At 64.9% G+C, this 51,754-nt stretch carries 42 protein-coding genes, 1 tRNA gene, 3 rRNA genes and 2 pseudogenes; 37 read left to right on the top strand and 11 right to left on the bottom strand.

The window, feature by feature from the left end; translation table 11 throughout:
* The 19 genes and pseudogenes from A5652_RS24920 to A5652_RS25010 form a co-directional block, all read left to right on the top strand.
* A partial coding sequence (locus A5652_RS24920; RefSeq protein WP_067358366.1) for a homoserine dehydrogenase occupies positions 1-991 on the top strand: 991 nt, incomplete at its 5' end.
* Positions 988-2,070 (top strand): threonine synthase, encoded by a 1,083-nt coding sequence (gene thrC, locus A5652_RS24925; RefSeq protein WP_067358369.1) that lies wholly within the window; start codon positions 988-990, stop codon positions 2,068-2,070. The genes A5652_RS24920 and thrC, both read left to right, overlap by 4 nt.
* A 145-nt stretch (positions 2,071-2,215) precedes the next feature.
* Positions 2,216-3,160 (top strand): homoserine kinase, encoded by a 945-nt coding sequence (gene thrB / locus A5652_RS24930; protein WP_232001433.1) that lies wholly within the window; start codon positions 2,216-2,218, stop codon positions 3,158-3,160.
* Between the two features lie 267 nt (positions 3,161-3,427).
* Positions 3,428-5,278: a transcription termination factor Rho gene (rho, locus tag A5652_RS24935; protein WP_067358371.1), complete on the top strand. Its 1,851-nt coding sequence runs from the start codon at positions 3,428-3,430 to the stop codon at positions 5,276-5,278.
* Positions 5,279-5,467: 189 nt separating this feature from the next.
* Positions 5,468-5,698 carry a 50S ribosomal protein L31 gene (gene rpmE / locus A5652_RS24940; protein ID WP_067358373.1) on the top strand — a complete coding sequence of 77 codons (231 nt, stop codon included), beginning with the start codon at positions 5,468-5,470 and terminating at the stop codon, positions 5,696-5,698.
* Positions 5,699-5,797: 99 nt separating this feature from the next.
* Positions 5,798-6,871, top strand: coding sequence for a peptide chain release factor 1 (gene prfA, locus A5652_RS24945; RefSeq protein WP_067358451.1), 1,074 nt, complete (start codon positions 5,798-5,800; stop codon positions 6,869-6,871).
* Complete coding sequence (prmC, locus tag A5652_RS24950; protein WP_067358375.1) at positions 6,868-7,746, top strand: peptide chain release factor N(5)-glutamine methyltransferase; 879 nt, start codon at positions 6,868-6,870, stop codon at positions 7,744-7,746. Before prfA ends, prmC begins: the two co-directional genes overlap by 4 nt.
* Positions 7,739-8,398 (top strand): L-threonylcarbamoyladenylate synthase, encoded by a 660-nt coding sequence (locus A5652_RS24955; protein ID WP_067358377.1) that lies wholly within the window; start codon positions 7,739-7,741, stop codon positions 8,396-8,398. Before prmC ends, A5652_RS24955 begins: the two co-directional genes overlap by 8 nt.
* 4 nt (positions 8,399-8,402) lie before the next feature.
* Positions 8,403-9,636: pseudogene (locus A5652_RS24960) on the top strand (glycosyltransferase family 4 protein).
* A 216-nt stretch (positions 9,637-9,852) separates the two neighbouring features.
* Entirely contained in the window at positions 9,853-10,344 is a 492-nt protein-coding gene (locus A5652_RS24965) for an ATP synthase subunit I (RefSeq protein WP_067358383.1), read from the top strand.
* Positions 10,341-11,099, top strand: coding sequence for a F0F1 ATP synthase subunit A (gene atpB, locus A5652_RS24970; RefSeq protein WP_066864573.1), 759 nt, complete (start codon positions 10,341-10,343; stop codon positions 11,097-11,099). Before A5652_RS24965 ends, atpB begins: the two co-directional genes overlap by 4 nt.
* Positions 11,100-11,186: 87 nt before the next feature.
* Positions 11,187-11,432 (top strand): F0F1 ATP synthase subunit C, encoded by a 246-nt coding sequence (locus tag A5652_RS24975; RefSeq protein ID WP_065052998.1) that lies wholly within the window; start codon positions 11,187-11,189, stop codon positions 11,430-11,432.
* Positions 11,433-11,441: 9 nt separating this feature from the next.
* Positions 11,442-11,972, top strand: a complete 531-nt coding sequence (locus tag A5652_RS24980) for a F0F1 ATP synthase subunit B (RefSeq protein ID WP_067358386.1) — start codon at positions 11,442-11,444, stop codon at positions 11,970-11,972.
* 6 nt (positions 11,973-11,978) lie between these two features.
* Positions 11,979-13,319, top strand: coding sequence for a F0F1 ATP synthase subunit B/delta (locus tag A5652_RS24985; protein WP_067358389.1), 1,341 nt, complete (start codon positions 11,979-11,981; stop codon positions 13,317-13,319).
* Positions 13,320-13,377: 58 nt separating this feature from the next.
* On the top strand, positions 13,378-15,081 hold the full coding sequence (gene atpA, locus A5652_RS24990) for a F0F1 ATP synthase subunit alpha (RefSeq protein ID WP_067358391.1): 1,704 nt from the start codon (positions 13,378-13,380) through the stop codon (positions 15,079-15,081).
* A gap of 6 nt (positions 15,082-15,087) precedes the next feature.
* Positions 15,088-16,008 (top strand): F0F1 ATP synthase subunit gamma, encoded by a 921-nt coding sequence (locus A5652_RS24995; RefSeq protein ID WP_067358394.1) that lies wholly within the window; start codon positions 15,088-15,090, stop codon positions 16,006-16,008.
* A 21-nt stretch (positions 16,009-16,029) separates the two neighbouring features.
* Positions 16,030-17,499: a F0F1 ATP synthase subunit beta gene (atpD, locus tag A5652_RS25000; protein ID WP_067358397.1), complete on the top strand. Its 1,470-nt coding sequence runs from the start codon at positions 16,030-16,032 to the stop codon at positions 17,497-17,499.
* A gap of 35 nt (positions 17,500-17,534) precedes the next feature.
* Complete coding sequence (locus A5652_RS25005; protein ID WP_067127682.1) at positions 17,535-17,900, top strand: F0F1 ATP synthase subunit epsilon; 366 nt, start codon at positions 17,535-17,537, stop codon at positions 17,898-17,900.
* 6 nt (positions 17,901-17,906) lie between these two features.
* A complete protein-coding gene (locus A5652_RS25010) occupies positions 17,907-18,350 on the top strand; it encodes a DUF2550 domain-containing protein (RefSeq protein ID WP_067358400.1) in 444 nt (147 codons plus the stop codon).
* Between the two features lie 34 nt (positions 18,351-18,384).
* Here A5652_RS25010 and A5652_RS25015 read toward each other — a convergent pair whose 3' ends face one another.
* Positions 18,385-18,969, bottom strand: coding sequence for a cob(I)yrinic acid a,c-diamide adenosyltransferase (locus A5652_RS25015; protein ID WP_067358403.1), 585 nt, complete (start codon positions 18,967-18,969; stop codon positions 18,385-18,387).
* Between the two features lie 68 nt (positions 18,970-19,037).
* Here A5652_RS25015 and murA point away from each other — a divergent pair, with 68 nt between their 5' ends.
* The 4 genes from murA to rrf all read left to right on the top strand — a co-directional run bounded on the left by murA (position 19,038) and on the right by rrf (position 25,781).
* On the top strand, positions 19,038-20,291 hold the full coding sequence (gene murA / locus A5652_RS25020; protein WP_067358405.1) for a UDP-N-acetylglucosamine 1-carboxyvinyltransferase: 1,254 nt from the start codon (positions 19,038-19,040) through the stop codon (positions 20,289-20,291).
* Between the two features lie 372 nt (positions 20,292-20,663).
* Positions 20,664-22,194 (top strand): 16S ribosomal RNA (locus A5652_RS25025).
* Positions 22,195-22,476: 282 nt separating this feature from the next.
* Positions 22,477-25,586: ribosomal RNA gene (locus A5652_RS25030) — 23S ribosomal RNA — on the top strand.
* An 82-nt stretch (positions 25,587-25,668) separates the two neighbouring features.
* Positions 25,669-25,781, top strand: a 5S ribosomal RNA gene (gene rrf / locus A5652_RS25035).
* The 16S, 23S and 5S rRNA genes sit together here, the layout of an rRNA operon.
* Positions 25,782-25,840: 59 nt before the next feature.
* Here the strand turns inward: rrf and A5652_RS25040 are convergent.
* The 3 genes from A5652_RS25040 to A5652_RS25050 form a co-directional block, all read right to left on the bottom strand.
* Positions 25,841-26,344, bottom strand: coding sequence for a methylated-DNA--[protein]-cysteine S-methyltransferase (locus A5652_RS25040; protein ID WP_067358407.1), 504 nt, complete (start codon positions 26,342-26,344; stop codon positions 25,841-25,843).
* Positions 26,341-27,828, bottom strand: a complete 1,488-nt coding sequence (locus A5652_RS25045; RefSeq protein WP_067358408.1) for a DNA-3-methyladenine glycosylase 2 family protein — start codon at positions 27,826-27,828, stop codon at positions 26,341-26,343. Before A5652_RS25045 ends, A5652_RS25040 begins: the two co-directional genes overlap by 4 nt.
* A gap of 245 nt (positions 27,829-28,073) precedes the next feature.
* The gene (locus tag A5652_RS25050) at positions 28,074-29,687 is read right to left on the bottom strand and encodes an adenylate/guanylate cyclase domain-containing protein (RefSeq protein WP_067358410.1); all 1,614 of its coding nucleotides are present in this window, start codon (positions 29,685-29,687) and stop codon (positions 28,074-28,076) included.
* 45 nt (positions 29,688-29,732) lie between these two features.
* Here A5652_RS25050 and nucS point away from each other — a divergent pair, with 45 nt between their 5' ends.
* Together nucS and A5652_RS27270 are read left to right on the top strand one after the other, a co-directional pair.
* Complete coding sequence (nucS, locus tag A5652_RS25055; protein ID WP_067358414.1) at positions 29,733-30,404, top strand: endonuclease NucS; 672 nt, start codon at positions 29,733-29,735, stop codon at positions 30,402-30,404.
* Between the two features lie 23 nt (positions 30,405-30,427).
* Positions 30,428-30,736 (top strand): hypothetical protein, encoded by a 309-nt coding sequence (locus A5652_RS27270; protein ID WP_156745532.1) that lies wholly within the window; start codon positions 30,428-30,430, stop codon positions 30,734-30,736.
* Between the two features lie 10 nt (positions 30,737-30,746).
* Here A5652_RS27270 and mce read toward each other — a convergent pair.
* Positions 30,747-31,213 (bottom strand): annotated as a pseudogene (mce, locus tag A5652_RS25060) (methylmalonyl-CoA epimerase).
* 89 nt (positions 31,214-31,302) lie between these two features.
* Between mce and A5652_RS25065 the strand changes: the two are divergent.
* Both A5652_RS25065 and A5652_RS25070 read left to right on the top strand, forming a co-directional pair.
* Positions 31,303-32,484 carry an acetyl-CoA C-acetyltransferase gene (locus tag A5652_RS25065; RefSeq protein ID WP_067358417.1) on the top strand — a complete coding sequence of 394 codons (1,182 nt, stop codon included), beginning with the start codon at positions 31,303-31,305 and terminating at the stop codon, positions 32,482-32,484.
* Between the two features lie 179 nt (positions 32,485-32,663).
* Positions 32,664-33,581, top strand: coding sequence for a co-chaperone YbbN (locus A5652_RS25070; RefSeq protein ID WP_067358420.1), 918 nt, complete (start codon positions 32,664-32,666; stop codon positions 33,579-33,581).
* 8 nt (positions 33,582-33,589) lie between these two features.
* On the opposite strand, the gene glgB is transcribed toward A5652_RS25070, so the two are convergent.
* The gene (gene glgB, locus A5652_RS25075; protein ID WP_067358421.1) at positions 33,590-35,785 is read right to left on the bottom strand and encodes a 1,4-alpha-glucan branching protein GlgB; all 2,196 of its coding nucleotides are present in this window, start codon (positions 35,783-35,785) and stop codon (positions 33,590-33,592) included.
* A 23-nt stretch (positions 35,786-35,808) separates the two neighbouring features.
* On the bottom strand, positions 35,809-37,902 hold the full coding sequence (locus A5652_RS25080; RefSeq protein ID WP_232001435.1) for an alpha-1,4-glucan--maltose-1-phosphate maltosyltransferase: 2,094 nt from the start codon (positions 37,900-37,902) through the stop codon (positions 35,809-35,811).
* Positions 37,903-38,125: 223 nt separating this feature from the next.
* Between A5652_RS25080 and glgP the strand changes: the two genes are divergently transcribed.
* On the top strand, positions 38,126-40,780 hold the full coding sequence (gene glgP, locus A5652_RS25085; protein ID WP_067358425.1) for an alpha-glucan family phosphorylase: 2,655 nt from the start codon (positions 38,126-38,128) through the stop codon (positions 40,778-40,780).
* A gap of 9 nt (positions 40,781-40,789) precedes the next feature.
* Here glgP and A5652_RS25090 read toward each other — a convergent pair whose 3' ends face one another.
* Positions 40,790-42,787, bottom strand: a complete 1,998-nt coding sequence (locus tag A5652_RS25090; RefSeq protein ID WP_067358428.1) for an ATP-dependent DNA helicase — start codon at positions 42,785-42,787, stop codon at positions 40,790-40,792.
* Between the two features lie 70 nt (positions 42,788-42,857).
* Positions 42,858-44,174 (bottom strand): nicotinate phosphoribosyltransferase, encoded by a 1,317-nt coding sequence (locus tag A5652_RS25095; RefSeq protein ID WP_067358430.1) that lies wholly within the window; start codon positions 44,172-44,174, stop codon positions 42,858-42,860.
* 66 nt (positions 44,175-44,240) lie between these two features.
* Between A5652_RS25095 and clpS the strand changes: the two genes are divergently transcribed.
* The 8 genes from clpS (at position 44,241) to rdgB (ending at position 50,055) form a co-directional block, all read left to right on the top strand.
* Entirely contained in the window at positions 44,241-44,546 is a 306-nt protein-coding gene (clpS, locus tag A5652_RS25100) for an ATP-dependent Clp protease adapter ClpS (protein WP_067127731.1), read from the top strand.
* A gap of 24 nt (positions 44,547-44,570) precedes the next feature.
* A complete protein-coding gene (locus A5652_RS25105) occupies positions 44,571-45,152 on the top strand; it encodes a DUF2017 domain-containing protein (protein ID WP_067358432.1) in 582 nt (193 codons plus the stop codon).
* Positions 45,153-45,163: 11 nt separating this feature from the next.
* Positions 45,164-46,213 carry a P1 family peptidase gene (locus A5652_RS25110; RefSeq protein ID WP_067358454.1) on the top strand — a complete coding sequence of 350 codons (1,050 nt, stop codon included), beginning with the start codon at positions 45,164-45,166 and terminating at the stop codon, positions 46,211-46,213.
* A 61-nt stretch (positions 46,214-46,274) separates the two neighbouring features.
* Positions 46,275-46,958 carry a rhomboid family intramembrane serine protease gene (locus tag A5652_RS25115; RefSeq protein WP_067358435.1) on the top strand — a complete coding sequence of 228 codons (684 nt, stop codon included), beginning with the start codon at positions 46,275-46,277 and terminating at the stop codon, positions 46,956-46,958.
* Positions 46,955-47,770: a glutamate racemase gene (gene murI, locus A5652_RS25120; protein ID WP_067358436.1), complete on the top strand. Its 816-nt coding sequence runs from the start codon at positions 46,955-46,957 to the stop codon at positions 47,768-47,770. The genes A5652_RS25115 and murI overlap by 4 nt, the downstream gene beginning before the upstream one ends.
* Before the next feature lie 72 nt (positions 47,771-47,842).
* Entirely contained in the window at positions 47,843-48,625 is a 783-nt protein-coding gene (locus A5652_RS25125) for a cyclic nucleotide-degrading phosphodiesterase (protein WP_067358438.1), read from the top strand.
* Positions 48,626-48,667: 42 nt separating this feature from the next.
* Entirely contained in the window at positions 48,668-49,447 is a 780-nt protein-coding gene (gene rph, locus A5652_RS25130; RefSeq protein ID WP_067358441.1) for a ribonuclease PH, read from the top strand.
* Entirely contained in the window at positions 49,444-50,055 is a 612-nt protein-coding gene (rdgB, locus tag A5652_RS25135) for an RdgB/HAM1 family non-canonical purine NTP pyrophosphatase (RefSeq protein WP_067358442.1), read from the top strand. The genes rph and rdgB overlap by 4 nt, the downstream gene beginning before the upstream one ends.
* Before the next feature lie 170 nt (positions 50,056-50,225).
* Here rdgB and A5652_RS25140 read toward each other — a convergent pair whose 3' ends face one another.
* Positions 50,226-50,576: a DUF3817 domain-containing protein gene (locus A5652_RS25140; protein WP_067358443.1), complete on the bottom strand. Its 351-nt coding sequence runs from the start codon at positions 50,574-50,576 to the stop codon at positions 50,226-50,228.
* Positions 50,573-50,953 carry a hypothetical protein gene (locus A5652_RS25145; RefSeq protein ID WP_067358445.1) on the bottom strand — a complete coding sequence of 127 codons (381 nt, stop codon included), beginning with the start codon at positions 50,951-50,953 and terminating at the stop codon, positions 50,573-50,575. The genes A5652_RS25140 and A5652_RS25145 overlap by 4 nt, the downstream gene beginning before the upstream one ends.
* Before the next feature lie 95 nt (positions 50,954-51,048).
* Here A5652_RS25145 and A5652_RS25150 point away from each other — a divergent pair.
* Positions 51,049-51,132: transfer RNA gene (locus A5652_RS25150), tRNA-Leu, on the top strand.
* Positions 51,133-51,754 lie beyond the last annotated feature (622 nt).

A 51,754-nucleotide genomic window follows, 5' to 3' on the forward strand; every position in this document is an offset into this window, starting at 1 on the left:
CTCCACCGGCGAGTTGGCTCAGGCTGCCGAAAGTGCGCATGTCGACTTGTATTTCGAGGCGGCCGTCGCCGGCGCCATCCCCGTAATCCGTCCGCTGACACAGTCGTTGGCCGGCGACACGGTGTTACGGGTGGCCGGAATCGTCAACGGCACAACCAATTACATCTTGTCCGCGATGGACGACACCGGCGCCGACTACGACTCCGCGCTGGCCGAAGCCAGCGCGCTGGGTTACGCCGAGGCCGACCCCACCGCCGACGTCGAAGGCTACGACGCGGCGGCCAAAGCTGCGATTCTGGCGTCCATCGCCTTTCACACCCGGGTCACCGCCGACGACGTCTACCGCGAAGGCATCACCAAGGTCACCCCGGCCGACTTCGAGTCGGCCCAGGCCCTGGGTTGCACCATCAAGCTGCTGTCCATCTGCGAGCGCATCACGACCGACGATGGACACGAGCGAGTATCGGCGCGCGTGTATCCGGCGCTGGTGCCGTTGTCACACCCGCTGGCCACGGTGAACGGCGCCTTCAACGCGGTCGTCGTCGAGGCGAAGGCCTCCGGCCGGTTGATGTTCTACGGCCAGGGTGCCGGCGGCGCGCCGACCGCGTCCGCCGTGGCCGGTGACATGGTGATGGCCGCCCGCAACCGGGTGCTGGGCAGCCGCGGGCCGCGGGAATCCAGGTACGCCCAGCTTCCGGTAGCCCCAATGGGTTTCATCTCCACGCGCTATTACGTCAGCATGAACGTCGCCGACAAGCCCGGCGTGCTGTCCTCGGTGGCGGCCGAATTCGCCAAGCGCGAGGTGAGCATCGCCGAGGTCCGTCAGGAAGGCGTCGCAGACGAAGACGGACGACGGGTGGGCGCCCGTATCGTCGTGGTTACCCACACCGCCACGGACGCCGCGCTGTCTGAAACCGTCGATGCGCTGGCCGATTTGGACGTCGTCGAGAGCGTGACCAGCGTGCTGCGATTGGAAGGGACCACCCTATGAGTGCTCCGCGCACCGCGGTTCATCAGCCGTGGCCCGGTCTCATCGAGGCATACCGGGACCGGTTGCCGGTCGGCGACGACTGGACCCCAGTCACCCTGCTCGAGGGGGGTACCCCGTTGATCGCGGCGGGCCGGCTCTCGGAAAAGACCGGCTGCACGGTGCATCTCAAGGTCGAAGGCCTCAATCCCACCGGTTCTTTCAAAGACCGGGGCATGACAATGGCAGTCACCGACGCGCTGGCCCGTGGCCAGCAGGCGGTGTTGTGCGCGTCCACCGGAAACACCTCGGCGTCGGCAGCGGCATACGCGGCGCGTGCCGGCATCACCTGCGCGGTGCTGATACCGCAGGGCAAGATCGCGATGGGCAAGCTGGCGCAGGCGGTTATGCACGGCGCCAAGATCATTCAGATCGACGGCAACTTCGACGATTGCCTGGAGCTGGCCCGCAAGATGGCCGCAGACTTTCCGACGATCTCGTTGGTCAACTCGGTCAACCCGGTGCGCATCGAGGGCCAGAAGACTGCGGCGTTCGAGATCGTCGACGCGCTTGGCGCCGCACCCGATGTGCACGCCCTGCCGGTCGGCAACGCGGGAAACATCACCGCGTACTGGAAGGGATATACCGAGTATCACCACGAGGGCCTGATCGAGAAGTTGCCGCGCATGCTGGGAACCCAGGCGGCGGGTGCGGCCCCCTTGGTGCACGGCGCTCCGGTCAAGAACCCGGAGACGATCGCCACCGCGATCCGCATCGGCGCGCCGGCGTCGTGGACGGCGGCCGTTGACGCGCAGCGGCAATCGAATGGGCGCTTCCTGGCCGCAACCGACGAAGAGATCCTGGCCGCCTACCACCTGGTGGCCGAGTCCGAAGGCGTCTTCGTCGAACCCGCCTCGGCGGCCAGCATCGCCGGCCTGCTCAAGGCCGTCGACGACGGTTGGGTGGCCCGCGGGTCGACGGTCGTGTGCACGGTGACCGGCAACGGCCTCAAGGATCCCGACACCGCTCTGCGTGACATGCCAACCGTCACCCCGCTGCCGGTGGACCCGGTCCTCGTGGTCGAAAAGCTGGGGCTGGCCTAGTGGCGATCGCAAGCGCGACGAAGTCGGGTGCAGCGGGTCGCCACGAGTTGGGGTCCGTGGCGATCGCAAGCGCGACGAAGTCGGGTGCAGCGGGTCGCCACGCGTTGGGGTCCGTGGCGATCGCAAGCGCGACGAAAGGCCGTTGATGACCCCGATGCTGCCTGCCGGCTTGGTGGCCAGCGCCATGGTCTCGGCGTCCAGCGCCAACCTTGGCCCCGGCTTCGACACCCTCGGTCTTGCGTTGAGTCTTTACGACGAAATCGTCGTGGAGACAACGGAATCCGGGCTGGTCGTGCTGGTCGAAGGCGAGGGTGCGGGCCAGCTCCCGGTGGGGCCCGAACACCTGGTGGTCCGTGCCCTGGACTGTGGGTTGCGGGCTATGGGGGTCCGTGCGCCGGGCCTGGTGGTGCGCTGCCGCAACGCCATCCCACATTCGCGCGGCCTCGGCTCCTCCGCAGCGGCGGCGGTCGGCGGGCTGGCGGCCGCAAACGGCCTTGTCGCACAGACCGATTGGACACCGCTGAGCGACGCTCAACTGATCCAGCTGTCCTCGGAGTTCGAGGGACATCCCGACAACGCGGCGGCCGCCGTGTTGGGCGGTGCGGTCGTTGCCTGGGCTGACCGCAGTGGTACTCACCCGCAGTACGCTGCGGTGCCGCTGCGGCTTCACCCCGATATCCACCTGTACGCCGCGATTCCCGAGGAACGCTCACTCACCGCGGACACCCGCGTGCTGCTGCGCGAGCAGATCAGCCACGAGGACGCACGGTTCAACGTCAGCCGCGCCGCGCTGCTGGTGGTGGCACTCACGGAACGGCCGGACCTGCTGATGGCAGCCACCGAAGACGTATTGCACCAGTCGGAGCGCGCACCGGCCATGCCGGCCTCAGCGGAATATTTGCGACTGCTGCGGCGTCATAATATCGCGACGACGCTTTCGGGGGCAGGACCGTCGCTGATTGCGCTGACCACGGCGCCGGAGTTGCCCTCGGAAGTGATGGAGTACGGGACCAAGATCGGATTCACCATCACCGAAATGACCGCTGGCGAACCAGCGCGCTGGAGCCCGGGAGTGACCGTCGTCGGTTGATCCATGGCGTGGCCGGAGGGTTTGCTTGCTTCCAGCAGGGATGGGGGCTATCCTCGGAGCCGTCCAGCAATCGCAGCATCTGCATCTGCATACATACTGCCTTGCCGCTAGGACAACACCAATTCTTCTTGTGGACGAGGTTCGCCGCTTACTCCGCCGATCCAGGCGATCACCGTTGCAATGTCGATGATTGGGCGCACTCGGCAATTTGCCTGAATGCAACGAACCCCCCGTATGACCTGATCAGCGGGGGAAGAAAGGAAATCCGTGACTGATACGGACCTGTTCACGGCTGGCGAAAACACTGACGCCAATCAACTACCGAATGCCGTGACCACAGACACTCCAGACGCGAAACCCAACGTGTCGGGCGGTGCACTGTCCACGATGGTGCTGCCCGAGCTGCGCGCGCTGGCCAATCAAGTTGGCGTCAAAGGGACGTCGGGTATGCGCAAGAACGAACTGATTGCCGCGATCAAGGAAGTCCGGGGCCAGGCCAACGGCGCTCCCGCCAATGGCACCAAGTCCACTGAGGACAGCGCCAAGTCGGACAACCAAGGCACCGAGAAGAACGACAGCGCCGAAGCGCCGGCGTCCGAGCGTGACCAGAACGGTGCGACGACCGAGGCGCCCCGCCGTGAACGACGCGGCGCATCCCGCGAAGCGGGATCCTCCGCCCGCGGCAACGACGAGACCGACCGCGAGAGCTCGGGCAGCCGCGAGGGCGCCGCTCCCAATGAGGCTGACCGCCGCGAGAAAACCAAGCAAGACAACCAGAATGACGACCGCGGCCAAGACGGCGGCAGTGATCAGGATCAAAACTCCGGCGGCCAGCAGGGCCGCGGTAACTCGAACCAGCAAGACGACGACGGCGAGGGCCGTCAGGGCCGGCGGGGACGCCGCTTCCGTGACCGCCGCAGGCGGGGTGAGCGATCCGGTGAGGGTGGCGACACCGAGCTGCGCGAGGACGACGTCGTCCAGCCGGTGGCCGGCATTCTTGACGTCCTCGACAATTACGCCTTCGTGCGCACCTCCGGCTACCTGGCGGGCCCGCATGACGTCTACGTGTCGATGAACATGGTGCGCAAGAACGGCCTTCGCCGAGGTGACGCCGTCACCGGCGCGGTCCGCGTGCCGAAGGACGGCGAACAGCCCAACCAGCGGCAGAAGTTCAACCCGCTGGTGCGCCTGGACAGCGTCAACGGCGGCTCGGTGGAGGACGCCAAGAAGCGGCCGGACTTTTCGAAGCTGACGCCGTTGTACCCCAACCAGCGGCTTCGTCTGGAGACCACCAGCGACCGGCTGACCACCCGGGTCATCGACCTGATCATGCCCATCGGCAAGGGCCAGCGTGCCCTGATCGTGTCGCCGCCCAAGGCCGGTAAGACGACGATCCTGCAGGACATCGCCAACGCGATCACCAGGAACAACCCGGAATGCCACCTCATGGTCGTGCTCGTCGATGAGCGGCCCGAGGAGGTCACCGACATGACCCGCTCGGTCAAGGGTGAGGTCATCGCCTCGACCTTCGACCGGCCGCCGTCGGACCACACCTCGGTCGCCGAGCTGGCGATCGAGCGGGCCAAGCGGCTGGTTGAGCAGGGCAAGGACGTCGTCGTGCTGCTGGACTCCATCACCCGGCTCGGGCGCGCCTACAACAACGCGTCGCCCGCCTCGGGGCGGATCCTGTCCGGTGGTGTCGACTCCACCGCGCTGTACCCGCCGAAGCGGTTCCTGGGCGCCGCCCGCAACATCGAGGAAGGCGGGTCGCTGACCATCATCGCTACCGCGATGGTCGAGACGGGGTCCACCGGTGACACGGTCATCTTCGAGGAGTTCAAGGGCACCGGTAACGCCGAGCTCAAGCTGGACCGCAAGATCTCCGAGCGGCGGGTCTTCCCGGCCGTCGACGTGAACCCGTCGGGCACCCGTAAGGACGAGTTGCTGCTGTCGCCGGACGAGTTCGGCATCGTGCACAAGCTGCGCCGCGTGCTGTCGGGCCTAGACTCGCATCAGGCCATCGACCTGCTGATGTCGCAGCTGCGCAAGACGAAGAACAACTACGAGTTCCTGGTCCAGGTGTCCAAGACGACGCCGGGGGCGATGGACAACGACTAGCCCTTGGGGCGGACCCGAGGCCAAATCGGCCCTCCGGGAATGTACGGGCGCAGCTCGCTGTTTGGGATGATGGCAGTTGACCTGGCATAATCGAGCCTCGATTATCCGGCCACCGCTGAGGTTCTGCAGTTCACGCCCGACCGTCCGAGTTCGGACGGGGGCGGGCGACAAACGATCGAAGAGGACACCATGAAAGCTGACATTCACCCCGCTTACGCGGAGACCACGGTGCTCTGCGGGTGTGGCAACACCTTCCAGACGCGCAGCACCAAGGACGGCGGGCGCATCGTCGTCGAGGTGTGCTCGCAGTGCCACCCCTTCTACACCGGCAAGCAGAAGATCCTCGACAGCGGTGGCCGGGTGGCCCGCTTCGAGAAGCGGTACGGCAAGCGCAGCGCCGGCGCTGCTGCCGACAAATAGCTCGGTTACCGACGCCCGAACTGTGCGCACCGTCGCGCAGGCCGGGCGTCGGTTTGCGTTTGCGGTGATGACAGGCGAAGCGGGGCAGGAGGTGTGGCAGTGACCAAGCCAGTACAGACCATTGATGTGCTGCTGGCTGAGCATGCCGACCTCGAGCGCCGGCTCGCAGACCCGGAATTGCACAGCAATCCCGACGAGGCCCGCAAGGCCGGACGGCGGTTCGCTCGGCTGGCCCCGATCGTGGGCACCTACCGAAAGCTGGTGGCCGCGCGCGACGACCTGGATACGGCGCGAGAGTTGGCCGCCGACGACGCGTCCTTCGCGGCCGAGGTCACGGATCTGGAAGCCCAGGTGTCGGAGTTGGACACCCAACTCACTGACATGCTGGCACCGCGCGACCCGCATGATCCCGACGACATCGTGCTCGAAGTGAAATCCGGTGAAGGCGGGGAGGAATCGGCTTTGTTCGCGGCCGACCTGGCCCGGATGTACATCCGCTACGCGGAACGGCATGGCTGGACCGTCACCGTCCTCGACGAAACCACTTCGGACCTCGGCGGTTACAAGGACGCGACGCTGGCGATCGCCAGCAAGGGTGACACCGCCGACGGGGTCTGGTCGCGAATGAAATTCGAGGGCGGAGTACACCGGGTGCAACGCGTCCCGGTGACGGAATCCCAAGGCCGCGTTCATACTTCGGCGGCCGGCGTGCTGGTGTATCCCGAACCCGAAGAAGTCGGTGAGGTGCAGATCGACGAGTCGGACCTGCGCATCGATGTCTATCGCTCGTCGGGCAAGGGCGGCCAGGGTGTCAACACCACCGACTCTGCGGTGCGCATCACGCACCTGCCTACCGGCATCGTCGTCACCTGCCAGAACGAACGCTCACAGCTGCAGAACAAAGCCCGCGCGCTGCAGGTCCTGGCCGCCCGTCTGCAGGCGTTGGCTGAGGAGCAGGCACTGGCGGATGCCTCGGCGGACCGGGCCAGCCAGATTCGCACCGTCGACCGCAGCGAACGCATCCGGACGTATAACTTTCCGGAAAACCGGATTGCGGACCATCGCATCAATTTCAAGTCGCACAACCTCGACCAGGTTCTCGACGGCGACCTCGACGCCTTGTTTGACGCACTGGCCGCCGCCGACAAGCAGTCCCGGCTGCAACAGGCATGAACGCCCTGCGGCGCGCGATCGACGATGCTGCGGTCACCCTTGCCGAAGCGGGAATCGATTCTGCGCGTTGGGATGCCGAGCAGCTGGCGGCGCATTTGGCGGAAACTGACCGCGGGCGCCTGGGTCTGCTGGATCCCCCCGACGACGACTTCCTGGGGCGCTACCGCGACGTCGTGGCCGCGCGTTCGCAACGGGTGCCATTGCAACATCTCCTGGGGACCGCGGCATTCGGCCCCGTCACGCTGCACGTGGGACCCGGTGTCTTCACACCCCGCCCCGAGACCGAGGCGCTGCTGGAATGGGCTACCGCGCAACAACTCGCGCCGCAGGCCGTCATCGTCGACTTGTGCACCGGGTCGGGCGCTTTGGCGGTGGCGCTGGCCCACCACCGGCCCGCGGCGCGCATCGTCGCCATCGATAACTCCGATACCGCGCTGGAATACGCGCGCCGCAACGCACAGGGCACGGCTATCGAGCTGCTGTGCGCCGACGTCACCGAACTGGCATCCGACCCGGGACTGCTCACCGAACTGGACGGTCGAGTCGACATGTTGGTGGCCAACCCGCCCTATGTGCCCGATGATGCCGTGCTGGACCCCGAAGTCGCGCAATACGATCCGCATCAGGCCGTCTTCGGCGGCCCGGACGGATTGGCGGTGATCGCCCCCCTCGTCCGTCTCGCCGGTCGCTGGCTACGTCCGGGCGGACTGATCGGCGTCGAGCACGATGACACCACCTCGGCGCAGACGGTGGAATTATTCGATCGCACAGAATCTTTCGAAGACGTCAGGGCCCGCCGAGACCTGACCGGCCGGCCCCGATTCGTGACAGCCCGCAGGAAAGCAACACCGGGGGAGAACGACGCCAATGGCTGACGTCTTCGACTGTGCGGATCCCGGTCAGCGCTCACTCGGAATCGCCGCGGCGGCAGGAGCGCTCAAGGGCGGCCGCCTGGTCGTCATGCCGACCGACACGGTGTACGGCATCGGCGCCGACGCGTTCAACGGCGCCGCGGTCTCCGCGTTGCTGTCGGCGAAGGGCCGGGGGCGCGACATGCCGGTGGGTGTGCTGGTCGGCTCCTGGCACACCATCGAGGGCCTCGTCTACACCATGCCGGACGGGGCCCGCGACCTGATCCGCGCCTTCTGGCCGGGCGCGTTGAGCCTCGTGGTGAGCCAGGCGCCGTCATTGCAGTGGGATCTCGGCGACGCCCGCGGCACGGTGATGTTGCGAATGCCGCTGCACCCCGTTGCCATTGAACTATTGCGCGAAGTCGGGCCGCTGGCGGTGTCGAGCGCCAATGTCTCCGGCCGTCCCGCCGCCGTGAATGCCGACCAGGCACGCGGCCAGCTCGGCGATCTGGTGGACGTCTATCTGGAAGCGGGTCCGTCCGACCAAGGCGCAGCCTCCACGATCGTCGACCTGACCGGTGCCACGCCGCGGATTCTGCGGGCGGGTCCGGTGAGCGCGGAACGGATCGCCGAAGTACTCGCCGTCGATCCGGAAAGCTTGACCGCCCCGGCCTGACTGGATCGGTTGTCGAGGTGCCAGGTTTGTCCAGTACGGTCTCGGTGATGTCCAGCGATGTGACTAACCTTGCCGGTGGGTTGCTGGCGCTGGGAGACCGCGGCACCGGTGTTCCGCTTCGTGAGCTGGCGCTGGTGGGCTTGACCGCAGCAATAATCACCTACTTCGCGACCGGACCGGTGCGGGTGCTGGCCACCCGGCTGGGCGCGGTCGCCTACCCGCGGGAGCGCGACGTCCACGTGACGCCGACCCCCCGGATGGGTGGGCTGGCAATGTTCCTCGGCGTCATCACGGCTGTCTTTCTGGCGTCCCAACTTCCCGCGCTCACCCGTGGATTCGTGTACTCCACCGGCATGCCGGCCGTGTTGGTGGCCGGCGCGGTCATCATGGGTATCGGTCTTATCGACGACCGTTGGGGTCTTGATGCTTTGACCAAGTTCGCCGGGCAGATCACCGCGGCCAGCGTGTTGGTCACCATGGGCGTGGCATGGAGCGTCCTTTACATCCCCATCGGCGGCGTCGGCACCATCGTGCTCGACCAGGCCTCATCGATCCTGCTGACCCTGGCGCTGACCGTGTCGGTCGTCAACGCGATGAACTTCGTAGACGGCCTCGACGGTCTGGCCGCCGGGCTGGGCCTGATCACGGCGCTGGCGATCTGCATGTTCTCGGTCGGCCTGCTGCGCGACCACGGTGGTGACGTCCTGTTCTATCCGCCCGCGGTGATTTCGGTGGTGCTCGCCGGGGCCTGCCTGGGCTTTCTGCCGCACAACTTCCACCGCGCCAAAATCTTCATGGGCGACTCCGGCTCCATGCTGATTGGTCTGATGCTGTCGGCCGCGTCGACGACGGCCGCCGGGCCCGTCTCGCAGAACGCCTACGGCGCCCGCGATGTGTTCGTGCTGCTGTCCCCGTTCCTCCTGGTGGCCGCGGTCATTTTTGTGCCGATGCTCGATTTGCTGCTGGCGATCGTGCGCCGCACCCGCGCGGGTCGCAGCGCGTTCAGCCCGGACAAGATGCACCTGCATCACCGGTTGCTGCAGATTGGCCATTCGCACCGTCGGGTGGTGTTGCTGATCTATCTGTGGGTCGGGATCGTCGCGTTCGGCGCGGCCAGCACGATTTTCTTCCGGCCGCGCGATACCGCCGCGGTGATGCTGGGCGCCATCGTGGTGGCCGGCATCGCCACGGCGATCCCGCTTCTGCGCGGTCGAGACGAGTACTACGACGAGGAGTAGTAGTAGGGTCGGCGGTGTGGTACGGTGCTGGTAGAACCCCAAAAAGCCGCGCAGGCGACCGGCCCATCGGAGGCTGATCCGACCGGGCTGGTTTAGGACCGGCCTCGGGAGCTACCCCTTGGGTGATTCAACTGTGACGTGCGATACGCTCGGCGGACCACCGATCAGTCGGTCGGGGGGGTTCCCGTTTTACCAACCTGGGATTGAGGTGCTGCGGTGACGACACCAGCGCAAGACGCGCCGTTGGTGTTCCCCTCTGTTGCTTTCCGTCCGGTTCGGCTCTTCGCTATCAGCATTGCCATCACTGCGGTCGCGGTGCTCGCCGCCGGACTGTCCGGTCACTTGATGGTCGGAGTCTTCTTCGGTGTCGGACTTCTCCTGGGTTTGCTCAATGCGGTGCTTGTGCGTCGCTCCGTTGAATCGATCACCAGCAAGGATCACCCGCTGAAAAGGTCGATGGCGGTCAACTCGGCGTCACGGCTGGCCATCATTACCGTCGTCGGGCTGATCATCGCCTACGTCTTTCGGCCCGCCGGCCTGGGTGTCGTGTTCGGATTGGCGCTTTTCCAGGTCCTCTTGGTCTTCTCGACAGCGCTTCCGGTGTGGAAGAAGCTGCGCGCCGGCGACTGGGCGGAGTCTTCGGACGGGGCCGAAGGCGGCGTGATCGCAGGATCGGACGGAACGGAAGGTAAGGAACAGCAACGATGACTGGGACGACGTTCCTGGCCGAGTCGGCAATCGAGGTTGGCGAGCACAATAAAGCCACGTGGCTTGGCCTGACCGTCAACACCGACACGATTCTGTCGACCGCGATCGCCGCGGTGATCGTGCTCGGTCTGGCCTTCTTCTTGCGCGCGAAGATCACGTCCAAGGGCGTGCCGAGTGGCGTTCAGCTGTTCTGGGAGGCGATCACCGAACAGATGCGCGGACAGATCGAGAGCGCTATCGGCATGCGGATCGCCCCGTTCGTGCTGCCGTTGGCCGTCACGATCTTCGTGTTCATTTTGATCTCCAACTGGCTGTCGGTCCTCCCGCTGCAGTACAAGGACAAATCCGGGCACGCTAGCGAGTTGCTGAAGTCGGCGGCGGCGGACATCAATTACGTTCTGGCGCTGGCCCTTTTCGTCTTCGTCTGCTACCACGTGGCGGGCATCTGGCGCCGCGGCATAATCGGGCATCCGCTGGCGGTGGTCAAGGGTCACGTGGCGTTCTTGGCGCCGATCAACCTCGTCGAAGAGCTCGCCAAGCCCATCTCGCTGTCGCTCCGACTTTTCGGCAACATCTTCGCCGGCGGCATCCTGGTCGCGCTGATCGCGATGTTCCCGCCGTACATCATGTGGGCGCCCAATGCGATCTGGAAGGCCTTCGACCTGTTCGTGGGGGCGATCCAGGCCTTCATCTTCTCGATCCTGACCATCCTGTACTTCAGTCAGTCGATGGAGATCGAGGACCACCATGACTGAGACAACCACGAATCATTTTGACCCACACATCATTACAAGGGCCTGGTAGACCCCTACCAGTTATCAAGGAGGAAAAGAATGGCAGGCATGGACCCTCAAATCGCTGCCGCCGCTCTCATCGGCGGAGGCCTGATCATGGGCGGCGGTGCGATCGGCGCCGGCATCGGTGACGGCATCGCTGGTAACGCGCTGGTGTCGGGTATCGCCCGGCAACCCGAGGCGCAGGGCCGGCTGTTCACGCCGTTCTTCATCACGGTCGGTCTGGTCGAGGCGGCCTACTTCATCAACCTGGCGTTCATGGCGTTGTTCGTCTTCGCTACCCCGGTCAAGTAATTCGCTGCAATGCGTGACGCGAGTCTGAGCATTTTGGCATCCAGCCAGGTGGTGGCCGAGGGAGGCAACAACTTCCTCGTCCCCAACGGCACCTTCTTCTTCGTGCTGGCGATCTTCCTGATCGTGCTGGCCGTCATCGGCACATTCGTCGTGCCGCCGGTGATGAGGGTCTTGCACGAGCGCGAGGCCATGGTCGCCAAGACGGCTGCCGACAACAAGAAGGCGACCGAGCAATTCGAAGCGGCCAAGGCCGACTACGAAGAAACCCTGAGCGAGGCGCGGGTTCAGGCGTCGTCGTTGCGCGACAATGCCCGCGCCGAAGGTCGTAAGGTGGTCGAAGACGCGCGCGCCCGTGCCGAACAACAGGTGATGTCGACGTTGCAAATGGCATCCGAGCAATTGAAGCGGGAGAGGGACGCCGTGGAACTGGATCTGCGTGCCAACGTTGCGTCGATGTCGGCGACGTTGGCAAGTCGCATCCTCGGCGTCGACGTCGCCCCCGCCGCGACCACATCCGCAACCAAGACATCCGGACGGTAAATACGTATGTCGACTTTCATCGGCCAATTGGTGGGCTTTGCGGCCATCGTGTTCCTGGTGGTGCGCTACGTCGTGCCGCCAGTGCGTCGGCTGATGGCCGCGCGGCAAGACGCCGTGCGCCAACAGCTGAAAGATGCTGCGGCGGCGGGCGATCGGCTGAGTGAGTCGAAAACGGCGCATAGCAAGGCCGTGGAAGACGCGAAGACGGAGGGCGAACGGGTCGTCGAGGAGGCCCAGACTGACGCGGGCCGCATCGTCGAGCAGTTGCGGGCCCAGGCGGATGTCGAGTCCGAACGCATCAACGCCCAGGGCAGCCGTCAGGTCGATCTCTTGCGCACCCAGTTGAGCCGACAGCTCCGGCTGGAACTCGGCCACGAAGCGGTGCGCCAGGCGGGCGAGTTGGTGCGCAACTACGTCGCCGATTCCGAACAGCAGTCGGCCACTGTCGACCGGTTCCTCGACGAACTCGACGACATGGCGCCCGTTGCGGCCGACGTCCAGTATCCGCTGATGACCAAGATGCGTTCGTCGAGTCGCATCGCGCTTGGCAACTTGTCGGACAAGTTCAGCAACCTAGCCAAAAACCTTGACAACAAGGGGCTTTCGACTGTCTCCCGTGAGCTGGTAGACGTTGCTCAGATGCTGGACCGCGAGATCGTCGTCACGCGGTATCTGACCGTTCCGGCCGAGGATGGAGCTCCCAGGGTCCAGTTGATCGAGCGGCTGCTCTCCGGCAAGGTCGGCGACGTCACCCTCGACGTGCTGCGCTCGGCCGTATCGGAGCGTTGGTCGGCCAACTCCGACCTCATCGACGCCATCGAACACGTGTCTCGGCAGGCGTTGCTCGAAGTAGCCGAACGTGAGGACAAAGTCGACGAGGTCGAAGAACAGCTGTTCCGGTTCTCCCGCGCCCTCGACGCGGAGCCGCGGTTGGCGATCCTGCTGGGCGACTACTCCGTTCCGGTGGAGGGGCGAGTCGGCCTCCTGCGCAAGGTGTTTGACAGCGCGAGCGGCCGGGTCAATCCGATCACGATGGCACTGCTGGTCCAGACTGTGGAGCTGCTGAGGGGCCAGAACGCCGACGAGGCCATTCAGTTCCTGGCGAAAGTTGCGGTCGCGCGCCGCGGCGAAATCGTGGCGCAGGTCAGCGCGGCAGCCGAACTCAGCGATGCGCAGCGCACCCGCCTCGTTGACGTGCTCGGCCGCATCTACGACCATCCGGTGGCGGTGCAGCTCCAGATCGATGCCGAACTACTGGGCGGGCTGCTCATCTCGGTGGCCGACGAAGTGATCGACGGGACGCTCGCTTCTCGACTTGCCGCGGCCCAGGCTCAATTGCCCGACTGACCACCATCGACCAATCACAATTACACGCGAACAAGATCAAGTAGGAAGACGAAAAGCCATGGCCGAGTTGACCATCTCCGCTGAGGACATCCAGAGCGCCATCGAGGAGTACGTAGGCTCCTTCACCTCCGATACTGCCCGCGAGGAGGTCGGCTCGGTCATCGAGGCCGGGGACGGCATCGCACACGTCGAGGGTCTGCCCTCCGTCATGACCCAGGAGTTGCTCGAGTTCCCGGGCGGGGTCCTCGGCGTCGCCCTGAACCTCGACGAACACGACATCGGCGCGGTGATCCTGGGTGACTTCGAGAAAATCGAAGAAGGCCAACAGGTCAAGCGCACCGGCGAGGTCCTATCGGTGCCCGTGGGCGACGCGTTCCTAGGGCGCGTGGTCAATCCGCTCGGGCAGCCGATCGACGGCCAGGGCGACATCGATACCGACATTCGTCGCGCGCTGGAGATCCAGGCGCCGTCGGTGGTGCAGCGGCAGAGCGTGAGCGAGCCGCTGCAGACCGGGATCAAGGCCATCGACGCGATGACCCCGATCGGGCGCGGCCAGCGCCAGCTGATCATCGGCGACCGCAAGACCGGCAAAACCGCCGTCTGCGTGGACACCATCCTCAACCAGCGGGAGAACTGGGAGTCGGGCGACGAACGCAAGCAGGTGCGCTGCGTGTACGTGGCGATCGGCCAGAAGGGCACCACGATCGCCTCGGTCCGACGCGCGCTCGACGAGGGCGGCGCCATGGACTACACCACCATCGTGGCGGCGCCGGCGTCTGACTCCGCCGGCTTCAAATGGCTTGCGCCGTACACGGGTTCGGCGATCGCCCAGCACTGGATGTACGAGGGCAAGCATGTGCTGATCGTGTTCGACGACCTGAGCAAGCAGGCCGAGGCCTACCGCGCCATCTCCCTGCTGCTCCGCCGCCCGCCGGGTCGCGAGGCGTACCCAGGCGACGTGTTCTACCTGCACTCCCGCCTGCTGGAGCGTTGCGCCAAGCTTTCCGACGACCTCGGCGGCGGATCGCTGACCGGTCTGCCGGTTATCGAGACCAAGGCGAACGACATCTCGGCCTACATCCCCACCAACGTCATCTCGATCACCGACGGTCAGTGCTTCCTGGAGTCCGACCTGTTCAACCAGGGTGTGCGGCCGGCCATCAACGTCGGTGTCTCGGTGTCCCGCGTTGGTGGCGCCGCGCAAATCAAGGCCATGAAGGAAGTGGCCGGCTCGTTGCGTCTCGATCTGTCGCAGTACCGGGAGCTGGAGTCCTTCGCCGCATTCGCCTCCGACCTTGACGCGACGTCCAAGGCCCAGCTGGAGCGCGGTGAACGCCTGGTCGAGCTGTTGAAGCAGCCGCAGTACCAACCCATGCCGGTCGAGGAGCAGGTGGTTTCGATCTTCCTGGGCACCGGCGGTCACCTGGATTCGGTACCCGTCGAGGACGTCCGACGTTTCGAGACCGAGCTGCTCGACCACATGCGGGCTTCGGAAGAGAAGTTCCTGAGCGGTGTCCACGACAGCGGAAAACTCTCCGAAGAGGGCGAGAACCAGCTCACCGAGATCATCAACAACTTCAAGAAGGGCTTCGCGGCCACCGGCGGCGGATCGGTGGTGCCCGACGAGCACGTCGAGGCCTTGGATGAAGAGGATCTGGAAAAGGAGTCCGTACAGGTCAAGAAGGAAAAGCCTAAGGACACAAAGGAGGCCAAGGACACCAAGAAGGAATCCGCCAAGGCCTCTGGCAAGGACAAGAAGTAGCTACCGATGGCGGCAACACTTCGCGAATTACGCGGCCGGATTCGGTCGGCGGGGTCGATCAAGAAGATCACCAAGGCCCAGGAGATGATCGCGACCTCGCGCATCGGCAAGGCGCAGGCCCGGCTGGAATCCGCCCGGCCTTACGCATTCCAGATCACCTCGATGCTGACCACGCTGTCCTCCGAAGCAGCGTTGGACCATCCATTGCTGGTCGAACGAGAGGAGCCGAAGCGCGCCGGCGTCTTGGTGGTGTCCTCGGACCGCGGTCTGTGCGGTGCGTACAACTCGAGCATCTTCCGCCGCGCCGAGGAACTGTTCTCGTTGCTGCGGGAGGAGGGCAAGACACCCAGCGTCTACACGGTGGGCCGGAAGGCGCAGAACTACTTCAAGTTCCGCAACTGGGACATCACCGAATCCTGGACGGGTTTCTCCGAGCAGCCCCAGGTCGAGAACGCCCAGGAGATCGCGTCCACTTTGGTCGAGAGTTTCATGGCCGGGGTCGGCGATGACGACGACGATCAGAAGTTGGAGGACGACCAGGGCGTCGACGAACTGCACATCGTCTACTCGGAGTTCAAGTCGATGATGTCGCAGGCGGCGGCGGCCCACCGCATTGCCCCACTGGTCGTGGAATATGTCGAAGACACCGACGACCTCCACACGCTGTACTCGTTCGAGCCCGGTGCGACAGAGCTTTTCGATGCGTTGCTGCCGCGGTACATCACGACCCGCGTATACGCCGCGTTGCTCGAGTCGGCGGCATCGGAGCTGGCGTCGCGTCAACGAGCGATGAAGTCGGCGACCGACAACGCCGACGACCTGATCAAAGAGCTGACGTTGATGGCGAACCGGGAGCGCCAGGCTCAGATCACCCAGGAGATCAGCGAAATCGTCGGCGGCGCAAACGCGCTCGCTGACGCTCAGTAGCACACGAGGAAGAAGAAAAATATGGCTGCTACTACTCAAAGCACCAAGAAGACTGACAAGAAGTCGACCAATGGCGACACCAATGGCCGCATCGTACGGGTGACCGGCCCCGTCGTCGACGTCGAGTTCCCGCGCGGCTCGGTACCCGAGCTGTTCAACGCGCTCAACGCGGAGATCACCTTCGAGGAGCTCAAGAAGACCCTGACACTCGAGGTTGCGCAGCACTTGGGTGACAACCTCGTTCGGGCCATCTCGCTGCAGCCCACCGACGGCTTGGTGCGCGGCGTTGAGGTAACTGACTCCGGCAAGTCGATCTCGGTGCCGGTCGGTGAGGGCGTCAAGGGTCACGTCTTCAACGCCCTGGGCGACTGCCTGGATAAGCCCGGGTACGGCGAGGAGTTCGACCACTGGTCAATCCACCGCAAACCGCCGGCGTTCGAAGAGCTCGAGCCCCGCACCGAAATGCTGGAGACCGGCCTCAAGGTCGTCGACCTACTCACCCCGTACGTGCGCGGTGGCAAGATCGCGTTGTTCGGTGGTGCCGGCGTCGGCAAGACGGTGCTGATCCAGGAGATGATCAACCGTATCGCCCGAAACTTCGGTGGTACTTCGGTTTTCGCCGGCGTGGGGGAGCGCACCCGTGAGGGCAACGACCTGTGGGTCGAACTCAAGGAAGCCGACGTGCTCAAGGACACCGCGTTGGTGTTCGGTCAGATGGACGAGCCGCCCGGCACCCGTATGCGGGTGGCGTTGTCCGCGCTGACCATGGCCGAGTGGTTCCGCGACGAGGCCGGCCAGGACGTGCTGTTGTTCATCGACAACATCTTCCGATTCACCCAGGCAGGTTCGGAGGTCTCGACGCTGCTCGGTCGTATGCCGTCCGCGGTGGGCTACCAGCCGACGCTGGCCGACGAGATGGGTGAGCTGCAGGAGCGCATCACCTCGACGCGAGGCAAGTCGATCACGTCGATGCAGGCCGTTTATGTGCCCGCCGACGACTACACCGACCCGGCGCCGGCAACAACATTCGCGCACCTGGACGCGACCACCGAGCTCTCTCGAAACGTGTTCTCCAAGGGCATTTTCCCCGCGGTGGACCCCTTGGCATCGAGCTCGACCATTCTGGACCCGAGTGTTGTCGGTGACGAGCACTACCGGGTGGCGCAGGAAGTCATCCGAATCTTGCAGCGGTACAAGGACCTTCAGGACATCATCGCGATCCTTGGTATCGACGAGCTCTCGGAAGAGGACAAGCAGCTCGTGCAGCGCGCGCGGCGCATCGAGCGGTTCCTCTCCCAGAACATGATGGCGGCCGAACAGTTCACCGGTCAGCCCGGCTCGACGGTGCCGCTGAAGGAGACCATCGAGGCGTTCGACCGGCTGACCAAGGGCGATTTCGACCACATCCCGGAGCAGGCGTTCTTCTTGATCGGCGGCCTGGACGACCTGGCTAAGAAGGCCGAAGGCTTTGGCGCCAAACTTGATTCCTGACGCATGAGCGGAAAGGCTCTGAAAGGCTCTGTGGTATGGCGGATTTGAATGTCGAGATAGTCGCCGTCGACCGAAAGATCTGGTCGGGTGAGGCAACGTTTCTGTTCACCCGCACCACCGTCGGTGAGATCGGCATCCTGCCGCGGCACATCCCGCTGGTGGCGCAGTTGGTCGACGACGCAATGGTGCGCGTCGAGAGAGAGGGCGAAGACGATCTGCGGATCGCGGTGGATGGCGGATTCCTATCTGTCACCGAGGAATCGGTGACGATCCTCGCCGAATCCGCCGAGTTCGAGTCGGAGATCGACGAGAGCGCCGCCAGAGAGGCTTCTGAGTCTGACGACCCGCGTATCGCCGCCAAGGGGCGCGCGAGATTGCGTGCCGTCGGCGCGATCGACTAACCGCCGATGAGCGCGCCCATGGTCGGCATGGTCGTGCTCGTCATCGTGCTGGCGAGCGCCGTTATCGCGCTGAGTTATCGGCTGTGGAAGCTGCGCCAGGGCGGTACCGCGGGGATCATGCGAGACATTCCGGCGGTCGGGGGCCACGGTTGGCGACATGGCGTAATCCGTTACCGCGGCGGGGAAGCCGCGTTCTACCGGCTCTCCAGTCTGCGATTGTGGCCGGACCGGCGGCTGAGCCGGCGAGGCGTGGAGATCGTGTCCAGGCGGGCACCGCGCGGCGACGAGTTCGACATCATGACCGACGAGATCGTCGTCATCGAGCTGCGCGATACGACCCAGGACCGCAGGTCTGGCTACGAGATCGCCCTGGACAAGGGCGCGTTGACCGCGTTCCTGTCGTGGCTGGAGTCGCGCCCGTCGCCACGTTCCCGTCGGCGCAGCCTGTAGACCGCGTCAATCGTCGGGCGAACCAGCCGGCGGGCTACCTCGTGGTGGCGTCCTCGCCACCCGGTTTCCACAACACGTCGCCGTCGGGGTTGGCCACGCGCGACAGGATGAAAAGCAGATCCGACAGGCGGTTAAGGTATTTCGCGGGCAGGACGTTGACCTGCCCAGGCGCGGCATCGACGGCCGCCCACGCCGAGCGCTCGGCTCGACGGACCACGGTGCGGGCGACGTGCAGTAGCGCCGATAACGGCGAACCACCAGGCAGCACAAACGAATTCAGCTTCGGCAACGACTCGTTGTAAGCGTCACACCACTTCTCGAGCCGATCAATGTAGGGCTGGGTGACGCGCAGCGGCGGATACTCGGGGTTCTCGACAACAGGAGTCGACAGATCCGCCCCGGCATCGAACAAATCGTTCTGGATCTGCCGCAACACGCCCGTGAGCTTCTCGTCCGGCTGACCGACCGCGACGGCTACACCGATCGCCGAGTTGGCCTCGTCACAATCTGCATAGGCCACCAGCCGAGGATCGTTCTTGGAGACCCGCGAGAAGTCACTCAATCCCGTCGTGCCATCGTCACCGGTTCGGGTGTAGATGCGAGTCAGGTGTACAGCCATGAGCAAACCGTACTCGGGTGTGGGTTGGCCGACTGACAAGGCGATACCGCTTCACTAGACTGACGCGGGTGGCTGAGCGATTCGTGGTGACCGGCGGCAACCGGTTGTCAGGCGAAGTCGCAGTCGGGGGCGCCAAAAACAGCGTGCTGAAGCTGATGGCCGCAACGCTGCTGGCCGAGGGCACCAGCACCATCACCAACTGCCCGGACATCCTGGATGTGCCGTTGATGGCGGAGGTGCTGCGCGGCCTGGGCGCAACCGTCGAACTGGACGGCGATATCGCCCGAATCACCTCTCCGGACGAACCGAAATACGACGCCGACTTCGCCGCGGTGCGGCAGTTCCGGGCGTCGGTGTGCGTGTTGGGACCGCTGGTCGGCCGGTGCAAGCGAGCCCGCGTCGCGCTGCCGGGCGGTGATGCGATCGGATCGCGGCCGCTGGACATGCACCAGGCCGGGCTACGCCAACTCGGTGCGCAATGCAACATCGAGCACGGATGCGTGGTGGCGCAAGCCGATACGTTGCGCGGCGCGGAGATTCAGTTGGAGTTTCCCTCGGTGGGCGCCACCGAGAACATCCTGATGGCGGCGGTGGTGGCCGAGGGCGTCACCACCATCCACAACGCCGCTCGCGAGCCCGACGTCGTGGACCTGTGCACGATGTTGAACCAGATGGGCGCGCAGATCGAGGGTGCCGGTTCGCCGACGATGACGATCACCGGCGTTCCGAAGCTGCACCCGACCGAGCATCGCGTGATCGGCGATCGCATCGTCGCCGCAACCTGGGGGATCGCCGCCGCGATAACCCGTGGCGACATCACGGTGACGGGCATCGACCCCGCGCACCTGCAGGTGGTGCTGCACAAGCTGCACGACGCGGGCGCCACCGTCACCCAGACCGACGACAGCTTCCGGGTGGCGCAGTACGAGCGTCCGAAGGCCGTCAATGTGGCGACCCTGCCGTTCCCCGGATTTCCTACCGACCTGCAGCCGATGGCGATCGCCCTGGCCTCGATCGCGGACGGCACGTCGATGATCACCGAGAACGTATTCGAGGCGCGCTTTCGATTCGTTGAAGAAATGATTCGCCTTGGCGCCGACGCCCGAACCGACGGGCATCACGCCGTCGTTCGGGGTCTGCCGCAATTGTCGAGTGCACCTGTGTGGTGTTCCGACATTCGGGCGGGCGCCGGCCTGGTGTTGGCCGGGCTTGTCGCCGACGGAGACACCGAGGTCCACGACGTCTTCCACATCGATCGCGGCTACCCGCTGTTCGTGGAGAACCTGGCGATTTTGGGAGCGGAGATCGAGCGGGTACAGTAACCAAAGTCAGTGCCCCACAAGCGCGGTCACCAACGCGAAGGTGGACGAACGCGGGGCCTTGACTCCCTCGCTGGATTGGTACTAGCCTGGCACGGCTGCTCCCGAGACGGTCTCTAGAAGATCAAAATTGGGAGTTGACTAACCTGCCGGACTTGTATTAAGCTGGCAGGGTTGCCCCAAAACGGGCGAAACAAGTGTTGTTTGAGAACTCAATAGTGTGTTTGGTGTTTATTATTTGTTGTTGTTTTTTGGCCATACCTAACACCCCCCGTGTGTGGGTGTGGTCGTTATTTTGATGCCAGTTATTTGGTGTCTTTTTGTTAGGTCAGATTTTCTCTGATTGTGAATTCACCTCGTTCTGCGAGGAGTTTTTGTTTGGAGAGTTTGATCCTGGCTCAGGACGAACGCTGGCGGCGTGCTTAACACATGCAAGTCGAACGGAAAGGCCTCTTCGGAGGTACTCGAGTGGCGAACGGGTGAGTAACACGTGGGCAATCTGCCCTGCACTTCGGGATAAGCCTGGGAAACTGGGTCTAATACCGGATAGGACCTTTAGACGCATGTCTTTTGGTGGAAAGCTTTTGCGGTGTGGGATGGGCCCGCGGCCTATCAGCTTGTTGGTGGGGTGATGGCCTACCAAGGCGACGACGGGTAGCCGGCCTGAGAGGGTGTCCGGCCACACTGGGACTGAGATACGGCCCAGACTCCTACGGGAGGCAGCAGTGGGGAATATTGCACAATGGGCGCAAGCCTGATGCAGCGACGCCGCGTGGGGGATGACGGCCTTCGGGTTGTAAACCTCTTTCACCATCGACGAAGGTTCGGGTTTTCTCGGATTGACGGTAGGTGGAGAAGAAGCACCGGCCAACTACGTGCCAGCAGCCGCGGTAATACGTAGGGTGCGAGCGTTGTCCGGAATTACTGGGCGTAAAGAGCTCGTAGGTGGTTTGTCGCGTTGTTCGTGAAATCTCACGGCTTAACTGTGAGCGTGCGGGCGATACGGGCAGACTAGAGTACTGCAGGGGAGACTGGAATTCCTGGTGTAGCGGTGGAATGCGCAGATATCAGGAGGAACACCGGTGGCGAAGGCGGGTCTCTGGGCAGTAACTGACGCTGAGGAGCGAAAGCGTGGGGAGCGAACAGGATTAGATACCCTGGTAGTCCACGCCGTAAACGGTGGGTACTAGGTGTGGGTTTCCTTCCTTGGGATCCGTGCCGTAGCTAACGCATTAAGTACCCCGCCTGGGGAGTACGGCCGCAAGGCTAAAACTCAAAGGAATTGACGGGGGCCCGCACAAGCGGCGGAGCATGTGGATTAATTCGATGCAACGCGAAGAACCTTACCTGGGTTTGACATGCACAGGACGCGTCTAGAGATAGGCGTTCCCTTGTGGCCTGTGTGCAGGTGGTGCATGGCTGTCGTCAGCTCGTGTCGTGAGATGTTGGGTTAAGTCCCGCAACGAGCGCAACCCTTGTCTCATGTTGCCAGCGGGTAATGCCGGGGACTCGTGAGAGACTGCCGGGGTCAACTCGGAGGAAGGTGGGGATGACGTCAAGTCATCATGCCCCTTATGTCCAGGGCTTCACACATGCTACAATGGCCGGTACAAAGGGCTGCGATGCCGTAAGGTTAAGCGAATCCTTTTAAAGCCGGTCTCAGTTCGGATTGGGGTCTGCAACTCGACCCCATGAAGTCGGAGTCGCTAGTAATCGCAGATCAGCAACGCTGCGGTGAATACGTTCCCGGGCCTTGTACACACCGCCCGTCACGTCATGAAAGTCGGTAACACCCGAAGCCAGTGGCCTAACCCTTGGGAGGGAGCTGTCGAAGGTGGGATCGGCGATTGGGACGAAGTCGTAACAAGGTAGCCGTACCGGAAGGTGCGGCTGGATCACCTCCTTTCTAAGGAGCACCACGAAAAGCATCCCAATTGGTGGGGTGCGAGCCGTGAGGGGTTCTCGTCTGTAGTGGACGAAAACCGGGTGCACAACAGCAAATGATTGCCAGACACACTATTGGGCCCTGAGACAACACTCGGTCGATCCGTGTGGAGTCCCTCCATCTTGGTGGTGGGGTGTGGTGTTTGAGTATTGGATAGTGGTTGCGAGCATCTAGATGACGCGTAGTCCTTCGTGGCTGACGTGTTCATCGAAATGTGTAATTTCTTTTTTAACTCTTGTGTGTAAGTAAGTGTTTAAGGGCGCATGGTGGATGCCTTGGCATCGAGAGCCGATGAAGGACGTGGGAGGCTGCGATATGCCTCGGGGAGCTGTCAACCAAGCATTGATCCGAGGATTTCCGAATGGGGAAACCCAGCACGAGTGATGTCGTGTTACCCGTATCTGAATATATAGGGTGCGGGAGGTAACGCGGGGAAGTGAAACATCTCAGTACCCGTAGGAGAAGAAAACAATTGTGATTCCGTCAGTAGTGGCGAGCGAACGCGGAACAGGCTAAACCGCACGCATGTATAACCGGGTAGGGGTTGTGTGCGCGGTGTTGTGGGAGTGATATGTCTCAGCTCTACCTGGCTGAGGGGTAGTCAGAAAGTGTCGTGGTTAGCAGAAATGGCCTGGGATGGCCTGCCGTAGACGGTGAGAGCCCGGTACGCGAAAACCCGTCACCTACCTTGTATCAGTTCCCGAGTAGCAGCGGGCCCGTGGAATCTGCTGTGAATCTGCCGGGACCACCCGGTAAGCCTAAATACTTCTCGATGACCGATAGCGGATTAGTACCGTGAGGGAATGGTGAAAAGTACCCCGGGAGGGGAGTGAAATAGTACCTGAAACCGTGTGCCTACAATCCGTCAAAGCCTCTTCGTGGGGTGATGGCGTGCCTTTTGAAGAATGAGCCTGCGAGTCAGGGACACGTCGCGAGGTTAACCCGTGTGGGGTAGCCGCAGCGAAAGCGAGTCTGAATAGGGCGCATCCCCTTTGGGGTGTAGTGGCGTGTTCTGGACCCGAAGCGGAGTGATCTACCCATGGCCAGGGTGAAGCGCGGGTAAGACCGCGTGGAGGCCCGAACCCACTTAGGTTGAAGACTGAGGGGATGAGCTGTGGGTAGGGGTGAAAGGCCAATCAAACTCCGTGATAGCTGGTTCTCCCCGAAATGCATTTAGGTGCAGCGTTGCGTGGTTCACCACGGAGGTAGAGCTACTGGATGGCCGATGGGCCCTACTAGGTTACTGACGTCAGCCAAACTCCGAATGCCGTGGTGTAAAGCGTGGCAGTGAGACGGCGGGGGATAAGCTCCGTACGTCGAAAGGGAAACAGCCCAGATCGCCGGCTAAGGCCCCTAAGCGTGTGCTAAGTGGAAAAGGATGTGTAGTCGCAGAGACAACCAGGAGGTTGGCTTAGAAGCAGCCACCCTTGAAAGAGTGCGTAATAGCTCACTGGTCAAGTGATTATGCGCCGATAATGTAGCGGGGCTCAAGCACACCGCCGAAGCCGCGGCACATTCACGTTTACGTGAATGTGGGTAGGGGAGCGTCCCTCATTCAGCGAAGCCTCCGGGTGACCGGTGGTGGAGGATGGGGGAGTGAGAATGCAGGCATGAGTAGCGATAAGGCAAGTGAGAACCTTGCCCGCCGTAAGACCAAGGGTTCCTGGGCCAGGCCAGTCCGCCCAGGGTGAGTCGGGACCTAAGGCGAGGCCGACAGGCGTAGTCGATGGACAACGGGTTGATATTCCCGTACCCGTGTATAGGCGTCCCTGATGAATCAGCGGTACTAACCACCCAAAACCGGATCGACCATTCCCCTTCGGGGGCATGGAGTTTCGGGGCTGCGTGGGACCTTCGCTGGTAGTAGTCAAGCGATGGGGTGACGCAGGAAGGTAGCCGTACCAGTCAGTGGTAATACTGGGGCAAGCCTGTAGGGAGAGCGATAGGCAAATCCGTCGCTCATTAATCCTGAGAGGTGATGCATAGCCGATTGAGGCGAATTCGGTGATCCTCTGCTGCCAAGAAAAGCCTCTAGCGAGCACATACACGGCCCGTACCCCAAACCAACACAGGTGGTCAGGTAGAGAATACCAAGGCGTACGAGATAACTATGGTTAAGGAACTCGGCAAAATGCCCCCGTAACTTCGGGAGAAGGGGGGCCGGAATACCGTGAACACCCTTGCGGTGGGAGCGGGATTCGGCCGCAGAAACCAGTGGGTAGCGACTGTTTACTAAAAACACAGGTCCGTGCGAAGTCGCAAGACGATGTATACGGACTGACGCCTGCCCGGTGCTGGAAGGTTAAGAGGACCCGTTAACCGTAAGGTGAAGCGGAGAATTTAAGCCCCAGTAAACGGCGGTGGTAACTATAACCATCCTAAGGTAGCGAAATTCCTTGTCGGGTAAGTTCCGACCTGCACGAATGGCGTAACGACTTCCCAACTGTCTCAACCATAGACTCGGCGAAATTGCACTACGAGTAAAGATGCTCGTTACGCGCGGCAGGACGAAAAGACCCCGGGACCTTCACTACAACTTGGTATTGGTGTTCGGTACGGTTTGTGTAGGATAGGTGGGAGACTGTGAAGTACAGACGCCAGTTTGTATGGAGTCGTTGTTGAAATACCACTCTGATCGTATTGGACACCTAACGTCGAACCCTTATCGGGTTCACGGACAGTGCCTGGCGGGTAGTTTAACTGGGGCGGTTGCCTCCTAAAATGTAACGGAGGCGCCCAAAGGTTCCCTCAACCTGGACGGCAATCAGGTGTTGAGTGTAAGTGCACAAGGGAGCTTGACTGCGAGACTTACAAGTCAAGCAGGGACGAAAGTCGGGACTAGTGATCCGGCACCTCTGAGTGGAAGGGGTGTCGCTCAACGGATAAAAGGTACCCCGGGGATAACAGGCTGATCTTCCCCAAGAGTCCATATCGACGGGATGGTTTGGCACCTCGATGTCGGCTCGTCGCATCCTGGGGCTGGAGCAGGTCCCAAGGGTTGGGCTGTTCGCCCATTAAAGCGGCACGCGAGCTGGGTTTAGAACGTCGTGAGACAGTTCGGTCTCTATCCGCCGCGCGCGTCAGAAACTTGAGGAAACCTGTCCCTAGTACGAGAGGACCGGGACGGACGAACCTCTGGTATACCAGTTGTCCCACCAGGGGCACGGCTGGATAGCCACGTTCGGACAGGATAACCGCTGAAAGCATCTAAGCGGGAAACCTTCTCCAAGATCAGGTTTCTCACCCTTTTAGAGGGATAAGGCCCCCCGCAGACTACGGGTTCGATAGGCCAGACCTGGAAGCCCAGTAATGGGTGCAGGGAACTGGCACTAACCGGCCGAAAACTTACCAACACACAATCGCAACCACAGTCCAGTTCGGTGGCAGAAATGCCGCGGAACGCCACACCCCCCACCAAACAAATTTAAATAGAGTTACGGCGGCCACAGCGACAGGGAAACGCCCGGTCCCATTCCGAACCCGGAAGCTAAGCCTGTCAGCGCCGATGATACTGCCCATACGGGTGGAAAAGTAGGACACCGCCGAACATACACAAAAACACCCCCGTCGCCGGGGGTGTTTTTGCATCCGCAGACAAATCGGAGCTCTAATCGAATAGCGTTAATTCCGCAGGGGCACTTGTGCGGCTGCGCTCCATCTCGAGAAGCGTTCGTTTCCGGTCGAGCCCGCCGCCGTAACCCGTAAGGCTGCCGTTGGCGCCGATCACTCGGTGACACGGAACGACTATCGCGATCGGATTGTGTCCGTTGGCCAAACCCACCGCGCGTGCCGAGCCGGTAGCCCCGATCTGGCCGGCGATCTGTCCATAGGATCGCGTCTCCCCGTACGGGATGGTCAGCAGCGCGTTCCACACCCTGCGCTGGAATTCGGAGCCACGCAGGTCGAATTCGAAATCGAAGTCGGTGCGCTCGCCGGCGAAATACGCGCCGAGTTGCTCGACGGCCTCGCCGAATGCCTGCGGGTTCGGCGACCAGTCAGTGCGGCTCGGCTCGTAGGTCTGGTCGACCATGCGAAGGTTCGTCAGCACCGAGCCGCGCCCGGCCAGGGTCAGCAGTCCGATCGGGCTGTCGATGATGCGGTACTGGATCATGCGACCTCCTGTGGCGGCCAATGGTTTACCGGATGCTCGAGAGTGGTCCAGAGGTATTGGGTGGCATAGGAACGCCAGGGTCGCCAACGCGCACCGCGCGCGACGAGCGAGCGTTCGTCGGACGCCAGGCCCAGCTGTTCAGCGGCCAGGCGTAGCCCCAGATCACTGGCGGGAAACGCGTCGGGGTCGCCGAGGCCGCGCATTGCGATCACTTCCGCGGTCCAGGGCCCGACCCCGGGCAAGGCGAGCAATTGCCGTCGGGCGCTCTCCCAGTCGCAGCCGGCGCTCAATTCCACACTTCCGGCGGCCAAGCCGGCGACCAGAGCACTCAATGTCCGTTGCCGGGCCTTGGGCACCGCCAGATGGATGGGATCGATGTCCGCGAGTTGCTCAACGGATGGGAAGGTGTGGGTCAAGGATCCCTCGGGATCGTTGATCGGCTGCCCGTACGCGGCGACCAGGCGGCCCGCATGAGTGCTCGCCGCCTTTGTGGACACCTGCTGGCCCAGCACCGCGCGCACCGCCAGTTCGGCTTCGTCAACAGTGCGCGGAATCCGCTGCCCCGGCGCCTTGGCAACGACGGCGCAGAACTCCTCGTCGTCGCTCAGCGCTTCGTCCACCGCGTCCGGGTCGGCATCGAGGTCGAGCAGCCTCCTGCAGCGCGCGATAGCCGTTGTCAGATCACGAAAGTCGTCGAGCACGAGCACGCACCGGACATGGTCGACGGCAGGGGTCAGGGTGACGATTGCGTTGCCGAACGGAAGGCGCAGACTGCGTCGGTAGGCGCCATCGCGGACTTCCTCGCAACCGGGCACCGTGCTGGCTGCCAGATGACCGAAGACGCCCGCGTAGGCGAAGGGCGTGCGTACCGGGAGCCGAAGGCACACGGTGCCAGGGGAATTCGGGCTCGAGCCCGCGCGTGTCGTCGCGCGCTGACGCAGCGTACGCGGTGTGTTCTCGAAGACCGCGCGCACGGTGTCGTTGAACTGACGGATGCTGGAAAACCCCGCGGCGAAGGCGACGTCGCCGAATGGCAGGTCGGTGGTTTCGATCAGCACCCGGGCGGTCTGTGCCCGTTGTGCGCGGGCCAGCGCGAGCGGGCCGGCCCCGACCTCCGCCTGTAACAGCCGCTCCAGCTGTCGGGTGGTGTAACCGAGATGGGCGGCCAAGCCGCCGACGCCTTCGCGGTCCACCGTCCCGTCTGCGATCAGGCGCATCGTTCGTGCCACGACGTCACCGCGCACGTTCCACTCCGGAGAACCCGGGGACGCGTCGGGGCGGCAACGCTTGCATGCTCGAAAGCCCGCTCGCTGAGCGGCCGCCGCCGTCGGGTAGAACCGCACGTTACGCGCGAACGGGGGCCGCACCGGGCAACTGGGCCGGCAGTAGATGCGGGTGGTCAGGACCGCGGTGACGAACCATCCGTCGAAACGGGCGTCCTTGGACTGGACGGCCCGGTAGCAGCGTTCGAAATCGTCGTGCACGTTTCCAGGTTTACACCCGCCCGCCGACAAAACTGGCGGAAAAGCGACATCGTCGTGGAAGCGGGAGTGACCCGACTCGCCGTCACCAGTCGGCCGGTCTGAGTCCCGATCACGACGGACGCACGTAGCCGTAGCTGTAGCCGTAGCCAAGACATGTGCGCCCTTGAAACGGGTCTGCAAACCCCCGACAACTTTCGAGCCGAGGTTATGCAGTTGTCGCTGCGTTCAATTCGGCTCGAAACCGATCATTCAAGGTCGACGGGCGACGCCAGTTGAGTGGGCCGTTCATGTCCGCGCAGGGTCACGGTTTCGCCCAATGACCAACGCGCCCGCTCGTTTTCGCTCGCACCCTCGATCGCTTCGGCCGTCGCCAGAAGTCGGCTCGAGTGCGACTTGGCAAGTTCGCAAAGCCGGGCCGCCTCGTTGACCGGTTCACCGATCACGGTGTATTCGAAACGCTCCCTGGCGCCGACGTTTCCGGCAACGGCACGACCCGCCGCCACACCGATGCCGGCCGAGAGCTCAGACATTTCATCGGCCAGTCGCTCGGTGATGCAGCGCGCGGCGGCGAGCGCGGCGTCCTCCGGGCTGTCCAGGTGATTCGGTGCTCCGAAGATGGCCAGCGACGCATCGCCTTCGAACTTGTTGACCAGCCCGCAATGTCGATCCACTTCTTCGACGACGATGGCGAAAAACTGGTTGAGGACATTAACGACTTCGGCCGGGCGGCTGTTCGTCACCAGCTGCGTGGAGCCGACGATATCGATGAAGACCACGGCGACGTGGCGTTCTTCGCCGCCCAGCTTCGGCCGCTCGCGTTCGGCGGCCAGGGCGACCTCGCGGCCGACGTGCCGGCCGAAAAGGTCGCGCACGCGTTCCCGCTCGCGCAAGCCGTCTACCATCGCGTTGAATCCGCGCTGCAGCTCACCGAGTTCGGTTCCGTCGAACACCACCAGATCGCCGCGGAGGTTTCCCCGCTCGACACGTCGCAGCGCCGCCATGACTACGCGCACCGGTGTCGCCGTCAGCCAGGCCAGGATCCACATCAGGACGCATCCGAAGATCAGCGTCGCAAACGACACCATCAGCACAGCGACCTCGAACTCGGTCTCGGTCAAGTTTCGCATCATGATCTGGAATGTGGTCAGGACGACGATGCCGATGACCGGCACGCCCGACCCGACGAACCACACCGTCATGGTCCGGCCCATGATGCCGGCCGCCAGTCGCCGTGGCGGCGGGCCGGCCTCGAGAGCCTGGGCCGCCACCGGCCGCAGCGCGAACTCGGCGAGCAGATAGCTCCCGGTGGCCACCAGAACCCCGCAGAAGCCGACTCCCACGAGGAACCGCGGAATAAACAGGGTGTTGGCCAGGCCGTAGAGGACCGTCAGCACTACCGCCCCGACGCCCCACAAAATGAGGTCGACCAACGCGATTCGCCACGGGGCGATGAACGTGTTGCGCTCGTCCTCAGCGGTGGGCGCGCGCTCCTCGATCGCCCACCGCAATGCGAGCACGGTCCGGCGAGTGATCCAGTAGACGCCCACGGTCAGGGCAAGCGCGACATAGGCCGGCGCGGCGCCGAAAGTGATCCACCAGGGCGCGTCGTTGAACACGCTCGGTGCGGGAATGGCGACCGTCACCAACAGCAGCGCGGCGCCGATGCCGATCAGGTTTGCGCCCAACACCAGCACGGTCAGGATGACCTGAATGCGGATGCGGCGGCGGTGTTGGCTCTCCGAGACCCGCCCGAGTAGGAACGACCCGTATGCAGGTGTTTCCGGCAGGCGTCCGCTCTGACGGGTGACTCTCTCCAGCACCCGCCCTATACGTCGTGCCATCGTCTGACTGGCCCACATCGTGGCGTCAGCCTATGACGTCGGCCACGCTCTAAGGTGAGTCGGGTGCGTCTAGTGATCGCTCAATGCACCGTTGACTATGTCGGCAGGCTCACCGCGCATCTGCCATCCGCGCGCAGGTTGCTGCTGTTCAAGGCCGATGGATCGGTCAGTGTGCACGCCGACGACCGCGCCTACAAGCCGCTGAATTGGATGAGCCCGCCGTGCTGGCTGACCGAAGAGACCGGTGATCAGGCCCCGGTGTGGGTGGTCGAGAACAAGGCCGGCGAACAACTGCGCATCACCGTCGAGGAGATCGAACACGACTCGAGCCACGAGCTCGGCATCGATCCCGGGCTGGTCAAGGACGGCGTCGAGGCGCACCTGCAGGCGCTGCTCGCCGAGCACGTGCAACTGCTGGGCGAGGGATACACGCTGGTTCGCCGCGAATACATGACGGCCATCGGCCCGGTCGATCTGCTCTGCCGCGACGAACGCGGCGGCTCGGTGGCGGTGGAGATCAAGCGTCGCGGCGAGATCGACGGTGTCGAGCAGCTCACCCGGTACCTGGACCTGCTCAACCGCGACACCGTGCTCGCGCCCGTAAAAGGGGTGTTCGCCGCCCAGCAGATCAAGCCGCAGGCACGCACGCTGGCGACCGACCGCGGCATCCGTTGTCTGACATTGGATTACGACAAGATGCGCGGGATGGACAGCGACGAATACCGGCTGTTCTGACGGGTCGCCACTAGACTGCACCCATGGCTCGGCGCCGTATCCCGCCACGTCAGCAGCGGTCGTTGGCCCCACCGTCGGCACCGCATCGGGTGGAGCTCGGGCCCGATGGCCACGAGTACGAAGTCCGTCCCGTCCCGGCGGCCCGTGCGGTCAAAACCTATAGGTGTCCCGGCTGCGACCACGAAATACGCTCCGGCTCAGCGCATCTGGTGGTGTGGCCGACCGACTCGACGCTCGGGGGAGGCCCGGGTCAAGTCGAGGACCGCCGGCATTGGCACACGCCATGCTGGGCGCACCGCGCTACCCGCGGTCCCACCAGAAAGTGGTCGTGAATTCGAAGTCTCAGGCGCCCGGTTCGACGAGTTCGATGAGAACGCCGCCGCCGTCCTTGGGGTGGATGAAGTTCATCCGGGAGTTTGCCGTACCGCGTCGGGGTGCGTCGTAGATCAGGCGCACGCCTTGCTCGCGGAGCTGTTCGGAAAAGGTGTCGAGGTCACTGACCCGAACGGCCATCTGCTGGATGCCCGGACCGCGCTTGTCGAGGAACTTCGCGATCGTCGAGGACTCGTCGAGGGGGGCCATCAACTGGATCTGCGCGGTGCCCGCCGGGCGCCGCGCACAGCCAGCATGGCTTCGCGGATTCCCTGCTCCTCGTTGACTTCCTCGTGCACCAGGATCATGCCGAGGGTGTCGTGATACCAGGTGATGGCGGCGTCCAGGTCGGCGACTGCGATGCCGACGTGATCGATCGCCGTCACCAGTGAGGTGGCCAGGATCTGACGGGCGTCAACTTGATCGGTCGTCATCACATAACGGTAACCTGGCGGCAAAGATTGCGCTTCTCCGGGAGGCCGAAACGGCCATCGAGGGAGCGCCTAGTAGCCCTTAGGAGACAGTCATGACGACGTCGGTGATCGTTGCTGGAGCACGGACACCCATTGGCAAGTTGATGGGTTCGCTGAAGGACTTTTCCGCCAGCGATCTGGGGGCCATCGCGATCGCGGGCGCGCTGGAAAAGGCCAAGGTTCCCGCCTCCGCGGTCGACTACGTGATCATGGGCCAGGTGCTGACGGCCGGAGCCGGTCAGATGCCGGCACGGCAGGCGGCCGTGGCGGCCGGCATCGGCTGGGATGTTCCGGCGCTGACCATCAACAAGATGTGTCTGTCCGGTATCGACTCCATCGCGCTGGCTGACCAGCTCATCCGCGCCGGGGAGTTCGACGTGGTGGTGGCCGGCGGCCAGGAGTCCATGACCAAGGCGCCTCACCTGCTGATGGACAGCCGCTCGGGCTACAAGTACGGCGACGTGACGGTGCTCGACCACATGGCCTACGACGGCCTGCACGACGTGTTCACCGACCAGCCGATGGGCGCGCTCACCGAGCAGCGCAACGACGCCGACAAATTCACCCGGCAGGAGCAGGACGAGTTCGCTGCGCGGTCACACCAGAAGGCGGCCGCGGCGTGGAAGGACGGCGTCTTCACCGACGAGGTGGTGCCGGTCAACATCCCGCAGCGCAAAGGTGATCCGCTGCAATTCACCGAGGATGAAGGGATTCGCGCCAACACCACCGCCGAGTCGCTGGCCGGCCTCAAGCCGGCGTTTCGCCGCGATGGCACCATCACCGCCGGGTCGGCCTCCCAGATCTCCGACGGCGCGGCCGCGGTGGTGGTGATGAGTAAGGCTAAGGCCCACGAACTGGGGCTGACCTGGCTGGCCGAGATCGGCGCGCACGGCGTGGTGGCCGGACCGGACTCCACCCTGCAGTCGCAGCCGGCCAATGCGATCAAGAAGGCGATCGATCGTGAGGGCATCTCGGTGGACCAGCTCGATGTCATTGAGATCAACGAGGCGTTCTCCGCGGTGGCGCTCGCGTCGACGCGTGAACTCGGCGTGGATCCCGATCTCGTCAACGTCAACGGCGGCGCGATCGCCGTGGGGCACCCCATCGGGATGTCGGGAGCGCGGATCACGCTGCATGCCGCCCTGGAATTGTCCCGACGCGGCTCTGGATATGCCGTCGCGGCGTTGTGCGGGGCCGGCGGGCAGGGCGACGCCCTGATTCTGCGCGCGGGTTAGCCAAAGTCAGGGCCGTGCGCCTACGTTGCTGGCGCGACGCGCCGATGACGAATTGTGATCTTCGTCATATTTGCCGCTCAAGACCCTGCGCGCGGCACTTTTCGCCCTGTCGTGGCGCTGTCTGACAACCGCCGCGGCCGGGTGGATGGGGGGGCCGGGCGCATGACAAACTTGACGGCGTGACGCGTCCGCGACCCTCTGTCGGCCCCGCCCTGGCTGGTGCGGTCGATCTCTCCGGTCTCAAGCAACGGCCCCAGCCGGCGGGCGGTCCTTCCGGAGGGGCGACGCCGCCGGGCGCCGAGGGTGACCGCGGAATCATCGCGGTCACCGAGGCCAACTTCGAGACCGAGGTCCTGCTGCGGTCCGAGGAAGTGCCCGTCGTCGTGCTGCTGTGGTCACCGCGCAGCGACGCGTGCGTCCAGCTGCTCGATACGTTCGCCGGCTTGTCCACGCAAGACAATGGCAAGTGGTCGCTGACGACGGTCAACGTCGACGTCGCGCCCAGGGTCGCGCAGATATTCGGCGTCGACGCCGTCCCCACCGTCGTGGCGCTGGCCGCCGGTCAGCCGATATCGAGTTTCCAGGGGATGCAGCCGGCGGAGCAGTTGCGCGGCTGGTTGGACCAGATTCTCTCGGCGACCGCCGGAAAGCTCAAGGGCTCAACGAGTTCCGGTGAGGCGGAGGCAGTCGATCCCGAGCTGGCCGCGGCCCGCCAACAGCTGGAGGACGGCGACTTCGAAGCCGCCAAGACGTCGTATCAGTCGATCCTGGACGCCAACCCGGCCAACGCCGAAGCCAAGGGGGCGATTCGGCAGATCGAATTCCTCACGCGCGCAACCGCGCAGCGCCCGGACGCCGTCGCCGCTGCCGACGCCGCGCCCGGCGACATCCAAGCCGCCCTCGCGGCGGCCGACGTACAGATCCTCAATCAGGATGTCGGGGCCGCCTTCGACCGTCTGATTGCCTTGGTGCGCAGCACATCCGGCGACGATCGTGCCCTGGTACGCACCCGGCTGGTCGAGCTGTTCGAGCTCTTCGACCCCGCCGATCCCGAGGTTGTCGCCGGACGCCGTAACCTCGCCAACGCGCTGTACTGAAGCGGCTGTTACTCGGGTTCCAGCCACAGCGCCGACGTGGGAGGCAGCACCAACAGTGCCGAGGCCGGCCGGCCGTGCCACGGGTCTTCGGTGGCGTCGACGCCGCCCATATTGCCGATACCCGAACCGTTGTAGACCGTAGCGTCGGTGTTGAGCACCTCTCGCCAGCGCCCCGCCAATGGCAGGCCCAGCCGGTATCCACTGTGCTCGGCGCCGGCGAAGTTGAACACGCACGCCATCACCGAACCATCCTTGCCATAACGCAGGAAGCTCAACACGTTGTTGCCCGAGTCGTTGGCGTCGATCCAGGAATACCCGTCGGGCACGGTGTCCTGACTCCACAGTGCCGGGTGACCGCGATAGACGGCGTTGATGTCGCCGATCAGCCGCAGGATTCCGTTGGAGAAGCCTTGCTCGTCGAGCTGCCACCAATCCAGGCCGCGCTCCTCCGACCACTCGGCGCGCTGCCCGAATTCCTGTCCCATGAACAGCAATTGCTTGCCCGGGTGCGCCCACTGGTAGGCCAGCAGGCTGCGCAGCCCTGCGGCCTTGACGTGGTTGTTGCCCGGCATCCGACCCCACAGCGTGCCCTTGCCGTGGACCACCTCGTCATGGCTGATCGGTAGCACATAGTTCTCGCTGAACGCATACAGCATCGAGAACGTCATCTCGTGATGATGGAAGCTGCGGTAGATCGGATCGCGGCTGATGTAGTCGAGCGTGTCGTGCATCCAGCCCATGTTCCACTTCATCGAAAAGCCCAGGCCGCCAAGGTTTGTCGGGCGCGTCACCCCCGGCCACGAGGTTGACTCCTCGGCGATGGTGACGATACCCGGGGCCGTCTTGTGCACCGTGGCGTTCATCTCCTGCAGGAACTGCACGGCCTCCAGGTTCTCCCGGCCGCCGTAGATGTTGGGGGTCCAGCCCCCTTCGGGGCGCGAATAATCCAGGTAGAGCATCGAGGCGACCGCATCCACCCGTAGGCCGTCGATGTGGAACTCTTCGAGCCAGAACAGGGCGTTGGCTACCAGGAAGTTTCGCACCTCCCGGCGGCCGAAGTCGAAAACGTAGGTACCCCAGTCGAGTTGCTCACCGCGCTGGGGGTCGGAATGCTCGTATAGGGGTGTGCCGTCGAAGCGCGCCAGCGCCCAGGCATCCTTGGGGAAGTGCGCCGGTACCCAGTCCACCAGCACCCCGATGCCGGCCTGGTGCAGGGCGTCGACCAGTGCCCGGAATTCGTCGGGTGTCCCGAATCGGGACGTCGGAGCGTAGTACGACGTCACCTGGTAGCCCCACGACCCGGCGAAGGGGTGCTCTGCGACCGGCAGCAGCTCGACATGGGTGAACCCGTGCTCCACCACGTAATCGGTCAGCTCGCGAGCCAACTGCCGATAGTTAAGGCCGGGACGCCAGGAACCCAGGTGGACCTCGTACGTGCTCATCGGCTCGAATACCGGGTTGCGCTGCGCGCGCTCCGTCATCCAGTCGGCGTCTTCCCAGGTGTACTGGCTGCGCGTGACCCTCGAGGCGGTGTGCGGCGGCACCTCGGTGGCGAACGCCATCGGATCCGCCCGGTCGGTCACGACGTCATCGGCGCCGTGCACGCGGAACTTGTACAGCCCCTCGAGTGGGAAGCCGGGCCAGAACAGCTCCCAGACGCCGGATGACCCCAGCACCCGCATCGGGGCTTCATTGCCGGTCCAGCCGTTGAACTCACCGATCAGATTGACGCCCTTGGCGTTAGGCGCCCACACCGCAAACGACACCCCGGTGACGACACCGTCGGCCGTGGTGAACGAACGAGGATGTGCGCCAAGGACTTCCCAGAGCCGCTCATGGCGTCCCTCCCCGAACAGGTGGAGGTCGACCTCACCCAACGTCGGCAGAAAGCGGTACGCGTCGGCGACGACGTACGGTTCGGCACCTTCATAGGTGATCTGCAGCCGATAGTCGATCAAGTCGGCGAACGGCAACACCACCGCGAAAAGACCGGAATCGATGTGCTGCATGGGGAATCGGTCGTCACCGACCAGCGCGGCGACTTCGACCGCATGCGGCCGGTACGCCCGAATGACGGTGTGACCGTCGTATTCGTGGGCGCCCAGAATGCTGTGCGGGTTGTAATGTGTGCCAGCGACCAGGCGCGACAGGTCGGCCGGATCGGGCGCCAAGTGTGTCCGAGCGAGTTGGTCGGCTTGGCTCATGTCCCTTTCACCTCCGGTCCGTTTCATCGCCTGCGTAGCAGTGTCATGCGTGAGTCATACGGTATGAGCGGCATGTTGATGATGTGCGCAACCGCCTGCCCGGGGTCGATGCGAATGTAATTGGCCTGCCCCCATTGGAATTCCTGGCCGGTGATCTCGTCGCGCACCCAAAACCGCTCGTAGGGCTCCATACCCAAAGCGGCCATGTCTAAAAACAGCGTCGCTTCCTCGGCCCCGTACGCGTTGAGGGTCACGACCACCAACACGCAGTCGCCGGTCGCCGGGTCGAACTTCGAGTAGGCGAGCAGCGCATCGTTGTCCACGGCGTGGAAGTGGATCGTGCGCAGCTGTTCCAGGGCGGGATGGAGTCGGCGAATTGTGTTGAGCTGCGTGATGAATGGCTCGAGCGATCGTCCTTCGGCGAGGGCGCCCGCGAAATCGCGGGGCCGCAACTCGTACTTCTCGGAGTCCAGGTACTCTTCGCTGCCCTCCCGCACCGCCCGGTGCTCGAACAGTTCGTAGCCCGAATACACACCCCAAGCCGGGCTCATGGTGGCCGCCAGCACCGCGCGGATGGCGAACATTCCGGGCCCGTTGTGCTGCAAGATGGCGTGGAGGATGTCGGGCGTGTTGACGAACAGGTTGGGCCGGCGGAAGTCGGCGAGGTTGGCGATGTCGTTGCCGAACTCGGTCAGCTCCCACTTCGCGGTCCGCCAGGTGAAGTAGCTGTAGGACTGGGTGAACCCCAGTTTCGCCAGACCGTACTGCCGTGCCGGTGGCGTGAACGCCTCGGACAAGAACAGCACGTCGGGATCGACGGCCTTGACCGTGGCGATCAGCCAGGCCCAGAAATCCGGCGGCTTGGTGTGCGGGTTGTCGACGCGAAAGAACTTGACGCCGTGGTCGATCCAGTGCCGGACCACGCGCAGCACCTCGTCGTAGAGGCCGGCCGGGTCGTTGTCGAAATTGATCGGATAGATGTCCTGGTACTTCTTGGGCGGGTTTTCCGCGTAAGCGATGGTGCCGTCGGGCAATTCGGTGAACCATTCGCGGTGATCACGCGCCCAGGGATGATCCGGTGCGCATTGCAGCGCCAGGTCCAGCGCCACCTCCATGCCCAGCTCGCGCGTCGCGGCGACAAAGGCGTCGAAGTCCTCGATGGTGCCCAGATCCGGGTGGATGGCGTCATGGCCGCCCTCGTCGCTGCCAATCGCCCAAGGAGACCCCACGTCCCCGGGGGCGGCGGTCGGGGAGTTGTTGCGCCCCTTGCGATGTATCTTGCCGATCGGGTGAATCGGCGGCAGGTAGACGACGTCGAATCCCATTGCCGCGATGCGTGGAAGCTGGGCGGCGGCCGTGGCGAAGGTGCCGTGTACGGGGCGACCCTTGTCGTCCCACCCGCCGGTCGAGCGGGGAAACATCTCGTACCAGGAGCCGAACCGTGCCAGCGGCCGGTCCACCCAGACGCCGTGCTGTTCGCCGCGGGTGACGAGATCGCGCAGCGGGTAGTCCGCCAGAATCTCTTCGATCTCCGGTCCCAGCGCCAGCGCGGTGCGGGTGACCGGATCGCCTGGCTTGCGCAGCGCAGTCGCGGCGGTCAGCAGCGGTTCGCGCAGCGGGCGCGGCACGCCCGTCGCCGCGCGCTCGAACAGTCCGGCGCCGACCAAAAGATCGTTGGACAGTTCGGTCTCGCCCTGACCGGCGTCCAATTTGGCGATCAGCCCGTGCCGCCACGAATGAATCGGATCGCCCCACCCGTCGACCCGAAACGTCCACAAACCGACCTGGTCGGGGGTGAACTGACCGTGGAAAACGTAGGGCTCCAGACCCATCGTCATCGGCAGTGACAGCGGCTTGATTCGTTGCTGGTTGACCTTGGCGTCACGCTCTGTGACCGGCTTTGCCGGAGCCTGCACCGCCTTGATCCGGCGGGTCTCGGCTACCTGCGGATAGCCGGGCCCGAGGTAGCGGACGACCAGAGTGGCCGCGACGGCCTCGTGGCCCTCACGCCATACCGCGGCGCTGACCGGCACGACTTCGCCGACCACTGCTTTCGCGGGATACGCGCCACAGGAAACGACCGGTTGGACGTCATCGATCTCGACACGACCGGGCACCAGCACTCCGTTCCGATTGTGTGCGGCCAACCCCGCGATCTGCTCCGCGCGGAATGCCGCTCGTCGGGAAACTTCCTGTCGTGGGGAAACTTTCTGTGCGGGGAGGCATCATTGCGACCCCGATAACTACCCGATACCCACCCTAGTCTCCGGTCACACACCGGCCAGGAAAGCGATCCTTCCCGCCGTGCGGGCGCTGAGAACCTCAGTAAGGTAGTTACGCGTGAAAGCCCTCCGCCGGTTTACCGTCCGTGCTCATCTTCCGGAGCGTCTGACCGCGCTGGACCAGCTGGCGACCAACCTGCGATGGTCCTGGGACAACCCCACCCAAGAGCTTTTCGCAACCATCGACCCAGAGCTCTGGGAACGGTGCAGCAGTGACCCGGTGGCGTTGCTGGGCGCGGTGAAGCCCGCGCGGCTCGACGAGCTGGCGCTGGACGAGGCGTTCCTGGACCGGCTCGACGCGCTGACCGCCGATTTGAACGATTACCTGAGCCGCCCGCTGTGGTACCAGCAGCAGCAGGAGCACGGCGCCGAAATGCCGGCCGCGGTCGCCTACTTCTCCATGGAGTTCGGCATCGCCGAAGTGCTGCCCAACTACTCCGGTGGCTTGGGCATCCTCGCCGGAGACCACTTGAAATCCGCGTCCGATCTGGGTGTGCCACTGGTAGCGGTGGGCCTGTACTACCGCTCTGGCTACTTCCGTCAGTCGCTGACGGCCGACGGCTGGCAGAACGAGACCTACCCCTCGTTGGACCCGCAGGGCCTGCCGCTGCGGCTGCTGACCGATGCGACCGGCGAGCCCGCCCTGGTTGAGTTGATGCTGCCGGACTCCGCGCAGCTGCACGCCCGGATCTGGGTCGCGCAAGTGGGCCGGGTGCCGCTGCTGTTGCTGGATGCCGACGTCCCGGAGAACGAGCACGACCTACGCGGCGTCACCGACCGCCTGTACGGGGGCGACCAGGAACATCGAATGAGACAGGAGATCCTGGCGGGCATCGGCGGGGTGCGGGCGATCCGCGCCTTCACCGACATTCACGGCCTGCCCGCGCCCGAGGTGTTCCACATGAACGAGGGCCACGCCGGCTTCCTCGGAGCGGAACGCATCCGGGAGCTGATGACCGGTTCGGAGTTGGACTTCGACACCGCGCTGACGGTGGTGCGCTCCAGCACGGTGTTCACCACGCACACCCCGGTGCCCGCCGGCATCGACCGGTTCCCTATCGAAATGGTCCGGTTGTACTTCGACGACCACGCGGGCGACGAAGCTCAACCCGACGGAAAGGTCGCGACATCCGACGCGGCGCCCGTGTTGCTGCCGGGGGTGCCGACGGCTCGCATCCTGGCGCTCGGGGCCGAGGACGACCCCACCAAGTTCAACATGGCTCACATGGGTCTACGGCTGGCCCAGCGCGCCAACGGTGTGTCCTCGCTGCACGGACGGGTGAGCCGATCGATGTTCAACGAACTGTGGCCAGGCTTCGACGCGAGCGAGGTGCCGATCGGCTCGATTACCAACGGAGTTCATGCGCGCACCTGGGCGGCCCCGCAATGGCTGCAGCTGGGCCGCGAGCTGGTCGGGTCGGATTCGTTCAGCGATCCCGGGGTTTGGCTGCGCCTCAAGCAGGTCGACGCGGGCCATCTGTGGTGGATCCGCTCGCAGCTGAGGGCCATGCTCGTCGACGACGTCCGGCAGCGGCTCCGTCGATCATGGCTGGAACGCGGCGCCTCGGACGCCGAATTAGGTTGGATAGCAACGGCATTCGATCCAGAGGTGCTGACCATCGGATTCGCGCGGCGAGTGCCGACGTATAAGCGGCTGACGCTGATGCTGCGTGATCCGCATCGGCTGGAACAGCTGTTGCTCGACCAAGAGCGGCCCATTCAGCTGATCGTCGCCGGGAAATCGCACCCGGCCGACGACGGCGGCAAGGCGCTGATCCAGCAGGTGGTGCGCTTTGCCGACCGGCCCGAGGTGCGTCACCGGATCGCATTTTTGCCCGACTACGACATGTCCATGGCGCGGCTGCTGTATTGGGGCTGCGACGTCTGGCTGAACAATCCACTGCGACCGTTGGAGGCTTGCGGCACTTCAGGAATGAAGAGCGCACTCAACGGTGGACTGAACCTGTCCATCCGCGATGGCTGGTGGGACGAATGGTACGACGGCGAAAACGGCTGGGCCATACCGTCCGCCGACGGAGTGATCGACGAAAACCGGCGCGACGACCTGGAGTCCAGTGGGCTCTACACACTGCTGGAAGAAGCCGTCGCACCGAAGTTCTACGAGCGCGACGAACACGGCGTACCGCCGCGCTGGATCGAGATGGTGCGCCACACCGTGCAGACGCTCGGACCAAAAGTATTGGCGTCCCGCATGGTGCGCGACTACGTCGAGCAGTACTACACGCCCGCCGCCCAATCGCTGCGCAAGACGATCGCGCCCGCCGACGGCGCCGAAGACGCGGCGGGTGGCGGCGAGTTCGGCGCGGCCCGTGAGCTGGCCGCCTACCGCAGGCGCGCCCAGGAGGCCTGGCCCAAGATCGTCATCACCGACGTCGACAGCACCGGCCTACCGGACAGTCCGGTGCTCGGCTCGAAGCTGACCCTGACCGCCACCGTCCAGCTGGCCGGGCTGGCGACCGACGAGGTCACGGTCCAAGCGCTGGTGGGCCGCGTCGACGCCAGCGATGCACTCCTGGAGCCGATCACCGTCGAGATGTCCTACACCGGCACCGCCGAGGGCGGAAACCAGGTCTTTTCGACGACGACGCCGCTGCCGCTGGCGGGATCGGTCGGCTACACCGTGCGCGTGCTGCCCCACAATCCGATGCTGGCGGCCAGCAACGAGCTCGGCCTGGTCACGCTGGCGCGATAACCGGATCGATCAGGCTGACAGGCCTTCTTCCGGTGTGGCCGCGGTGCGCAGTCGCTGCAGCGCCTGGCGCACCTGGTCGCCGTTGGTGGTCTGCCAGAACGGCGGCAACGAGGCCCGCAGGTAGCCGCCGTAGCCGGCGGTGACCATGCGGGAATCGAGCACAGCAACCACGCCGCGATCGGTGACGCGCCGCAACAGGCGCCCCGATCCCTGAGCCAACAGCAGCGCCGCGTGGTTGGCCGCGACGGCCATGAAGCCATTGCCGCCGCGCGCGGCGACCGCGCGCTGCCGCGCGCCCAATAGGGGGTCGTCGGGCCGGGGAAACGGGATGCGGTCGATCAGCACCAGCGACAGCGACGGTCCGGGCACATCGACGCCCTGCCACAGCGACAGCGTGCCGAACAAGGATGTCTCGGGATCGGCGCTGAACTGTTCGACGAGCGCCGAGGTGCTGTCGTCGCCCTGGCACAGCACCGGCGTCGACAGCCGTCCGCGCATGGCCTCGGCCGCCGCCCGGGCCGCGCGCATCGACGAGAACAACCCCAGGGTGCGCCCGTCGGCGGCGGCGATGAGTTCGGCGATTTCGTTCAGCTGCTCGGCCGAGCCGGTGCCGTCGCGTCCGGGTGGCGGCAGGTGCGCGGCCACGTACAGGATTCCGGCTTTGGCGTGCTGGAACGGCGAACCCACGTCGAGGCCACGCCAACGCGCGTCGTCGTCCTTTTCGGTCGTCAGCCCCCAGGCCGTCGCCATGGCGTCGAACGAGCCGCCGATGGTCAGCGTCGCCGACGTCAGCACCACCGTCGAACGCGAGAACACCCGGGACCGCAGCAGCCCGGCGACCGACAGCGGCGCCACCCGCAACACCGGGCGCGATGAACCCCTGGTCTCCTCGTGCTCCAGCCACACCACGTCGGTGCGGTCCGGGATGGCCGGGCCGAACGATTCCAGCACGCGCGACGTGGTATCCGATATTTCGCTCAGTGCCGCAACGGCTTCGGCGCGCGCCGCCGCCGCCTTGGGGTCGTTGGTGGTGTCGATCGCCGAGCGCGCCGCGCTTGCCACGTCGCGCAGCGCCGTCAGGTAGGTCGCCAGCTCGTCACCGAGGCGATCGATGCGGCCGGGCGTGCCGTCGTGGATGACCGACGCAAAGTTCGCGGTCGTCGCCTCCAGGCGCTGGATCAACTCCGGGTCCACCAGTCGGGCGATGCGCCGGGCGGCCACGCCGAGGGAGGCCGATGTCAGCTCCGCGGTGGCCACCGACGTCACCCGATCGACCAGCTCGTGTGCTTCGTCGACGACCAGCAGCGCATGCTCGGGCAGCACCGCCGATTCGGCCACGGCGTCGATCGCGAGCAGCGCGTGGTTGGTGACTACGACGTCGGCACGGCCGGCGCGGCTACGCGCCCGCTCGGAAAAGCACTCGGCGCCGAAGGGGCAGCGCGCCACGCCGAGGCATTCCCGCGCGGAAACGCTGACCTGCGACCAGGACCGGTCTGGAACGCCGGGCTTCAGGTCGTCGCGATCACCGGATTCGGTGCTCGACGCCCATTCGGTGAGGCGTTGCACGTCGCGGCCCAACGCGCTGACCGCCATGGGGTTGAAGAGTTCCTCCTGTGGCCGGTCGTCGCCCTCTTCACCGTCGGCCGCGCTGCCGTTGTGAATCTTGTTCAGGCACAGGTAATTTCGCCTACCCTTGAGCAAAGCGAACTGCGGACGCCGCGGCAGCGCATCGGCCAGCGCATCGATCAGCCTGGGCAGGTCGCGATCGACGAGCTGGCGCTGCAAAGCGATCGTGGCCGTGGAGACGACGACGGGGGACTCGTCGTCAATCGCGTGGACGATCGCGGGCACCAGATACGCGAGCGACTTGCCGGTACCGGTGCCGGCCTGCACCACCAGGTGCTCCCCGGTGTCGAATGCCCGCGCCACCGCGGCGGCCATCTCCTGCTGGCCGCTGCGCTCACTGCCACCGAGCGCGGCCACAGCGGCGGCCAACAGCTCGGACACGGAAACGTCAGACGTGGCTACCCTCTTCGCTGTTCGGGGCGGCGCTCGCGCCGCGTGATCCTTCGCGGTGCTAGCGCCGGCCGGCGGGAATCTGCGTCGTCGTGATCGCGGGATCGCCGTGCGACAAATTCAATCCCTCCCACGGCAGACTGCGCAGCCCGGAAGTTACCAGCTCGCGCGCCGCGGCGAGGTTCGGTTTGGACACCAGTTCGCCTCCCCGGACCAGGGGGACGGTCAGTACCCGAGCCGGTTCGGAGACGGCGGGCTGATGGCCGGCCGCATACACCACCTCCTCGGTGACGGTGCCGGAATCGCGCGACAGGCGTAACGCCTCCTTGCGCCCGCCGTGGGATTCCTTGTGGCTGCTGCGCTTTTGGACCGGCAACCCGTCCACCTCGACCAGTTTGTACACCATGTTCGCCGTTGGGGCGCCCGAGCCCGTCACCAGCGACGTGCCCACGCCGTAACTGTCGATCGGCTCGGCGGCCAAGGCTGCGATGGAGAATTCGTCGAGGTCGCCGGAGACCACGATGCGGGTCCGGGTCGCCCCCAGCTCGTCGAGCTGTTCACGCACCTGGCGGGCCAGCACGCCCAGCTCGCCGGAGTCGACGCGCACCGCACCCAGCCCGGTACCGGCGGCGGCCACCGCATTGGCCACACCGGTCGTCACGTCGTAGGTGTCCACCAACAGGGTGGTGTCCACTCCGAGCGCGTCGACCTGTGCCCGGAATGCCGCCAATTCGGTCGATTCCGTGGGGGAGTCGGCGCGCGCATGCAGCATGGTGAACGCGTGCGCGGCGGTGCCCTCGGCGGGTATTCCGTAGTAGCGCTGCGCCTCCAGGTTGGACGACGCCGCGAAGCCGGCCAGGTACGCGGCGCGGGCCGCGGCGACGGCGGCCTGTTCGTGGGTTCGTCGTGATCCCATCTCGATCAGCGGGCGTCCCCGGGCCGCGCTCACCATGCGCGCCGCGGCGGACGCGACCGCGGTGTCGTGGTTGAAAATCGACAGTGCCAGCGTCTCGAGCACCACGCATTCGGCGAACGTCCCACTCACCGACAGCAGGGGGGATCCGGGGAAGTACAGCTCGCCTTCGGCGTAGCCGTCGATGTCGCCGCCGAACCGGAATTCGCGTAAGTACCGCAACGTGTTCGGGTCGAGGAACTGCCCCAGCGACCGGCATGCCTGGTCATCGAAGGTGAACTGCGGCAGCGCCTCGAGCAGCCGGCCGGTTCCCGCGACCACGCCATAGCGGCGGCCTTCGGGCAGTCGGCGGGCAAAAAGCTCGAAGGTGGTCCGTCGATCCGCGGTGCCGTCTCGCAGCGCGGCCGCCAACATCGTCAACTCGTACTTGTCGGTCAGCAGCCCAGTAACGACCGGGTCGTTCATTCCATAACGGTATCGGCTGCCATTGGGGCTCGGTAACGTCGTGCATCCCTCGGTATCGTGTAGGCCATGGTTGTTATGTCAGCGCCCACTAAGCCGGGCACTACAGGACAACGAGAGTCCGCCCCGGTAGAGGCCACGGCGAGTCCGTGGGTCACGATCGTCTGGGATGACCCGGTCAATCTGATGACCTATGTGACGTATGTGTTCCAGAAGTTGTTCGGCTACAGCGAGCCGCACGCCACGAAGCTGATGTTGCAGGTGCACAACGAGGGAAAAGCCGTGGTGTCCGCCGGCAGCCGTGAGTCGATGGAAGCCGATGTGTCCAAACTGCACGCCGCCGGTTTGTGGGCGACGATGCAGCAGGACCGCTGAAGCTCGAGGCGCTGGCGATTCCCTGTGCGCAAATGGAAGCGGGTCGAGACCGCTAACGGTCCCCGCTTTCGGTCGTCCCTGGCATCGCACGAGGCCGCCCTGCTCAAGAACTTGGCCACGGCGATGATCGGCCTGCTCGACGAGCGTGAATCTTCCTCGCCCGCAGACGAACTCGAGGAGATCACCGGGATCAAGACGGGCAACGCCGATCCCCCGAAGGATCCCACGTTGCGCCGGCTGCTGCCGGACTTCTATCGGTACCACGACGAGGACACCGCGCCACCCGATGCCGCGGATAGCCTGAACGCCGCCTTGCGCAGCCTGCACGAGCCCGACATCGTCAACGCCAAACGCGTTGCCGCACAGCGGTTGCTGAGCACGGTTCCCGCTGACGGCGGCCGTTTCGAGCTGACCGAGGACGACGCGAACTCGTGGATCGCGGCGGTCAACGACATTCGGTTGACCCTGGGAGTCATGCTCGAGGTCGGGCCGGAGGGCCCCGAGCGCCTGCCGGCCGACCATCCCCTGGCCGTGCACTTCGACGTCTATCAGTGGCTAACGGTGCTGCAGGAATACCTGGTTCTGGTGCTGATGGGACCCCGATGACGGACGAAGAGATGAACGCCATCACCGATGTCGCGGGCATCCGCGTCGGCCACTACCAACGAGTGGATCCCGACGCATCCCTGGGCGCCGGCTGGGCCTGCGGCGTCACCGTCGTACTCACCCCGCCGGGCACCGTCGGCGCGGTGGATTGCCGCGGCGGCGCGCCCGGTACCCGGGAGACCGATCTGCTGGACCCGGCCAACACCGTTCGGTTCGTGGACGCGGTGTTGCTCGCCGGGGGCAGCGCCTATGGGCTGGCCGCCGCAGACGGTGTCATGCGCTTCCTGGAAGAACGCGAGCGCGGTGTGGCGATGGACGGCGGCGTGGTGCCCATCGTGCCGGGAGCGGTGATCTTCGATCTGCCGGTCGGTGGCTGGGAGTGCCGTCCGACGGCGGAGTTCGGTTACGCGGCCTGTGCCGCCGCCGAAGACGGCACGGCGATGGATGTCGGGACCGTCGGCGCCGGGGTGGGGGCCCGCGCCGGCGCGCTCAAGGGCGGTGTCGGGACCGCGTCGAGGGCGCTGCCGTCCGGCGTGACGGTCGGAGCGCTGGCCGTGGTGAACTCTGCCGGCGAGGTCGTCGACCGGGGTACCGGCTTGCCGTGGATGGCGGACTTGACCCGGCAGTTCGCTCTGCAGCCGCCGCCGGCCGAGCAGATCGAGGCCCTCGCCCAGTTGCCGTCCCCGTCGGATCCGGTGGACAACCCGCTCAACACCGTCATCGCGGTGGTGGCCACCGACGCCGCCCTGAGCCCGGCGGCATGTCGGCGGGTGGCGATCTCCGCCCACGACGGCCTGGCCCGCAGCATCCGGCCGGCGCACACGCCGGTCGACGGTGACACGGTGTTCGTCCTGGCCACCGGGGCGGTTGAGGTAGGCGCGGCTGCTGGTTCGAAACCAGTGCCCGCCGCTTTCTCCCCGGAGACCGGGCTTGTCACCGAGGTGGGCATCGCCGCGGCCGATTGCCTGGCGCAAGCGGTGCTGGGCGGCGTGCTGGCGGCGAAACCGATCGCCGGCATACCGAGCTACCGCGACGTGCTGCCCGGGGCGTTCGGTGAATGAGATCGCCCGGCCGAAGCGCCGGTAGCCTTGACGATGCTGGAAACACGCTGGAAGGGCAGCCATGGGTAAGACCACCCCACGGGGACGCCCCGGTGCGCCGGTCGCCCAGGGGAAGAAGCGCTCCACCGCGGCCGTGGGAGCCGCCACCATCCTCACCTTCGTGGCGTTGCTCTACCTGATTGAACTGATCGACCAGCTGACCCGCCACTCGTTGGACGCCAACGGCATCAGGCCACTGGAGGCCGATGGATTGTGGGGCGTCATCTTCGCCCCGGTGTTGCACGAAAACTGGCAACACCTGATGGCCAACACGGTGCCGCTACTGGTCCTGGGATTCCTCATGACGCTGGCCGGGCTGTCCCGGTTCGTGTGGGCGACCGCCATCGTGTGGGTCCTGGGCGGTTTGGGCACCTGGCTCATCGGCAACGTCGGCAGCAGCTGCGGGCCCACCGACCACATCGGCGCGTCCGGCCTGATCTTCGGCTGGCTGGCCTTCTTGCTCGTGTTCGGCATCTTCGTCCGCCGGATGCGCGACATCGTCATCGGCCTGATCGTGATGTTCGCCTACGGCGGCGTCCTGCTGGGAGCCATGCCGGTGCTCGGCAGATGCGGAGGCGTGTCATGGCAGGGCCATCTGTGCGGAGCGATCGCCGGCGTCGTCGCCGCCTACATGTTGTCCGCGCCGGAGCGTAAGGGCCGGACGTCGAGGAAGGCAGGCACCGCCTTGCCACGGCCCAAGATATGAGTTCGGCCCTGGCACCCATCGGTGTCTTCGACTCCGGTGTCGGGGGACTAACGGTCGCGCGGGCGATCATCGACCAGCTGCCCGACGAGGACATCATCTACGTCGGCGATACCGGCCATGGTCCGTACGGCCCGTTGACCATCCCCGAGGTCCGCGCGCACGCGCTGGCGATCGGTGACGACCTCGTCGGCCGCGGCGTCAAGGCGTTGGTCATCGCCTGCAACACCGCATCCGCGGCGTGCCTGCGGGACGCTCGCGAACGCTACGACGTGCCCGTCGTCGAGGTGATCCTGCCCGCGGTGCGCCGCGCGGTCGCCACCACCCGCAACGGGCGCATCGGCGTCATCGGCACCCAGGCGACCGTCAACTCGCATGCCTATCAGGACGCGTTCGCCGCCGCCCGCGACACCGAGATCACCGCGGTGGCCTGCCCGCGCTTCGTCGACTTCGTGGAGCGCGGCGTGACCAGCGGCCGTCAGGTGCTCGGACTTGCGGAGGGCTACCTGGAGCCGCTGCAGCGCGCACAGGTCGACACGCTGGTGCTCGGCTGCACGCACTACCCGCTGCTGTCCGGGCTCATCCAATTGGCGATGGGTGACAACGTGACGCTGGTTTCCAGCGCCGAGGAAACGGCGAAGGAAGTGCTTCGGGTGCTGACCGAACGGGATCTGCTTCGTCCGCACGATGCACCGCCCGCGACTCGGGTTTTCGAAGCCACCGGCGACCCCGAGGCATTCACCGCACTGGCGGCGCGATTCCTGGGTCCCGCGGTCACCGGTGTCCAGCCCGTTCATCAGGTGCGCATTGATTAACGACGGGACGAGATTCTCGTCACACCAATGCGGCGATGTTTTCGTCACGGTCCTATCGGGCATGGCACAGTAGTGTCCGTGCGAATAACCGTGCTCGGCTGCTCGGGCAGCGTGGTCGGTCCGGATTCGCCCGCATCGGGTTATCTGCTCCGGGCACCGGATACTCCGCCGTTGGTCATCGACTTCGGCGGGGGCGTCCTCGGCGCGTTACAGCGGTATGCCGATCCCGGTTCCGTGCACGTGCTGTTGTCCCATCTGCATGCCGACCATTGTTTGGATTTGCCCGGACTGTTCGTGTGGCGGCGCTACCACCCGACACGTCCGCTGGGTAAGGCGTTGCTCTACGGGCCGGGCGACACCTGGTCGCGCTTGGGCGCCGCATCGTCGCCCTACGGCGGTGAGATCGACGATTGTTCGGACATTTTTGACGTCCGCCATTGGGTTGACGGCGAGCCGGTGACGATTGGCGCGCTGACGGTGACACCGCGCGTGGTGGCTCATCCGACCGAGTCCTACGGACTGAAGATCACCGATCCCTCGGGCGCATCGTTCGTCTACAGCGGCGACACCGGTACCTGCGATCAGCTCGTCGAGTTGGCTCGCGACGCCGATGTCTTCCTGTGCGAGGCCTCGTGGACCCACTCGCCGGAGCGGCCGCCCGCGCTGCACCTGTCGGGCACCGAGGCCGGCCGGGCCGCGACCGCGGCCGGGGTTCACGAACTGTTGTTGACGCACATCCCGCCGTGGACCTCCCGCGAGGACGTGATCACCGAGGCCAAGGCGGAGTTCGATGGTCCCGTGCATGCGGTGGTGTGCGGGGAGACGTTCGATATCCGCCGCTCCGAGCGGGTCTGAGCCACCCGCGGCGGTGCTGAAGTGCCCGCTAGTGTTGGCGGCGTGACGAGACGAGAAGACGGCCGCCTCGACGACGAGCTTCGGCCCGTCGTCATCACCCGCGGTTTCACCGATCACCCCGCCGGTTCGGTATTGATCGAATTCGGCCACACGAAGGTCATGTGTACGGCCAGCGTGACCGAGGGGGTGCCGCGCTGGCGAAAGGGATCGGGCCTGGGGTGGCTGACCGCGGAGTACGCGATGTTGCCGTCGGCAACCCACACCCGCTCGGACCGCGAATCGGTAAAGGGCCGCCTGTCCGGGCGCACCCAGGAGATCAGCCGGCTGATCGGGCGGTCGCTGCGTGCCTGCATCGACCTGGCGGCACTGGGTGAGAACACCATCGCCGTTGACTGCGACGTCCTGCAGGCCGACGGCGGCACGCGCACCGCGGCCATCACGGGCGCGTTCGTGGCGTTGTCCGACGCGGTGACCTATCTCGCGGCTTTGGGCAAGCTGTCGGATCCCCGGCCGTTGTCCTGCGCGATCGCGGCGGTCAGCGTCGGCGTGGTTGACGGGCGGATCCGCGTCGACCTGCCTTATGAAGAGGACGCCCGCGCCGAGGTCGACATGAACGTCGTCGCCACCGACACGGGGACCCTCGTGGAGGTGCAGGGGACCGGTGAGGGGGCGACCTTCCCGCGCTCGACGCTGGACAAATTGCTCGACGTGGCGCTGGCTGCGTGTGACAAGTTGTTCGCCGCGCAGCGCGAGGCGCTCCAGCTCCCATATCCCGGCGTGCTCCCCGAGGGGGCACCGGCGCCGAAGGCGTTCGGCAGCTGACCCGCCTGCTGGTCGCCAGCCGCAACCCGAAGAAGCTCATTGAGTTGCGCCGGGTGCTCGATGCTGCCGGCCTGACAGGATTGAGCCTGGTCTCGCTCGATGACGTTGCGCCGTTTGAGGAAGCGCCGGAGACGGGTGCGATGTTCGAGGACAACGCCTTGGTTAAGGCGCGCGATGCGTTCAACGCGAGCGGGCTGGCGAGCGTGGCCGACGATTCCGGGCTGGAGGTCACCGCACTGAACGGCATGCCCGGTGTGCTGTCGGCGCGCTGGTCGGGCACCCACGGCGACGACGCGGGCAACACCGCGTTGCTATTGGCGCAATTGCGCGACGTGCCCGAGGGACGTCGCGGTGCGGCGTTCGTGTCCGCCTGTGCGCTCGTCTCGGCCGCAGGAGAGGTCGTCGTGCGCGGCGAGTGGCCGGGAAGCATCGCGCGCGAACCGCGCGGCGACGGCGGCTTCGGCTACGACCCGGTCTTCGTTCCGCATGGGCATGACCGCACGGCAGCAGAGCTGAGCCCGACGGAGAAGGACGCGGTCTCGCATCGCGGTCGCGCGCTGCGACTGCTTTTGCCCGCGCTGGAGAGGCTGGCCCGATCTGGCGAGTAGCTAATTTGGCGAGGCCCGGGAGGGCTTCGTTGACTTTCGTCCCACAGACGCTCCGCAGATCAATTACCTTTTGCCCGCCTTCTAGCGACAACTTGTTTCTGCCCGACGTCGTCGCTCGGAGGCGGGCACTCGCGGTGCCATGCCCGCGAGTGAGGTGTGGCGGAGGTGGCCTACAAGCCGAAACGCGCCTTGACGTCGCGGGTCTGGAAGTGCTCGACGATGATGCCGAGCAGCGGGATAGTCCCGGACAGCAGTACACCGACCGTCTTGCCGAGCGGCCAGCGCACCTTGACCGCCAGATTGAACGCCGTCAAGACGTAGATGAAGTACACCCAGCCGTGGACGACTTCGATCCACCGGATCTCGTGGTTGAAGGCGAGGTGCGAGACGATCTCGTAGCACAACGCGATAAGCCACAGGCCGGTCGTCCACGCCATGATCCGGTAGCCGAGCAACGCGGTGCGGATCTTGTCGACGGGGACTGCAGGCACTGATGTTCCGGGCGTTTCCGGTGTCGTCATGCGGTTGTCCTCTTCTGCTTTTCGGCGTCTTGCGCTGCGAGCTCGGCCAGGTAGGCGTTGTACTCCCGCAGCGCTGGGTCGTCGGATGTCTGCGGCGCGGCCTTGGGCCGGTCTGGCAGCAACCCGGCGGGTATCTCCGTCATTGCGTCTGTGTGTCGCGGCTGTGGTGGTTCCTCTTCATAGCGAACGAATTTGCGGTATGCGTACACACAGAACCCAGCGAACAGCGGCCATTGCAACGCATAGCCGAGGTTTTGGAATGAGCCGGAGACGGAATTGAACCTGGTCCACTGCCACCAGCCCAGAGCCAGGCACCCGCACGCCGCAACGACCACCAGCGCGATCAGCGCGGGCCTGCGACGATGCGTAGTGGACACCCCTTGACCGTACCGCTCATGATTTGGGCCCGACGAATTCGTCGGATCCGCTCGCGACAACCCGGAGCTTCCACAAGGGATACGATCGCCACGCTGCGGGCGTGATGGAATTGGCAGACATGCCGGCTTTAGGTGCCGGTGCTCGAAAGAGCGTGAGGGTTCGAGTCCCTCCGCCCGCACTGATGCTTGGACGGCGCTGATGCCGGCAGATCAGTTGTCCGAGGTGTTGCGAAGCCGTCTGCAGACGCCGTGTCGGTATTTGCCCACACTTTCCGGTAAACACCGGGCATGCAATGGCACCGTTACGCGTCTAAATCGTCATCGAGCAAGTCCGCATCGGTGTCCATTGTCATATTCGCCGAGGCGCGCCCATATAAGCGTGCATAAGGCCTATGGCCTGGGCGAAGTTGATGCTCGACAGGTACAAGCGCGTCCCGAGCACCGCGGCAGCGCACTATTCCACTCTGAACGCTCCGAGGTCGATCGTTTTCCAGCTAGACGATCCCAGAATTACACTGGTGAGCACGGCGACCGCTGCAACAGCTTTGAGTGTGTTCGTGATGCTCTTCGTCTTCATCGGCCACACCTTTCTACTGGTGAGATACCGCGGCGGGCTGATCCCCCCGGCTAGCTGATGCTAGCGCGGCGGCGAGTGCATTAGCCCGAACTTCACCAGCAAAGCTTTTTTTGGCAGTTTCCGCAATATTAAACACGCGTCTAAAGACCGCGCTAGCATCAGCTAGCCGGGGGGATCAGCCCGCCGCGGTATCTCACCAGTAGAAAGGTGTGGACGATGCCGAT

It is taken from the genome of Mycobacterium sp. 1165178.9 (assembly GCF_001673555.1).
Classification (GTDB): Bacteria; Actinomycetota; Actinomycetes; order Mycobacteriales; family Mycobacteriaceae; genus Mycobacterium.

Coding starts and splice junctions, on each gene's coding strand:
- A5652_RS25140 (WP_067358443.1), bottom strand. CDS start 50,576: ATGACGACACCGGAAACGCCCGGAACATCAGTGCCTGCAGTCCCCGTC.
- A5652_RS25095 (WP_067358430.1), bottom strand. CDS start 44,174: ATGAACGACCCGGTCGTTACTGGGCTGCTGACCGACAAGTACGAGTTG.
- atpD (WP_067358397.1), top strand. CDS start 16,030: ATGGCTGCTACTACTCAAAGCACCAAGAAGACTGACAAGAAGTCGACC.
- A5652_RS25050 (WP_067358410.1), bottom strand. CDS start 29,687: ATGTGGGCCAGTCAGACGATGGCACGACGTATAGGGCGGGTGCTGGAG.
- atpB (WP_066864573.1), top strand. CDS start 10,341: ATGACTGGGACGACGTTCCTGGCCGAGTCGGCAATCGAGGTTGGCGAG.
- A5652_RS25110 (WP_067358454.1), top strand. CDS start 45,164: ATGAACGCCATCACCGATGTCGCGGGCATCCGCGTCGGCCACTACCAA.
- A5652_RS24995 (WP_067358394.1), top strand. CDS start 15,088: ATGGCGGCAACACTTCGCGAATTACGCGGCCGGATTCGGTCGGCGGGG.
- A5652_RS25065 (WP_067358417.1), top strand. CDS start 31,303: ATGACGACGTCGGTGATCGTTGCTGGAGCACGGACACCCATTGGCAAG.
- thrC (WP_067358369.1), top strand. CDS start 988: ATGAGTGCTCCGCGCACCGCGGTTCATCAGCCGTGGCCCGGTCTCATC.
- A5652_RS25115 (WP_067358435.1), top strand. CDS start 46,275: ATGGGTAAGACCACCCCACGGGGACGCCCCGGTGCGCCGGTCGCCCAG.
- A5652_RS25040 (WP_067358407.1), bottom strand. CDS start 26,344: ATGATCCAGTACCGCATCATCGACAGCCCGATCGGACTGCTGACCCTG.
- murI (WP_067358436.1), top strand. CDS start 46,955: ATGAGTTCGGCCCTGGCACCCATCGGTGTCTTCGACTCCGGTGTCGGG.
- A5652_RS27270 (WP_156745532.1), top strand. CDS start 30,428: ATGGCTCGGCGCCGTATCCCGCCACGTCAGCAGCGGTCGTTGGCCCCA.
- clpS (WP_067127731.1), top strand. CDS start 44,241: ATGGTTGTTATGTCAGCGCCCACTAAGCCGGGCACTACAGGACAACGA.
- atpA (WP_067358391.1), top strand. CDS start 13,378: ATGGCCGAGTTGACCATCTCCGCTGAGGACATCCAGAGCGCCATCGAG.
- A5652_RS24985 (WP_067358389.1), top strand. CDS start 11,979: ATGTCGACTTTCATCGGCCAATTGGTGGGCTTTGCGGCCATCGTGTTC.
- thrB (WP_232001433.1), top strand. CDS start 2,216: ATGACCCCGATGCTGCCTGCCGGCTTGGTGGCCAGCGCCATGGTCTCG.
- A5652_RS24975 (WP_065052998.1), top strand. CDS start 11,187: ATGGACCCTCAAATCGCTGCCGCCGCTCTCATCGGCGGAGGCCTGATC.
- A5652_RS24955 (WP_067358377.1), top strand. CDS start 7,739: ATGGCTGACGTCTTCGACTGTGCGGATCCCGGTCAGCGCTCACTCGGA.
- A5652_RS25015 (WP_067358403.1), bottom strand. CDS start 18,969: ATGGCTGTACACCTGACTCGCATCTACACCCGAACCGGTGACGATGGC.
- rpmE (WP_067358373.1), top strand. CDS start 5,468: ATGAAAGCTGACATTCACCCCGCTTACGCGGAGACCACGGTGCTCTGC.
- prmC (WP_067358375.1), top strand. CDS start 6,868: ATGAACGCCCTGCGGCGCGCGATCGACGATGCTGCGGTCACCCTTGCC.
- A5652_RS25010 (WP_067358400.1), top strand. CDS start 17,907: ATGAGCGCGCCCATGGTCGGCATGGTCGTGCTCGTCATCGTGCTGGCG.
- A5652_RS25005 (WP_067127682.1), top strand. CDS start 17,535: ATGGCGGATTTGAATGTCGAGATAGTCGCCGTCGACCGAAAGATCTGG.
- A5652_RS24980 (WP_067358386.1), top strand. CDS start 11,442: ATGCGTGACGCGAGTCTGAGCATTTTGGCATCCAGCCAGGTGGTGGCC.
- glgB (WP_067358421.1), bottom strand. CDS start 35,785: ATGAGCCAAGCCGACCAACTCGCTCGGACACACTTGGCGCCCGATCCG.